The organism is Vibrio sp. 1731, from assembly GCF_033339955.1.
Lineage (GTDB): Bacteria > Pseudomonadota > Gammaproteobacteria > Enterobacterales > Vibrionaceae > Vibrio > Vibrio alginolyticus.
This window is the reverse complement of the sequence record NZ_JAWOVO010000003.1, coordinates 1-57671: the sequence shown is the minus strand read 5'-3', so window position 1 is coordinate 57671 and position 57671 is coordinate 1. Positions and strand designations below refer to the sequence as shown.

The following is a 57671-nucleotide window of genomic DNA, read 5'->3' as shown; positions in this document are numbered from 1 at the left end:
AGCCTAAGTGATTGCCAAATTCGACGTGCGTAGATGCCGAAGGCTGCTTGGTCAGATGTTCATTGAGTGCTTGTTTGACGAATAGCGGCCACCACGCATCGCCAGTACCCATTTTAATTTTTCCGACTTGGTACTGTTTCCGTTCATCAATGCTTTGCATCATTTGGTTGTATTCATGCTGCATCGCGTTGCTATGGCGATAGAGGATGCGTCCGTATTCGGTCAACACCATGCCATTAGGATGGCGTTCAAACAGCGTTACGCCGAGATTCTCTTCCAGCTTCTTTAAATTGCTTGTTACCGTTGGCTGGCTTAACCCTGCCATTCTTGCCGCAGCGCTGATGCTTTGGCAGCGTGCAACCAGTAAAAATTGCTGCAGAGATTTGTCCATTTTCTTTCCCCTCTAAGAACGAGGGGTATTTTGCACAATTTCATTTATAAATCACAAATCTGTAATCTCATTTGATTGAAATTATGCGCATTTCATAGATCTACATCACTGTTGGGGTCTGACGTATAGATGTTATCTATAGCTCGCTCCTGACTTCCTATTTTCCCCTCAAAAAGGTGTTCTTTAGACTGTCGCCAAAACAACAATCTAAGGGATGAACATGAAACCGAGTTTTATTGCGCTTGCTGTCGCGTCTTGTATTGGTCTTGCTGGATGTGGGTCAGATTCCTCTGATGCGCCTGTGCCGGTCGACAAACCAATTATTTCAGCCGACTTATATTTACGTGGTTTAAATGGGGATTGGGGCACGGCAGAGCATGCCAAGCTAAACTATTTGGGTAATAACGAGTACGAAACCGTACTGCGCGTCGCCCGAGGTAGCAATCAGTTCAAGATTGCTGATCCGGGTTGGCAGATCCAATACACCTATTTTGAGGAGCCCGCGGCGTTCGATAAAGCTCAAGAGTACCTGCCAAAACCAGACACGAATGAAGCGTGTATGAACGATGATTGCAACTCTGAGATCACGTTTGAAGACAAAGGGTATTACAAGTTTTCTGTGAGCTTTGCCGATGAAAGTCGCGCGACAATGACTGTGACGAAAGCAACGCAAGAAGAAGCGGAAAAATACTACTCTGATGCGATTCTCGACCCTGCAATGGTGCATGAAGGGCATCAGAGCAGAGAAGTGAAACTGTTCGCCAATTACGATGACTCGAGTGATACCGTGATTTTCTCGGTGAAAGATCCTAAAGCTGAACTGCGTGAATTTGGTATTTCAACGACGACAGAATTGCGTGATGCGCTCGACCAAGGCTTAGTGATTAATGAACAAACAGGGCCGCGAGTGGTGTCGGATGATGCCGCGTTTGATGCGTTGTTTGCGTTGACGATGAAAGAGCTAGACCAGCTTGCTGTTTCTGAAATCAAAGACGGCAATTACAACTACAACAACCCAATCAAAGCGGAAGTTTTTGAGACGGGCGCGAAGTGGCATTACGTGTGGACGCGTGATTTGGCGTACGCAGCAGACCTTTCGCTTGCATTGATGAATCCAACTCGCGTGCAGAATGGTTTGAATTTCAAATTGTCTGCTTTCCGCGACACGACCGATCAGCAATACGATGGCGAGCAGATTGTGCAAGATACGGGCACTGGCGGCAGCTGGCCAATTAGTACCGACCGCACGACTTGGGCGCTTGGTGCTGAACGCTTACTTTCGGCATTAGATGGGGAAGAGTACAACCAATTTGCTGAGCGCGCTTACAAAGCGATCAGTAATACACTTGAAGCCGATCGCCTGGCGGCTTTTGATGCGAAATCCGGTTTATACACTGGTGAGCAATCATTCCTCGATTGGCGTGAGCAAACGTATTCAACGTGGACGCCAAACGATGTCAATACGATTGGGAGCAGCAAAGCGTTATCGACAAACGTGGCTCACTACCGCGCGATTCAGCTCGCGGCTAAGTTGGCAGAGAAGTACGATTCAACCAACGCGGTCAAATACACCGATTGGGCTGCACAGCTAAAAACCGCTATCAACGAGCAGTTTTGGAATGCCGAACGCGGTATGTACGTAAGTTATTTGTTTGATAATGGCAAAGACATCGCGGTCGACAAATATGACATGTTGGGCGAAGCACTTGCGATCATCAGTGGTGTGGCAAGTGATGCGCAGGCGAAACAAATCATGGCCAATTACCCACACAGTGAGTTTGGCGTGCCGGTTTACTTCCCTCAGCAACCGGACGTGCCTGTGTACCATAACCGCGCAATTTGGCCATTTGTTACCGCGTACAGCTTGCGCGCCGCGCATCAAACACAAAACGTGGCAGCAGTGAACAATGCCATTCAATCGTTGGTTCGTGGTACGGCAACTAATTTATCCAACATGGAAAACTTAGAGTGGCTTTCTGGTAAGTCATTCATCATCCATAGTGATCATGGCGAAGATCCGAGCTTGGATGGCCCAGTGATTAACTCTCAGCGTCAGCTTTGGTCTGTGGGTGGCTACTTGAACATGGTGGTAGAGACCCTATTCGGCATCCATACCGAAACAGGTAAGTTGGAAGTGAAGCCATTTATCACAAGTTGGGTGCGCAATAATTTGTTGGCTCAGTCTGAACAAATCACGTTGGAAAACTTTGCCTTCAAAGGAAAGAACTACTCGGTAACGATTGACTTGCCTGAAGTAAGCAAAGATGAAACAGGTTACTACCCAGTTGAAAATGTCACGATGGACGATGAGGGGCATTTCCACGTGACATTGGGCGCGCTTGTGAATGTAGATAGCAGCATTACTTTAGTTTCTGGTGTGAAACCGTACGCAAGTGAAGATAGTCGCGTTTATTCTCCGCAAGAGCCAACATTGGTGGTAAAAAGCGTTGATAATTCGGTTTCGATTGACGTGACGAGTAAGTACAACGTGAACTTGTATCGCAATGGCGAGCTGATTCAAAAGAACGTGATTGCTCAATCTTATTCCGATACGCCAATAGGTTTTGCTTGTTATTTGGCTGAAAGCATTAACGATAAAGGCTTCCGTTCTAACCCAAGCCAACCTGTTTGTGTCGGTGAAGAGATCCGCATCAAACTCGATGGCGAATATCAGCCACTCAAAGACAATGTCTCAGTGGTTACGGTGAGTAAAGACAGTGGCATCGTAAAAGGTACAGAGTCGTTTACAGCGCCTGTAACGAGCACTTACCAGTTCGATGCTTGGTACAACAATAACCTAGGGCAACTTAATACTGGCATCACGAACACCGTGAAATTGTTAGAGGTATTGGATGATGCAGGTAAGGTGGTTGGCCAAGGTTACTTGCAGATGGGCCATATTGGTGAAAACCAAGGTATGCGTTACTCAACGCCAATTGAAGTAGCGTTGGAGCAGGGAAAAACCTATCAGATCGCGCTGAAGGACCACTTCAATATGAGTTACCTCAAATCGAATGAAACCTACATTTACGCTGGTGGTATTGAGGGTGAAAAGAACGAAGCGCAAATCGCAGATATTCGAATCACACCTTTAATGTAGACTGTTTTAACAAAGCTGTGTTTTAGAAAACTGTGTTCTAAGAAAGACAAAGCCGCTGAGATTATCAGCGGCTTTGTTGTATTTTCTATCGGGCTGTTTGCAGATTAGTTTGTGGCCTGTGGACGAGGCTTACGACGCTGACCTGATGGTTTGTTTCCTGCAGGTTTAGCATTGTTTGGCTTGCGGTTACCAGACGGTTTACCAGCGTTGCCACTCTTATTACCGTTTGGTTTATTTCCATTCGGTTTATTACCATTTGGCTTATTGCCGTTAGATTTACGGTCATCTGGTTTACTGTTTGCACGACTTTGGCCTTCACGGTTGCCTTTAGGCTTGCCTGCACCGCCTTGGTTGGTGCTGTTTTTGTTGCCGTTGCTACCACCGTTGAAGCGACGTTTGGGTTTGTTTGCACCATTGCCTGCTTTCTTTTCGGCTGCTGGGGCATTTTCACTTGCAGCATTTGGCGCTTTTGGTTTTTTCGGCTTCTTAGGTTTTTTCGGTTTGATTGGGCGCGTATCCAGTTTAGATTCTGGCACCACATTGGTTGGCGCAAAACCTTCCAACTTTTTACGTGGTAGTACTTCTTGAATCAAACGTTCAATCGCAAACAATTCAGATGCTTCTAGCGCACACACCAGTGAAATCGCTTTACCTACTTCGCCCGCGCGGCCAGTACGACCAATACGGTGAACGTAGTCTTCTGCCACTTTCGGTAGCTCAAAGTTCACCACTTGCGGTAATTGCGGAATATCGATACCGCGCGCAGCAATGTCCGTCGCGACCAACACACGAATTTCACCCGATTTAAAATCCGCCAGTGCTTTGGTACGCGCGCCTTGGCTCTTGTTGCCGTGGATGGCAGCAGCCGGTAGATTTTGTTCGATCAGGAACTTCGCCAGACGGTTTGCGCCGTGTTTCGTTTTCGTAAACACCAGCACTTGCTTCCAATCGCCGTCTTTGATCAATTTAACCAACATCGGTGCTTTCTTCTTCACGTCTGCTGGGTAGATGCTTTGCTCAACCGTTCTCGCCGTCGAGTTTGCCGGGTTAACGGAAATCTCAACCGGGTTGTTCACCAAGCCTTTCGCAAGGTCGCGGATTTCATCCGAGAAAGTTGCAGAGAAAAGTAGGTTCTGACGCTGTTTAGGTAGCAGAGCTAGGATCTTACGAATGTCACGGATAAAGCCCATATCTAGCATGCGGTCTGCTTCGTCCAGTACTAGCACTTCCAGTTGGTCGAACTTCACTGCATTTTGGTTGTACAAATCCATCAGGCGGCCTGGTGTCGCGACCAACACATCCGCACCTTTGCGAAGACGCTGCATTTGCGGGTTGATCTTCACACCACCAAAAACAACCGCACTGCTTAGTGGAAGATGACGGCCGTACATAAATACGTTTTCTTGCACCTGAGCTGCAAGCTCACGTGTTGGCGTCAGGATAAGTGCACGAACTTGGTTAGCACGAACGCGAGGGCCGTTCGATAAACGCTCAAGAATCGGTAGCGTAAAGCCTGCAGTTTTACCTGTACCAGTCTGCGCTGCTGCCATTACGTCTTTCCCTTCCAAAATAGCAGGAATTGCTTTTGCCTGAATTGGCGAAGGGGTGTCGTAGCCTTTCTCTTGAATAGCTTTAAGGATTGGAGCAGATAGACCTAACGAGGTAAAACCCATATGTATGATTCTCAATTGTAGAGTTAGATAACAACGCGCCGAAAACAAATCGGTGCGAAAAGTGCGACATTCTGAGGCTTTTACGCGCAGGCTTCAACTAATTCCGTCATGGATAAATATTTGAACTGGATCTCATTTCTTTTTGGCAGGCAAAACTGATAACTGGTTTGGTCGATCGATTGAATGGTTTTACGTTGGCGATGCCCATTCTTACATCGCTATCACGGTATGCAGTTTTAGTTTATCGAATGATGTTCGGAGTGTGGGGGAGGATTGCTCCTTTCATTACTCCGCTTTTGCATGCGTTAAAAACGCACTCGTCAATTGCTGAAAGAGCGAATCTACCGATGGGCGGTCGGATATATGATGGAAGAGCGGTGTGTGGACATCACCACGAATATCATCGCTGTGACCGCAGAGCTGATTACACATTCGTACTGGTTCGACAATCTTCTCGACGTCGGCATCAATCAGAATGCATGCTTGTGATAACACCACTTGCCCACCGCCTTTTTTCAGTAAAACGCGCTGCGCGGTTCCCACGACTTTTTGCCCGCCAATGTTGAGGTTGTACTCGCCATCGCAGTAGGAATAAGGCGTAGCATGAACATCCACTTTCACGCCGAGCTGTTTAAAGAAAACCGTTAATATCGCACATAAATCGAGATACGCTTTTTTGATGTTGTAAGGCTCGCCTTCTGGCCAGTGGTAAATGTGGGATAGATTGATAATACCTGGCACCTGAGGGACTGGGGCACCACCGGTTTTACGAGAAAAGAGCTTCCAGCCAGACGTATTTAACGCATGTTCTAACTCATTAGACACTGGCCATTTCTTACCCGCGGGAAGCACGAGCGTTGGACTTTTTACTTGCCAAAGCAATAGCACTTGCGAGAGTTGGTTGGACTGAACTTGTTTAATGAGCTCATCTTCTTTGTCAAATGCATCAGCGACTTCCGTAGCTGTGTAGCGAATTAGCTTATTTTTAGCAACCAAACTCTATCCCTCGCGGCTATTTAATCATTACTGTTGTATCTCAGATACAGCTTTATTGCTAGGTCTGTGATTATTAGGTTTTTGCTCGCTAGCTGCATGATCACCTTTTGGATCTTTTCCGTTGTCCATTAATTCTACTTGAACACGCGATAAAAAGTTTTTGCTAGTCATCACATCAGCCATTCATAAAATCTGCCATCTATGAAAAATTTTGGCGATAATAAGTATGAAAAAGCGAGTGATGACTCTCGCGTTAGCGGCATCATTAACGGGATGTGTGACGTTCCCAACTCAAGAATCTGAGCAAGTACAGGTGCTTTGGGACAATGTGAATGCGATTGAAAACTGTGAACTAATGGGTACCGTGATCGGCTCAGAAGGACACTTTTACGACTACTGGCTTCACGCCGATAAAGACATGGTTTGGGGGACGCTAAACCAAATGCGCATCAAGGCGGCGGATTTAGGCGCAGATACCTTGTACTTGTATCAACCGTTGAGCTTTTCTACGTCAGTGACGATGTTTGCAAATGCTTACAAGTGCAAACAGTAGCTATTGGCTTGATCATAATTGTAAGACAGGCGCTGCTCGCCTGTCTTTGATGCGTTCTACAAATACTGACTACTTTACGTTAATTAACGTTTGCTGTCGCCACCGCTGATGTATCAGAAAACGACAATGTAAAGTCTCGCTCGGTATTAAGCACTTTGGCTGGAAACTCTAAGCTCAACTGCGTATGTGGCGCGACTTCTGAAGCAATGCTAGTAACGAATTTTCGGGTTTCTCCAGGAGAGATCGATATGTCACTTCCACCTTGTGATGAGAGCTCAGCGATACCCATTGTTTCAAGTGTGTTACCTGCAGTATCCGCCAGGTGTAGTAAAGATTCTGACTTGTAGATTAATTCTCCACTTTCTGTGCGATATGCATTAAACGTGTTGAAATTTGGTTGTAATGATCCTTGTGAACCAATGTTAGTAACGGAAAATGTCACATTAGCGCCATCAAAGTTCTCGACTCTTACGAGTACGTTACCGTCTTGGTAACGAGCGGCTGCTGCCGCGGTTGCTTGTTGTTTCTGCCGCTGTTTCTCTTTTTCAATGTCGCTTAACTGTTTCTGCTCATTAGCGATTCGATTCTTTGCCATGGAGTACGACTGATCGACCATTGCTATTAAAGCGGGGATTGAATACAAAGTGAGGCCTTCCAAATGGTCAAAGTCGATTTTGGCATGTTGAGTACGTTTATGATTAGAAAATTGGCAGTAACCATCAATCAAACTGATGAAAGCCACTTCAAAAGTGCCCTGTAATCGGCTTACTTCCTGTGCTGCTTTCTCTAGATTTGAGCGGACTTTCCGAATCTCTTCCAAACTCTTTTGTGAAAGACGACCGTTTGGCGATACGTCGTTAGAAACCGAAACCAGTTCTTCGGTCACAAATGGATTGTTTTCGGCTGGAATCACCGTAGTTATACGGTTGGATTTGGTGATGTCTTCGCCCAATAAAACCATCATTTTTTGCGATGCGGCGGTTGTGTTGCCCGCTAATACGTCACTACAGTTTGGCGACGTATTGGCATACACGGCGAATGCGGTAAAAAGTGAAAGTGTAACGGACCAGCCGATGGTGACGAGTCCTGTCGTGGTTCGAGTATTCATCCTGATAACCCCTCTGTCATTTGGTGCGATTCACTGACGTAATTGCCAATCAAAAGATTGGCTCGCGACATTCAGAATGGTTCTGGTCAACCCTTCGTAGTGGGTATGCCCACAGATGCTTTTTTAGTCGTTTATCAACCGCTAAGCCACGATTGATAAAGTGTCTGAAATTGAGAGCATTAACGCTGCGAAGTTGATGTCTTTGACTGAAAGATAGACGTAACTTTTCCAACCATCAAATACGTGATTGAGTTCTCATTTTTATATGAGTGAGAGGTTCAAGAGAAAACAGGCACTTACTGTAGAGAGTTGATTTGAAGGAAAAATATAAATTTTTTTGGGGAACTTTTTTGATGCTGCCTTTGAGACTTTTTTGAATCTCAAAGGCAGGTTCTTACACTCGTGTTCAATTACAACGTGTTGAGGACATCCGCGAGTCGAGAGACAGCTGTCGTCAGTTCTTCTGGTGTAGCATTGGTAAAGTTAAGACGCAGAGCGGCTTTTACCTTTGAACCTTCTGGATAAAAGACCGGGCTCGGCACTACAGCAACCCAGTTTGCGAGAAGGTTTTTCGCCAGTTCGAAGGTGTCGCATTCTGGAATCTCGACCCAAACGAACATACCACCATCGACGGGTTTGAGTACGCAACTTTCTGGCAGCTGTTTTTGCAGTTCAGCAAACATGACATCGTAACGTGATTTGTAAAGCGCACAGATGGTTGAAATGTGCGTTTCGAAGTTGTCATGTTGCAGTAGACCATGCAGCAAAGCTTGCATAGGAATACTAGAGTGCAGATCGGCACCTTGTTTAATTTTGATGAGTGGCTCAAGGTAGCTGTTTTTGCCCGTAACTACACCAATACGCAAGCCTGGTGAAGCTATTTTGGAGAAAGAGCGCAATACGATGGAGTGCTGTGGGCAGAAGTCCGAAACTAGCGGCAGTGCTTCACCAGAAAAACGCAGCTCGCGGTATGGTGCGTCTTCAATGAATGCCACGTCGTATTGTATACAAAGCTCGGCAACTTTTTGGCGAGTCTCTAGCGCCCAGCACACGCCCGTTGGGTTGTGAAAATCGGGCACGGCATAGAACATTTTCGGTTGCTGTGTAGCAAAGCATTGTTCAAGTTCTTCAAGGTTTGGACCACACTCGGTTTGTGAAACAGTCACGATGTTGGCTTGCACTAGACCGAATACTTGCATAGCACCAAGGTAGCTCGGTGCTTCCATTACCACTTTATCGCCCGGATTCACGTACGCACGCGCAATCAAATCTAGCCCTTGCTGAGAGCCCGTTGTGATCATCGCCAAATGAGATTCTGGCAGCTGGTAATAATCGGTCAAAAAATTAAGTAGCGGTGCGTAGCCTGCTGTTGCGCCATATTGAAACACCTCTGGCATATTCGCGAGGTTTTCTAGCGTCGGTTTCATTAAGTCGATCGGGAAGGTTTTTTCGTCCGGTAAGCCACCTGCAAGAGAAATGACGTTCTTATCGCTTGCTGCTGCGAGGATCTCTCGGATGTAGGATGACTTAGTTTGTTGTAATGACTGTGCGATTTCCATGTGCTGTGCTTCTCGTAATTGTCTTTTTTTATGTCAGAAATAGTATAGGTAAATTGCCAAGCTTGGTGTGTCCATTTATGCTGTTAAATATGTCCATTTATGCTATTTAAGCGAAAGTTTACTCCGTGAGCCATCAACAAGTTTCCAGAATCAATGACGTGCTGTTTTACATTCACCAGGACATTAGCAGAGATTTATCGGCTAAAGAGCTAGCAGATGTAGCAGCCTATTCTGAACAGCACTTCCATCGTATTTTTAAAGATGTGGTAGGGGAGTCTGTCCATCAATATATCCGTCGCACAAGAATGGAATACGCCGCCAATCAACTGATGTTTGATACCAGCTCATCGGTGTTAGACATTGCTAACAAGTGCGGCTTTAGCTCGGTATCTTCTTTTAGCCGAGCGTTTAAAGCAACGTTCGCTATGTCTCCTGGTGCGTGGCGAAAGCATGATTTACAAGTCGCAGAAAAGCCGTATCTAAAAGATCCGGAAGTGGCTGCGGGTTATCATCGGGTTGCGAAACGCGAGTTGCCAGAACCTAAAATTATGGAGGTTCCACAACGCTTTGCGGCTTATGTGCGGCATGAGGGTTATAGCCGTTCCATTCGCAATGCGTGGCTGATTTTGAAGGCGTGGGCAAGCTCTGAGAATCGGGACTTTTCGGTTCAATACGGTTTGCATCACTCCAACCCCGCTTGGGTCGAGCTCGATAAGTGTCGCTATGTGGCTTGTATGGCGATTGATAAGCCGCTTAAAGTACGCGGTGTCGTGAATCAAATGACGATTCCGGGTGGTTTGCATGCTGTTTTTCGCTTAACAGGGGTATATGGAGAGCTTCTTCCTCAATTGAGTATGGTGTTAGAGAAGTGGTTGCCGAATTCAGGCTTTAAGCAGCGTTCTACTCCCGCTTATGTTCACTATCATAAAAACCATTTCCTCAGCCATGATGAGGCGTTTGAGCTGGACTTCTATCTGCCCATCAGCTTTTTCTAACTGGAGTATTTATTTACTATCCGTAAGGAAGAAAATGCTAAGCTCTATATGGTGATTTTTTACAAATAATTGAAAATTAAATGAACATCGATCATGTAAAGCTATTTGTCCGTTTGGCTTCGACACACAACATCAGCATGGCTGGTCAGGAGCTTGGACTTTCTCCTGCTGTCGCTAGCGCACACATCAATAAACTTGAGGACAGCTTAGGAGTTCGTTTAGTTCATCGCACCACACGCAAAGTTTCCTTAACTGAAGAGGGGCAGGCATTTTTACCTCACGCGGAGGAGGTCCTTGCAACAGTGGAGGCAGCAAGGGGAGCTGTTGGCTCAGGGCAGAGCGCGCCAACGGGAGTATTACGTATAACCGCCTCTGCAACTTTTGGTCGCTTGCATATTGTGCCCGCATTAAAAGGTTTTATGGCGCGTTACCCAGGGTTAACCGTGGACTGCCGATTTTCTGATTCCATTATTGATCTGGTTGAGGGAGGTTTCGATGTCGCCATTCGTGTCGCTGAGTTGAAAGATTCTTCATTGGTCGCAAGAAAGCTTGCGCCAGATCGTCGTATTATCGTTGCATCACCAGATTATATTGAACAATTTGGGAGACCTAACAAGCCCCAAGACTTGACGAATCATCAATGTATTAACTTAGTTGGAATGAATAATTGGTCATTCAATACAAAAGATGGAATGGTCAATGTAAGAACTTCTGGTCGTTTTAAAACTGATAATGGTGATGCGATGAGAGACGCGACGGTAAACGGGTTAGGTATTTCTATCAACTCGGTTTGGAGTGTTTATCAAGAATTACAAAGTGGTCAGCTAGTGGAAGTACTCGAAGATCACCCTTTAGCGATGGATGCTGGGATTTGGGCTGTGTACCCAAGCTCTCGTTTAATTGCGCCTAAGGTGCGTGCCTTTATTGATTACTTTGCTGAATACTATGGCACGCCACCTTATTGGGAGTTTGCGGAAAAGTGATAATAAGTTTCAATTATCGAATACATTGTTTTTAAGGTCCGAATAAAAACGAACCTCAAGATAATTCTTAATTGTTATTAATAGAGTTTGCTTAGGATTAATTCAATACTATCAATTATCTGCTGTGTTTTGCTTTGATCTAATGCATCAGGGTGTGGGGGCGCGAATGCTTCAATGTCATTATCGAAGTACATACCATGCGCTTGAGCAAACTCTTCTGATAGCGCAGCGCGAGTTAGAATATCTGCTCCTAAGCGGATATCACCACCAGCAACCCCATAAGCATCTTTAACCATCTTACTACCTAGGAATGATTTTGGGTTTACTGATACCAACATAGGGCCAGTGTTCTTAAGCTTTAGTCCGATTGCTCGTGACCACATCGTTAATGCCAATTTGCTTTGGGCATATGCTTCGCCATCTGACAATGGTTTATTACCGACTAAAGCGCTAGTGTTTACTGTTGTTTGTGCAGCTGAAGACAAATTAACCACACGACCCGTATCACCGAGCAACGGCAATAGCTCTCTAGTGAGTAAGTAGGGAGCAATGGTGTTGACTGCGAAGCGTACATCAAGACCCTCTTTAGTTCTTGGATTTGGTGTTGCGTACACACCAGCATTGTTAATGATGACGTCTAAACGATTGAACCGTTCTGTTATCTCCATCACTATCTGTTTTACCGCATTGGGAGAGGATAAATCAGCAACAAGGCTTTCAACTTTACCACTTTTCATCTCCCTCAAACTTTGCTCAACTTGTTGAATTTTCTCTATATTCCGGCCATGGATTATTACGTGTTGTTCACGGTTAATTAACATTTTCGCGGTTTCTAAACCAATACCGTCAGTAGATCCAGTAACTAGAATTGTCTTTCGCATGATCGCTCTCATTGTTGAGGGTTATTATAGAACGATCATAGTGGCATCTTTTGCATTCGACTATTGAGACTAAAAAGAAAACACTTTCTAGGAAAAATTGAAAATAACTTTGTTGTTCTTTTTGTGGACGGTGCGACGAATTAACGTCTCATTAGATGCTACGGTTATACATGTGGTGCTCAAAAATTAGGCACTGTTTTGTACTCAAATAATAGCCAAGAGGTCTCTATGTTAGGTGAAAATCACTCATTAACTCATGAATTCCCAGAACATTTGGATACCATTACTCAGCTTACCGAAAACGATGCATCATTTGCTGAAACCGTTAAAAACTACAATGCTTTAGATAAGGAAATCCGCGTACTAGAACTTCAAGGAAGCCCGATTGATGATCACGAAATGAACGTGTTAAAACATAACCGGGCTGAGCTCAAAGACTGGCTCCACTCGCGAATAATGGGTTCTTAGTGACGAAATGATCATCGGCTCGTAAATTGCGGGCCGATTTTAGTTCCAATGGACGATGCCAAGTGTGCAAACATTAGGAGTGCTGAGCAGGAGCTTGGAGCGGCAGGTGACCAGTTTTTACCCAAATGATCGTTTCTTGCTCTACAAAAGGAAAATGCTCGCTCATATGTGGGCTTCGAATCCAAGAGAGAGCGGGATAGGTACCTAGCTCGTCTCTAAACTCTCCTGACAATACGAAAATTTCTTCACCACCAAAGTGACGGTGTGGTTGAAACTTCTCACCTTTTGGCCATTTAACCAACTCGACATGTTCGTGCTCAAAATTATGCAGCGGCATGACTTGCAACCCACCGACACCACTCTGCCAGCTCGCTTGGTTTGTATTAATGCGAACTGTTTCAAGATCCTCAGATTCGAACTGATTTAGTTTAACTAAAATCACACAGCCTTCTTCGCTAAATGGTGCGTGTTGACTTCCTGGAGGGTTACGAAGGTAAGTGCCGGCAGGGTAGTCACCGTATTCGTCAGAGAATACCCCCTCGAGCACCAATATTTCTTCTCCTTGAGGGTGAGGATGAGTTGAAAACTGCGAATTTGGCTCGTACTTAACGACGCTGGTGGTATGCCCTGATTCTTCGGCTTCTCGTTCCAAAGGTTTGCGCCACACACCTTTGGAAGGGCTGGCGATCCATTCCTGTTGAGCAGTATCTATCACGATTCTTTTTGAAAAATCCATATTCAACATATTGAAATTCCGTTACTTATTTAATTACTAATTCTCATTAGTATACGTATAAAAAACATCAATTGATTCATTTGTTGATAGCCCAATTCATGGATTGAGTACGAACATGAAATCGGAGCCTAATTTAAATTTCCGCTTGTGTAATGAGAATTGTTATATTATAACATCGAAAAATTAAATGTTATAACATAACAAAAAGGAAAAAGTAGTGAATAAGAAATTGGTGTCTCTCGTGATCGGTAGCATTTTTGCATCCCCTGTTTTTGCCGACACACTATCGAACCCACAGATTGGTGTTGTTGTTGATGGCTACTACCAAGATGGCCAACGTCATAATTCTGAGCGCGAAGAAGGCTTTGGTCTAGGCCATACGGAATTAAACTTCTCATCAAATATCGACGACAAGTTTTACGGCGCATTGACCGCGGTTCTTGAAAGTCATGGTGATGATACAGAATTAGAGCTTGAAGAGGCATTCATCGAAACTTTGGCATTGCCATATGGTGTAAATGTGCGCGCTGGCCGATTCCTATCTGACTTTGGTTACCTGAATAACCAACACATGCACACCGATAGCTTTGTTGAGCGTCCAATTGCTTATCGTACTTTCCTTGGCTCGCACTACTACGATGATGGTGTACGTGCAAACATCGTGTTGCCAACCGACCTTTACGTAAAACTTGGTGTAGAAGCGCTCAGTGGTAGCAAAATGTCTTCTGTTGAAGATGGTTCTGAAGTTGGCGTGTACACCACGACGCTGAAGCTTGGTAGTGACTTCTCCGAATCTTCAAGTTGGCAGTTTGGTTTAAGTTACCTGCGTAACGAAAACGGCAAGGTTAAAGAATTCGAAGATCACGACCACGGTCATGAAGAAGAGCATGAGCACGATCACCATCATGGCGCAGCAGTGACAGGTGCGAACCTTTACGGTGCTGATTTTGTTTGGAAATGGGCACCAGACGGTAATTACAAATACAGCAACTTCACGCTATCGGCTGAATACATGCTGTTAGACGGTGTGGTAGACAGCAAATATAAAAACGATGCAGAGTCACCAGACAACTTAAGCGCTTACTATGTTTCGGGTGTTTATCGCTTCAACCCAAGCTGGTCAGCAGGTCTACGTTACGGCGAAGCAGAAAGCTACGATGGTCATGCACACGGCGACCACATGCATTTCACTGAGCTGAATGATAAAGAAATGGATGCGATGATCGCATGGGATTCTTCTCATTTCGGTACTATCCGTGCGCAATACACTCGCATTGATAACCAAGACAGCGAGACAGACAACGTGTTCACTCTGCAATACGTGATGACATTTGGAGCGCACGGTGCTCATGCGTTCTAAGCTGACATTGAATAAATGCAGTTTGGTGATGATGGCAGCAGGAGCTGCCATCATCTCTTCGCCTGCTTTGGCTCTAAACATTTTCGTTTGTGAGCCAGAATGGAAAGCCTTTCTTGAAAGCCACGCGCCAGATGCCAGTATTTATTCAGCGACAACGGCTAAGCAAGACCCACATTACGTACAAGCTCGTCCTTCTTTGATTGCGAAGATGCGCCAAGCGGACATGGCAATGTGCTCGGGTGCAGAACTAGAAGTGGGGTGGTTACCTATGCTGCAAGTTCGTAGCAGCAATGCGGCGGTGCAAAATGGTGCGCCGAGCATGATCTACGCGACGGACTTCGTGCGCATGTTAGATACTCATGCTCACGTTGACCGTAGCATGGGAGATATACACGCTCACGGTAACCCACATGTTCAATTTGCGGCAAATGACATGATTCCATTATCTCGTAAAGTCACGGATCGCCTAAAAGCGATTGATCCCGACAACGCACAAAGTTACCAAGTGAATGGTATGAAGTTTCGTGCTCATTGGCGTAAAAAGCTTAAAGAATGGAATGAGAAAGGGGCTGCTTTAAAGGGTAAGCAAGTTGTCGGTTATCACGCGACGTATCGTTATTTGTACGATTGGCTCGGAATGAAGCAGATTGCCGATCTCGAACCTAAACCGGGCATTTCACCGACCACATCTCACCTGCAATCACTTACCAAGTTAGATGCTGACAGTTTTGATGCGATTGTTTACTCCTCTCATCAGGATCAGCGTCCAGCGAACTGGTTGCAAGATCATACTGACAAACCTGTGATTCAACTGCCATTGACCGTTTCTGAGGGTGAAAACTTGGATGAGATGTACGATCAGGTCATTGATGATTTACTGGATGTGTTAGTGCCGCCCGTTCCTGTGAAGATCTGAGCCATGGCTGATTATGCATGGCTTTTACCTGCGGTTTTGTGTGGTTTAATTGCGTTAGTTGGCAACATCGTTCTGGGGCAACAAGTTCTTAATCGTCAGATCATCTTTATAGATTTGGCGGTGGCGCAAGTCGCGGCATTGGGGGCAGCACTTAGCCACTACTGGTTGAGCCAATACGCGCTGTTCTCAGGCTCATTCTTTGGCGAAATGATTGGCCCTTGGGTGATGTCTTTGATGCTTTGCGGTTTGATCGCCCTTATGGAGAAACGATACCAGCAGCATTTAGAGCCCATGATTGGCAGCTTGTTTGTCGTGTCTGCATCGCTGGCAATCCTGCTGGTGAGCAAAGACCCACACGGCGGAGACTTTATTCAAGGCATTCTTAATGGGCAACTGTTATGGGCGACTTGGGCAGACGTCTGGCCTTTGGCACTCATTACCGCTGCGATGTTGCTATTGGTTTGGTTAAAACCTGCGTTTATGCGCGGTAGTGGTTTTTATCTGATCTTTGCTATTCTGATGCCCATTACGGTCAAGTTAACCGGCATTTATTTAGAATTTGCTTTGTTGGTGATTCCAGCTTTATGTGCGGCAGCATTGAAGGGAACTCGATTCTTTGTCGCCAGTATCAGCATTGGTATTGTTGGGATCTTATCGGGTATTGCCGCATCGGCTCGCTATGACTTACCGAGTGGTGCGAGTATTGTGATCACCCTGTTTATTGCTGGCATGTTGTTTAATCTCTTGCTTCAGCCTTTTCTGGTGAAAATAACAAAACCAGCTTTTGTAAGAGATTAAGAGACAAGTAATATTGGTCTGATGAAGTAGTATTTGATTAATCAGACCAATACTTTTCTATCCAAGTCCTCCAATCGTGTAACTTTGCGCCTTTCAACACACTTTCTTACGTTGATCTTGCCATAGTCATCAAGTTGCCTTGATTAGTTCACATTCGACTCCCAGACTGTTTCTATAGTTTTTATAAGATATAAAAGACCCTGCGTATGAGAAGCGCAGCTGTAACGCGACTAGGCATAAAAACAAAAAACGCTAGGGATACAAGCGAATTTGTAATCTCAACATTTAAGGAAGACCAAGATGAAACCGGAAAAAGTAGCAGTAGTCACTGGTGCGGCTCGTGGTATTGGCCAAGCTATTTGTGAGCAATTACTGGAGGATGGATTCCACGTAATCGGGCTAGACATATCGCCCGTGGAATGGAGCCAGTCGGCGCAGCTAAGCAGTTATCAAGTCAACTTGTGTGATGCCGAAGCTGTCAGTGAAGTGGTAGAAAGTGTTGTAGAGCAGCACGGAAGAATCGATGCTCTGGTTAACAACGCGGGCATCACTCGAGATGCACTGTTGCCAGACATGTTAGAGCAAGACTGGGACAGCGTGATCGACGTGAACCTAAAAGCGGTGTTCTTACTCACCCAACGTGTTGCTCCTGTCATGCTAGAGCAGGGCACAGGCAGTATTGTTAGCATTTCTTCTATAGTGGGAACTGATGGTAATATCGGCCAGAGCAACTACGGCGCAAGTAAAGGCGGCGTCATCTCAATGAGCAAAGGCTGGGCGAAAGAACTTTCAAGAAAGGGTGCACAGATACGCGTCAACTGTGTCGCGCCAGGCTTTATCGCCACCGACATGACCAAGAACCTGCCAGAGAAAGTCATTCAAATGATGGAAGGCAAAACCCCATTAGGGCGCATGGGCTCAGTTCAAGATATTGCCAATGGCGTCTCTTTCCTAACCTCAGACAAGAGCGCCTACATCACAGGCCAAGTGCTCAAGATTGACGGTGGGTTGGTATTATAGCTCGTTAATCAAAACCCAAAATAAAAACGCCTTTTACTTATATGAAGGGCGTTTTTGTTTGAGGAACCCGACTTATGTGAGTACTACTAATAGAAAGCTTCGATTTCGCTTCGAGTTGAGTTTTTGAAGCAAAAGGCCAATACGTTTGAATAGCGTCGGGCGTCTCCTCTTAAACACTGCATTCCCTAAAGCACAGTATTCCCAAAAGAAAAGCCCACCGAAAAGCGGGCTTTGCTCTCTTTTAGTAACGAGAAGAATAACTAGTAGCTCGCTTGAATGCTGACACCGCTATAGTTTGAGTAACCTTGAATCATGACGTGATAACGTCCACTTTGTGTCGCACTGACCGTACATGTTTCATTGTTACCGTATTTGAAAGGTCGGCAGTCCCATGCATTCAGTGCTGGTTTTGCTCCAAAACGGAGATACAAATCCGCATCACCACTTCCACCATACATTTGTACGGTTAAACGCTGCCCAGCTTCTACATCAACATAGTAATACGCTACTTGACCAGTTGAACCACTTAAACCACTTACTGGCACGCCCGAGGTTAATTTGCCTTCTGGGTCCGGTGTTGGGTCTGGGCCACCGCAGTCTTGGCCACAATCTGCATCCGTTAAGCTATAAAGTAGCTTGTTCACGCTGCCTCTTGTGTCCGTCACTTTTCCGCTAGTTGCGCGGCTAACGATCAAGGCCTCTACTTGGCTTGGAGACAGTGAACTGTTTTCTTGAAGATACAATGCTGCTACACCCGCCACATGTGGCGTCGCCATCGAAGTGCCACTAATGGTTTTGTAGCCACCGTCATACCATGCAGATTTGATTTGTGAACCTGGCGCAAATACATCCACACAACTGCCCCAGTTTGAAAAACTCGAACGTACGTCCGTGTTGGTGGTCGAGCCGACAGTTACTCCGGAAGCAACGCGTGCTGGAGAATAGTTACATGCATCGGCGTTGGAGTTACCTGCTGCAAGCATAAAGCTGACACCTGACTGAACCGCACTTTGCACCGCACTATCCAGAGCGACGGATTGGCCGCCGCCTAAACTCATGTTGGCGACTGAAGGTCCGGAAGCGTTCGCAGCCACCCAGTCCACACCGGCAATAACACCAGAAGTAGAACCCGATCCAGTACAGCTCAATACTCTCACGCCGACAAGGTTGACGTTTTTCGCAACACCATACAAGCTGCCGCCAATGGTGCCAGCTACGTGTGTGCCGTGTCCATTACAGTCACTTGCATCTGCATCGTTATCGACAAAGTCATACCCTGAAACTGAGCGACCACCGAACTCAACATGCGCGTTATTCACACCAGTATCGATAACATAAGCCGTTACCCCAGTCCCATCAAAGTTGGCACTGTAGTTGTTATCGAGTGGCAAGTTTCGTTGGTCGATTCGGTCTAGTCCCCAAATGGCATTGGTTTGATTTGCGTCTGCCGAGACTATTGGGTCAAGCGATAGGATTCTGTCTTGCTCAATGTAGTCCACACGAGGATCAGAACGCAGATCTTTTAGTTGCTCAGGACTCAAGTTAGCGACAAATCCACTTATCGAGTGGTCAAAAACCGACTCCACTTGTATCGAATACAAACCAGACATGCGGTCTACGGATTGTTGCGTGAATTGCTCGAATTCCGTTGAATTGCTCACCATCATTTGCGGCTGTTGAAATACCACAATATAGCGATCTGCAATGGCGATGTCGTCCGGTGCAAGCATCAAAGTGGCAGGCAATGTGTCGGGAGCTTGTTGTAACTCTGTACTGTCCGCAATCTCATTGGGTTGCGAAAAAGCGAGAGAAGAATGAAAACAGAGCGCGGAGGTGATACAACAACTTAGTAGTTTCTTTAACATAAAATGTTCCTTGAAATCATAGTCTTGTTGATTTTTACCTAGTACCAAACTGTCAACACGAAAACACAGACAATCAGCGTAGTGCGTGCTGAAGTGACGTTACACAAGTCAAACTAGACAATGAGCAATCATATGCATAACTGGTAATAATTCGCATACTCAGAAACATGATCAATAACCAAGCTTTATTGAAATTGAAATGCAAAGATTCATTTATACTTAGAGCAAAATCCCTAAAATAGAATAATTCTACACACCTGACATATTGCCTGTTATATGACTTCATCTTACCGATAATTTACGCAATAAAAACCTAACTATCCTTTTATTGGTCATAACTCAAATCGGTTGATAGATGTTAATATAGCCACCTGATTTCTGATGTTTTTAACTCATGGTTACTATCCAAGTTCAATATCGTTTCTGTAATAAAACAGAGCCCGTTCGTGAACATGGAAAAGGGCATTCTGGCTCTCCTCGCTCCAGATGTATCGAGTGTCGAAAGAGCTTTAACTCGATTACGTTTACGAAGCCCGCAAGCCAGATGTAAAAGAAAAAACTGTTGATATGTCAATGAATAGCTCTGGCGTTAGGGAAACAGTACAAGTGTTGAATGTCGTATACAACACAGTATTGAGTACTTTAAAAAATCTCGCCAAGGTAAGTAACCTCAATGCCTTTCGATAAAGCAAATATAAGACTAATTTGTAAACTTGAAAGGCTAGCTGTATTGGTTGAGGTATATGAGGAAAACACTTCCCCATTTAAGAACTGAAACACACTTTTGCCCCTTTTCGTGTTAGCACGGAAACTGTCCTGCTACCAGACTTGTGTTTCAATTGTGCCTTGTAGTATCGAAAACACTTACCACAAACTCTAGAGATTTATGTACTATACCACCTACTGGAAGCTTGATGGGTGGTATTGACGTGAACTTATCTCAAATTGATCTGAATTTGCTCTTTGTTTTAAAGCACTTGCTCGAAGAGAAGCATGTATCTAACACCGCTATGGCTTTAAATATGAGCCAGTCTGCGGTAAGTCGAGCACTGCAAAAAATGAGAGTTTTCTTTAATGACGAATTACTGGTGCGCAAGAAATACGGCTATGAACTGACTCCAAAAGCAGAGTCAGTAAGGCAAGACATCAATAATGTGATTACCAGTTTAGAAAAACTTGCCCATAGAGACTCGTTTGATCCGAGCACTGTATCAAGCACCGTTAAGGTTTACGGCCTTCTTCCTCAGATTAATACCTTAATGCCTAAGGTTATCGCTAAGATTCGGCAAGAGGCTCCAAACCTTAAGGTCAGTTTGGACTCAGCACCAAAACGTCATTTTGATGCGTTGGTGGCTGGAGATGTTCATTTCGCACTTTCCTCTCATCAACCGCCAAGCTCTGAGCAAAATATCTATCGAATGGTTGTTGCTAAGCGTACTTTCCGTTTGCTTATGAGCCGCTATCATCCACTGGCCGATTTAGAGCTAACTCCAGAGCGTTTGGCCGAATTTGACTTTGGACAAGTCTCTTTGCAGGGTGAGAAGCGATTGTCGTTTGAGCATAAATACCAAGAGCTAGGGTTAGCGAACAAAAAAAAGCGTTTATCAGCGCCAGTGCAACTGAATAACTTTAGTTCTGCTCCAAGTATCGCTGCGGAGACTGAGATTATATTTCATCTACCGACACCTTTTGCAGAGGCAGCTTGTCAAGACCCTCGCTTGATCGTTCGAGAAGTACCTGCCGAGCTACAGTTGGACTTTCAAGAAGTCTTCCTATATTGGCACAAACGCTTTAACGATGATCCTATGTGTGAATGGGTACGAGAGATCTTTAAACAGCTCTATGTTGGAACCGATACTTTAGCTTAAATGCTTATATCGGGTAATTCGTGGTTAACTATTCGTATATTGGATAGTGATATTCTCTTTTCTCGATAGTGATTAACTTGTCAGTGATTATGATAATCAGGTTTAATTGATAATAATTATTAAATGCAATTACATTTTAAGCCTATTCAATATGAAGCCTCTTTTCACATACTTTCTATTTTCTACATCAGTTGTTTCTGCTTGTATTACTGTACCTATGGTCGTTGTTGCAAATGACCAGTTACCTGAGACTGGTATCAATACAACAGCAATGGAAACCGTAGTGGTTACAGCCTCTGGTTACGAACAGAATGTCACAGAAGCGCCAGCAACAATAAGTGTTCTCACCCGAGAGCAACTTGAAAATCGCTCATATAAAGATTTGACTGATGCTTTAAGTGATATACCTGGGGTAACCGTTACAGGAGGTGGTGATGGCCAAGATATCTCAATTCGAGGTATGCCTGCTCAATATACGGCCATTCTTGTTGATGGCAGGAAGCAGTCTGGTCGAGAAACTCAAACTAATGGTAGTACGTTTACTGAACAAGACTGGCTTCCCCCGTTGAGTGCAATTGAACGTATTGAAGTTGTACGTGGCCCTATGTCAACCCTTTATGGGTCTGATGCTTTGGGGGGTGTGATTAATATTATTACGCGTAAAAATTATCAAGAGTGGCACGGAAGCTTGCGTGCAGAAACGACGCTTCAAGAAAATTCAAAATCTGGAAATAGCTATCAAGGGCAGCTTTACCTTGCTGGCCCTGTCATTGATGGTCTGTTGAGTACTTCTTTGACTGGACTGTATCAGGAAAGAAAAGAAGATGAAATTGAAGGTGGTTATGCAGGTAAGACACTCGACAACTATCGAGCTTCTTTGTACCTCACACCTACCTCGGATGACACTTTTACTCTGGAGTTCACCAATCATAACCAAGAGCGAGAGACCACTCTAGGTAAATCAGTGGAGCGAGAGTCTCAAGTTGCAGTACGAGAATATGAACGCCAATCTATTGGTTTTAGCCACGACGGAAACTACTCTTGGGGTACAAGTTCTTCATTTATCAGTAATGAAACAGTAAAAAATATCGGTGCAGATAAAGAAGTCGAGAATAGTCAAATTAATACGCAATGGGGTCTGCCTCTTAATGCTCACTACTTAACACTGGGCGCATCTTTCGAGCAAAAGGATCTGACTGATAATAAACTGTCATTGACCTCTAAAAACAAGCAATGGGCAGTATTTGCTGAGGACGAGTGGTATCTCACGGATACATTCGCTCTCACCCTTGGTTTACGTTACGACGACAATGAGATCTTTGACGGGCAATTTAGCCCAAGAGCTTACGGGGTCTGGTCTATTGACCCTAGTTGGACGCTAAAAGGTGGTGTGTCTACGGGTTATCGAGCACCTAGTTTGACACAAATGGACGAAGAGTGGGTTCAAGAGAGCTGTAGAGGGCGTTGTTCTATTTACGGTAATCCAGACTTAACAGCAGAAACCTCCATCAATACAGAGATGGGACTGTATTACGTTAATGAGCGAGACCTTTCTGCAAACATTACTTTGTTTTACAGCGACTTCAAAGACAAGATCGAAAGTGAGTTTGTCGATCCGACGTGTACTGATAGCAGAAGTTGCGACCGCACTTACGTCAACATTGATGATGCGAACAGCTATGGTGCAGAAAGTTCCGTATCTAAGGGTATTACAGAGTCAATTACACTAAGTGCAACCTACTCGTATACTCGTAGTGAAAAGAACACTAATGACGATGATGATGGCTTGCCTCTTGTACAAGCACCTGAACATATCTTCTCACTTAATGGTGATTGGGCAGTGCGTGATGATGTTGCTTCATGGGCCCGCATGAACTATCAAGGCAAAGAGAAAAACAACATCACTAGTGATAGCACAAGAACGTTGGCACCTTCTATTACTTACGTGGATCTCGGTGTGAACTGGCGTGTAACTAAGAATGTGAAGTTAATGGCAGCGGTTTATAACTTGTTCGATGAGCAAATCACAGAGGAAGAGTTTGGCTACATTGAAGATGGCCGACGCTACTGGTTAGCTGCTGAAGCGACTTTCTAATCTACTTACTTTTTTAAGCGAATAACAAAACAATGAATACGAAAATTAAGTCTGCGATGACCTCTCTGCTACTTATGCCCTTTGTCTGTTTGGCTGGGGAGTTCAATGTAGAGAAGGATATCTTGTTCAAAACTGTAGGTGAAAGAGAGATTAAACTCGATCTTTATACTCCTTCGGTTGAATCAAATACTCAGTACCCGTTATTAGTCTGGGTACATGGTGGTGCATGGAAACGTGGGAGCAAAGACGCCATCCCAGAAAAGAACCCATTATTACTTCAGTCTGTGTTGAATGAAGGTTATGCGCTAGCTTCAGTTGATTATCGTTTAAGTGGAGAAGCGATCTTTCCTCAACCAGTACAAGACATTAATGATGCACTGAACTATTTGTACGACAATGCTGAAAAGCTCGGTATTAAAGCGGACAATGTTGTGATAATGGGACGCTCTGCTGGCGGGCACCTCGCTGGCTTTATTGGTGCGACTAACTCGGCATACAACCAAGTAGATTTCTATGAGCCACCAAAGTACAAGGTCTCAGCCGTAGTAAGCTTTTTTGGCCCTACCGATTTACTTGAGTTAAGTAATAAAGGTGGCAAGAAAACCAGCAAAAAATCGTCTGTATCTCGTTTCTTAGGAGATATTCCAAACAATATTCCAAAGCTTGCCAAGAAAGCATCAACGACGAGTTATGTGAATGAAAATACTCCACCATATATACAGTTACACGGCACCTTGGATAAGCGAGTGCCTCTATCTCAAAGTGAGATACTTAAGGCTAAGCTTGATGAGCATGGAGTTACCAACCAACTTTTCATTGAAGAAGGTGTAGGACACAGTGCACCTGTCTTTGATACCGAGAAGTACGTTACTCATGTTTTGGACTTCTTAAATAAACACTTTCCGAACTAACGCTCTAGTCAATATAAGGCTTAAAAGTTCAAGGGGAAATACTGAGCCAACTGTGATTACAGTTGGCTTTTTCATGTATCTCTATTGGGCATTTTATCATTCTGATTAATGGGAGCGGCTGGCCCATTTTCAGGCAGTGGTTGAATAAATCTATGACTACTTTAGGGTATGTATTCTAACGTACTTCTGTCCAAAAAAGTGTTTCGTTAGCTTGAATTAGAACAACAAAGCGCTCTTCACAGAAAATGAAGGTCGTTTATCTCGTCTTAACAGCCTTTCAAGTTGTTTGAAATGAGGTATCGAGATCCGCTTCGCTCTTAGTTACGTTCAACCTTAGCTGCTACTTTTCATCAACAAATAGAGATGAGTTACCATCAAGTAGCATAGGGAAGCGAGTGAGCACTATTCTCTCAAATGAACACTAAACCCCTTCTTTGTAGCCTGTCACCTTCAAACTACTTCCTCTAGCGCTAACAATTAATTCAAATGTGCGCTGGTTAATGATTTTTCTGTAAGTAACACAATTGAACGTGATAGAAGTAACAAAATGGCCTCTTAACGGTAACGTTCCCGAAAAGTTTATATATTATCGCCCTCATTGATACAAGTGGTAGATACGCTCTGAGTACGAGCGCTCTGAAATTCAGACTTTAGATGGGTATTTAAAGTCACCATAAGTTTGCAATTTTACTTGGGAACGTTTGCAAATAACCTAAGTATAAATTTACGTGAGACTATGGAAATGAAACTACACACTTTGACGATGGCAGTAGCGCTTGGGCTGGTTACAGCACCTGCATTCGCAACAACAGATGTTGACGCTCTTGAAAAGCGAATTAATGAATTAGAACAGAGGCTTGAACAGACAGAAAAAGTATCCACAGAAGCAAATGAGAAAGCCTCAAGCTTTGAGTTTCATGGCTACGCTCGTTCCGGGCTGCTCATTAATGACGATCTGAATGGTGCAGTGGGCACTGGTCCTTACATGACGGCAGCTGGTGCTATTGGCGCTCCAGTTGGGCGATTAGGGGTAGAGGATGATCATTATGTGGAAGCAAACCTTATTCACAAACGTTTTGCAGATGATGGTTCCAGCGCATTGTTCCGAATCATGTTGGCAGATAGTACGGAAACCAATAACGAATGGACGGCGAGCGAGAGTCAATTAAACGTTCGTCAGGTATATGCTGAGCTAAACAAGTTGAGCATGTTCTCTGAATCAAGTGCGTTTGCTGACGCGACGTTTTGGGCTGGTAAACGATTTGACCGTGATAACTTTGACATTCACTTCTTTGACTCGGATATTGTTTTCTTATCTGGCACTGGTGCTGGTGTGTATGACGTCCAAATGAGCGAATCATGGAAAGCAAACTTCTCGATCTATGGTCGTGATTTTGGTGAGATTGATAGCTCGTCAACGGATGTTGAAAACTATATCGCGACAATGAACAACCGTTTTGGTAATTGGCAATTGATGCTGAGCGGCATGACGTCTGCTGATAACAATGATCGCGTAGAAGGTGCAGCAGACAAAGGTTTACATGCGATGTTTGCCTACCATGGCGATAACTTCTTTGGCATGAGTGAAGGCTTCTCTAAAACTGGTATTTTGATGGGTGATGGACTGGGTGCAGAACTTAAAGGCATTGGTTCAAACGGTGATTTGCTAGAAGACGCAAAAGCCGTACGTTTGTTCAGTTATGGTGTAACACGCATCGGCGACAACTGGCGTGTAGCACCTGCGTTGCTAGCAGAACATAGCCAAGATCGCTTTGCTAAAAATGATGAATTTACTTGGGCATCGTTCAACATCCGCTTAGCGCAAGAGTTTACGCAGAACTTTGAGATGGTTTATGAAGGCTCATACCAATACATGGACCTAGACAATGCGATTGATAAAGCAAGTGGCAGTTTTTACAAAGCGACAATTGCACCAACGCTTAAGATGTCTACCGCTGCAGGTTTCTTTGACCGTCCGGAGCTACGTTTTGCAGTTAGCTACGTTGATTGGAGCGAAGACTTGAATGGCTACTCGATTAGCCAGGATGCGGGTGCTGCAACGATGGGTGATGGTGGTGAAGTTCTGTTTGCACTGCAAATGGAAACTTGGTTCTAAAGGGATCTAACCGACAAAGAGTAATAAGAAAAGCGCCAACTGATTTCAGTTGGCGCTTTTTCATTAACAGGACTGACGCTCAATTGTTTTGAAGGTTAGTACCATCTTACTCATTTCAAAACTTCTGTTGGCAATTCTATCTAGTAGCAGTTTCGCACCATTTTCACCCGCTTTATCAAATGCATAGTTAAATGTTGATAAGGTTGGGGTGCACACTGATGCGAGCTCATCATCACCAACTCCTAGCACTAAAACGTCTTTACCCGGTGTTAACCCGAGCTCTTGAATCGCTCTCATCGCACCGATAGCAATACGGTCTGTCGCACAGAACAAGCCATCTAGCTTAGGGTTCTTTGTTAAGTGTTGTTTTGCCAATGAATAGCCAGAATCGATGGTAAAGTCACCACGAGCATGGAAGGCGATCTCAAAACCATGATGCTGTAGCGCTTGAACAAATCCTTCAGAGCGTTGCTTATCTACCGCGATATCGTCACCTTGCACACCAATAAAACCCATGGTTTGGCAACCTTTTGCAACCAGTCTATTTCCCGCTTCAAACCCTACTCGTGCGTCATCATGAATGATGCTTGGAATATTAAACATGGACCCATCTTGACCGACGAGCACAACCGGGACGGCTGAGTTTTGAATTGCTCTTACCAGCTTGGAATCGAGGTGGGTGGCGTAAAGAATGATCCCTTCAACCCGTTTTTGGTTAAAGATCTGAATGTATTCCAGTTCTTTTTCGTGGGCTTGGTGAGTGCTAGCAAGTAAGACATGTTTCCCGGCTTTTTCAAGGACATCGGTTAATCCATCGACACCTTGGGATGTGGCATGAGAGGAAACCCGAGGAACAATGACACCAACCAGATTGGTCTTTTGAGATTTTAGATCTTTAGCGACTTGGTTCGGCACATAGCCACACTCCGCTACTGCTTGGCGGACTTTCAGTTTTGTCGCTTCTTTTACGCCATATTCATCGTTTATAACCCGTGACACTGTTGATTTTGATACGCCAGCCAGACGGGCGACATCATGTAGACTCGCCATTGTTCCTATCCATTCTGTTTTTCGTTTTTGGGATTGTTTGCAAAGAGAAGATGAAAAGCTCTTTGATAAGTAGCGATTCTAACCTCCTATACTGCTCTTAGGGAGAGAATTTGACGATCATTCTCACATTCTCTCTGCTTTATCTTTGATCATTTGGTTTTATTGAGCAAAAATCTATTTTGCAAACGTTCCCGAAAATTTCGCAAGCTCAGATAATAATCCAATGGGGTATGAAATGAATTATCCGGCAGTAGCAAAAGAGTTGTTAACTCTATTAGGTGGTAAAAGCAACATCACCGCACTTGCGCATTGTGCGACACGCTTACGCCTTGCCGTTGCAGATGAGCAAAAAATAGATGAACAAGCGATTGATAGCCTTGAAGGAGTAAAAGGGCAGTTCAAAGTTGCGGGTCAGTACCAAATCATTTTTGGATCTGGCATCGTAAACCAAGTTTATGCAGAAATGGCGAAGTTGACGGGGATGAATGAAATGTCCACCAACGACGTTGCGTCTGCTGGCGCAGAGAAACAAAACATTGTTCAGCGCGCGGTGAAAGGGCTGTCTGATATTTTCGTCCCAATCATTCCCGCAATCGTCGCTGGTGGTTTGTTGATGGGTATCTATAACTTATTGACTGCTCAAGGCTTGTTCATTGATGGCAAATCTTTGATTGATGCCAACCCAGGACTGACAGACTTGGCGAACATGATCAACACGTTTGCGAACGCGCCGTTTGTTTACCTGCCTATTCTGCTGGCATTTTCAGCCAGTAAGAAGTTTGGCGGTAACCCATATTTAGGGGCGGCGCTAGGTATGTTGATGGTTCACCCTGACTTGCTGAATGGTTGGGGATTCGGCGGCGCATCTGTGTCTGGCAACATTCCGGTTTGGAATATTCTTGGCTTTGAAATCCAAAAAGTGGGTTACCAAGGTTCGGTGTTACCGGTTTTGGTATCGGCATTCATTCTTGCGAAGGTTGAGCTAGGCTTACGTAAAGTCATACCTTCTGTTTTAGACAACCTTTTAACGCCATTACTGGCGATTTTCATAGCGGGTTTGCTGACGTTTACTGTCGTCGGTCCGTTCACGCGTGATATCGGTTTCCTATTGGGTGATGGTCTGAACTGGCTATACAACACTGCTGGCTTTGTTGGTGGTGCGGTATTTGGTCTTATTTATGCTCCGTTTGTTATTACTGGTATGCATCACAGCTTCATTGCGATTGAAACTCAACTTCTTGCGGATATTGCGACGACGGGCGGCACCTTTATCTTTCCTATTGCGGCGATGTCTAACGTTTCTCAAGGAGCGGCAGCGTTGGCGGTGGGCGTGATGAGCAAAGATAAGAAGATGAAAGGTATTGCGATTCCATCGGGTGTTACGGGTTTGCTGGGTATTACAGAGCCAGCCATGTTTGGTGTTAATCTAAAACTACGTTACCCATTTATTGCGGCAGTTTGCGCTGCGGCGTTATCGAGCGCGTTCATTACAATGTTTAATGTGAAAGCTCAGGCATTGGGTGCAGCAGGTCTTCCAGGCATCATTTCTATTACGCCAGAGAAGATTGGGTACTACATCGCGGGTATGGTGATCGCGTTCTTGACCGCATTTGTTCTCACCATTGTTCTTGGTATGCGTGACCGCGCTAAAGCCGGTAGAAAAGCAGCGGCTTAATCTGAACTCCTTAAGGGTGGAGTCCCCCAAAATCCACTTCTTTTCCTAAATGTTTGGGGTGCTAGCCAAGCACTAATGGCTTGGCTAGCCTTTTTCAATTTTTACTTGGTAGTGAAGGTGTTCAACACGTTGGACTATCAGGGCTTTAATTTCAAGGTAAGCAAGATGAATCAAGTGTGGGTAACTGGTGATGCTGTTGTCGATCTAATACCGGAATCTGAGACTTCTTTACTCAAATGTCCCGGTGGTGCACCAGCGAATGTCGCCGTAGCAATTGCTCGTCTATCTGGTAAGAGTGCGTTTTTTGGACGTGTAGGTGATGACCCATTTGGTCGCTTCATGCAATCAACGCTCGATCAAGAGGGCGTGAGCACGGAGTTTCTCGTTAAAGACCCAGAGCAAAGAACATCAACAGTGGTGGTGGATTTAGATGATCAAGGTGAACGCAGCTTTACGTTTATGGTAAAACCGAGCGCTGATCAGTTTATGTCTGTTGAAGACATCCCAAACTTTAAGCAAGGTGACTGGCTACACGTTTGCTCAATTTCACTGGCAAATGAGCCAAGTAGAAGCAGCACATTTGAGGCGATCAAAAGAGCAAAAGCCGCTGGTGGTTTCATTAGCTTTGACCCTAACTTGCGTGATGAAGTGTGGCAAGATCAATCAGAAATCCAAGCTGTCGTGATGAAGGCTGTAGCGATGGCCGATGTGGTTAAGTTCTCTGAAGAAGAGCTTTTGTTCTTAACTGACTCAACGTCGATGGCGCAAGGTTTACAACAAATAGCCTCTTTGAATATTGCTTTGGTCTTGGTGACACAAGGTGCGAAAGGTGTTTGGCGCGTCTTTGAAAGTCAGAGTGAACTGATCACAGGTCAAGTCGTTAGTCCGATTGACACCACAGGTGCGGGTGATGCTTTTGTCGGAGGGCTACTGGCATGCCTGTCTCGGCATGACGATTGGAAAAATCATCCTGTTGTTAGCTCTGCGATTCAATGGGCAAATGGCTGTGGTGCATTAGCGACGACGCAAAAAGGCGCAATGACCGCGCTTCCGACCCAGACAGAGTTGCTGCAATTTATTGGGCAATGATCTTCAGATCCAATTTCAGTTGAGAAAAATTATGAGCTTAAACAACCGTTGGACTGTAGAGCAAAGATATCGCCGACTTGAGCAAATCCCTCAGTGTGATATCGAAGAAATGACACTTTCACGTCAGCAAGATAAAGGCTTTCCTAGTTTTCATATCGCCCCTAGATTTGGGCTGTTAAATGACCCAAATGGGTTGTGCTATTTCAATGGTGAGCACCACATCTTTTACCAGTGGACGCCTGTGGGACCAGTCCATGGAATGAAGTATTGGTATCACCTTTCTACTAAAGACTTCATCCATTTTACTGATCATGGCGTGGGTCTTCATCCCGACCAAGACTACGATTCACATGGTGTCTATTCGGGCGGCGCTTTGGTGGAAAACAACAAGGCTTTGCTGTTTTTTACTGGCAACAAGCGTGACCAAAACTGGAATCGAATCCCAACACAGTGTTTTGCCACCATGGATTCAGACGGTAGCATTGAAAAGCACGGTGTAGTCATTGAGAACGAACATTACACGGAGCACTTTCGTGACCCAAAAGTTTGGAAGAAAGGCGACGACTATTTGATGGTGGTGGGTGCTCAAACCAAAACCGAGCATGGTTCTATGGCGCTCTATCAAAGCAAAGATTTGAAAACGTGGCAGCATAAAGGTCCTATCAAGACCAAGTTCTCTGACCTTGGGTACATGTGGGAGTGTCCTGATTTATTTGAGATTAATGGTCAATCGGTGATGCTGTTTTCTCCACAGGGCGTGAGCAGTAGTAATCCTTATGATTTCAAAAACATCTATTCTGTCGCGTATATCGTGGGTGATCAGTTGAACCTAGAGTCGATGACTTTAGAAAACCACCAAGATATTTTACAGCCAGATTATGGGTTTGATTTCTACGCCCCACAAACCTATTTAGATGAGAATGGGCGTCGCATTCTTATTGCATGGATAGGGTTGCCAGAAATCGACACACCATCGGTCACACACCAGTGGGCAGGAATGTTGTCTCTTCCTAGAGAACTAACGTTGAAAGATGGTTTTCTTGTTCAAACTCCACTCCCTGAATTGGAGAGTTTAAGAAAAGAAGAGGTGGTCTTTGCACAGTCCCATACACTGGAAAGCACAAGTTGTTTGATCCAATTAGACCTTGAGGGCGATGGCTTTGAACTTGAGCTGAGTAACCTCAAAGGTGACAACATCGTCTTTAGTGCGACAAAGCACGAGTTTATGCTGGACCGTCGTCACATGTCTCATTTGTACGCAGAAGAATTTGGTAGCATTCGAAAAGCACCAAGATTGGACGCTAAGCAGACGATTGATATATATATCGACAATTCTGTCATCGAGATTTTCATTAATGGTGGCAAACACACGATGACCAGTCGTTTCTTTATTGATGACCTTAGTAAAGTAACGTTGATAGGTTTGGAACAAGCAAGGCTTTTCCCTTTGAAAGGTATAACTGGTTTGTTTGAATCAGCTAAGTAACGGTTTCGAATACATTAAAACGCCCTTCATTGATTTAGTGAAGGACGTTTTTCTTTCTAACTATCTAACTTAACTGCCTATCACGTACGTAAGTGGTTTGAACTAGGGTATCCAAAACAACTTCATTCTTGGTAACTTTGAAGCTTAGCGGTTGTTCTAAATCCCCAAATAGAGGTGCGCCGCCGAGTGTAGCTTACTCATCGTTGGCATCTCGAACCTAGTTCACATTACCGTGACGTTTTTACTTATAGCGTGAAAGAAAATCCCATAACCAAAGGTTCTAACTAAAAGAGATTACAGGACTTTTATTTAGCGAATTCGACCTAATATCTTGAGTATGCCTAATCGCAGTTGGCGAAGAGGTGATGTTAATAATGCTTGCTGGCGCGTAAGACCCGTCAGTTTGAAGATGCATTCAAACACAATAAGGGAAAACAATGGCTAACGAATACATTCCACCAAAAGTTTGGACAAACGATAATGAAAACGGCGGTCAGTGGGCGAGCATCAACCGTCCGGATTCTGGCGCACGTCATGAGCAAGAGCTTCCAGTTGGTGAGCACCCATTCCAACTTTACTCAATGGGTACCCCAAATGGTCAGAAAGTGACGATCATGTTTGAAGAGCTTTTGGCGGCAGGCGTAACGGCAGCAGAATACGATGCATACCTGATTAAGATTGGCGATGGCGACCAGTTTGGCTCTGGCTTTGTGGCTGTTAACCCAAACTCTAAAATTCCGGCATTGGTTGACCGTTCGGGTTCTGAGCCAGTGAACGTGTTTGAATCTGGCAACATCTTGTTTTATCTAGCAGAGAAGTTTGATCATTTCTTACCAAAAGAAGGCGCTAAGCGTGCTGAGGTAATGAACTGGTTATTCTGGCTGCAAGGTTCTGCGCCATATCTAGGCGGTGGTTTTGGTCACTTCTACGCGTACGCACCAGAGAAGTTCGAGTACCCAATCAACCGCTTTACAATGGAAGCAAAACGTCAGTTAGATGTATTAGACAAGCGTCTTGCGAACAATGAATTCCTAGGTGGCGATGAGTACAGCATCGCTGATATCGCAACATGGCCATGGTACGGCAACCTTGTGTTGGGTCGTGCTTACGATGCGGCTGAATTCTTAGACGTAGAAAGCTACAAAAACGTTGTGCGTTGGGCAAAAGTAATTGATGAGCGTGAAGCGGTAAAACGTGGTCGAATTGTGAACCGTTCATGGGGTGAAGAATGGGAGCAGTTACCTGAGCGCCACAGCGCAGAAGATATTGATAAAGTATTGAAACTTAAACCATAAGCAATCTTGGCCTAGCTACGTCAAATGAGTTTAGTTTTATCTATGCTTATACAGTGACCTTAATCAAATCTATAGCGCACCATATACGGTGCGCTATTTTTATTCTCATTTAGTCTCGAAATGCTAATTTATATCACCTCTTGAAGAGCATTTAGTTCGTAGATGAATCTTTAATGTATTTATATATTATGATGCAAAACAAAGCTCATATTTCCATGTTAAATATGGACTGGTCATACTGCTTTCTAATAATTAAATTATTTAAAAATTATAAACTGATTTTATATCAATTATAAATAAAATTAATGATAATTAATATTTGACATAACCACTAAGTTTATGTGGAATATGTGGGTTGATTTGTTTTGAAGAAATAAAATCAATTTCTAGTACTTTTATTTAAGACAAGCTTAGCTTTTAGCGATGTTTAATTATTAATGCTTATATCATGAAAGAGGATATGTATGATGTCGTCGTTTGAGTCGTACTGGGTTGGGATACGTCAAAGAATAGCCGCACAAACCGAAGGTAACCGCAGTTTAAAGTCTCTAGTCATTAAAAAGCAGCGTGTGAACTTAAATAACAGTGGGTTATCCTTTCGCGCTAAGTCCGGATGCCTTATCCCTCACTGTTATACCAAGTTCTCTGATGAGATAAACCTAAAAACATCGAAAAAATCGTCTCTTAGTTTTAAAAAAGGAAAGTTGTATTTTTATCCAGTTTAATAATAAATGAAATTTACATAAATTATAATATTAGGTTTTTAAATTTATCGATAATTAATTACGATTTTATGATGCGTTTTCAATATGTTTTCTTGGTAAGTAATTAGCTGGGCTTATTGTTGATTGTTTTTGTTGTTTCCTATTTAGATATGGATAAAAGCTCAACTACTTTTCCTATACCAACTTACTCCCTGAATTGACTTGCGCGCTTTTTCTCCCCTCTCAAAAAACATAGCGTTACGGAATTATTTTCGCTCCTGTTTCATTCTTCAAGACGAAAGCTCTACCTACCTCTCATTATTTTCGACAAACATTGAGTAAAAGTAACCAATCGTAACAAGGTGGCTGTAACTGAGCGCCGTTTCAATATACTCGTTTTTTAACTAGGTAATCCCGCGCTTTGAATTCATTCGGGTACCGTTTGTAAGCCTTAAATGCTACTAAGATAAGATGTCATGATGAGAAAAAGTACTATATTACACACAGTGTTAATTACAGGGTTCGCTGCTGTATCCTCGTTGGCTTATGCTGCGCCTTCAGTTGTGCCAAATGCGCCGGAACTCAGTTCTCGTGGTTATGTTTTGATGGACTTCCATACGGGGAAAGTACTGGTTGAACGTGATGCCCACAAACGTTTAAACCCCGCGAGTTTAACGAAGTTGATGACTGCTTATGTAGCTGGTCAAGAAATTAATACAGGCAATATTACGTTGAATGATGAGGTTGTCATCAGCCGAAATGCTTGGGCAAAAAATTTCCCAGATTCTTCAAAAATGTTTATTGAAGTCAATACTTCCGTTTCTTTGTCTGACTTATACCGTGGTCTGATTGTTCAATCTGGTAACGATGCCAGTGTTGCTATTGCTGAGCATGTTGCGGGAAGTGAATCAGGGTTTGTGAGTTTGATGAATAGTTGGGCCGCCAAGCTTGAATTGTCTAACACGGCATTCACCAACCCTCACGGCCTAGACAGTGACGGTTTATATTCGACACCTTATGATATTGCCAAGTTGGGCCAAGCGATTATTCGTGACTTACCTGATATCTATCCGCTGTATAGCGAAACCTCGTTTACTTACAATGGCATCACTCAATACAACCGTAATGGCTTGCTTCGTGATCGTAGTATGAATGTCGATGGCATGAAAACTGGATATACAAGCGGTGCGGGTTATAGTCTAGCGACTTCTGCAACACAAGGTGATATGCGTCTGATTGCCGTAGTAATGGGAGCGAAGAGCGAGAATGTTCGTGAATCAGAAAGCAAGCAGCTGTTAAGTTATGGCTTCCGCTTTTACGATACGGTAATGCCGACTGAGGCGGGTGCGGAACTTGCGAAAGCTCGAGTTTGGATGGGCGAAAAAGACGAGCTTACTGTCGGCGTAGCTAACGATGTTTATCTCACTTTGCCAAAAGGAGATGTAAAAAATCTGCAAGCGGAAGTTGAATACAACGGTGATTTAGTTGCGCCAATTTCTGAGCAACAAGTGGTTGGTAAAGTGCTTTACAAAGTCGACGGTAAGGTCGTAAATGAAGCCGAGCTCGTTGCATTGGAGTCCGTGGAGGAAGGCAGTTTATTCAAGCGAATTTTAGACTGGTTTAAGCAATTGGTCGCTAGCTGGTTCTAAACAGTAGCGAACTTCTGTCTATATCACTCTATCTTGTTAATGTTCTATTAAATCAATTTACTAAGGCGACCAACGTGGTCGCCTTACGTTTTTGGAATACTCGTTGCGTTAAAACACAGGCCCTCTTGTAAGGGTGTGTTTTTACCTGACCAAGAGCGTTTTGTGTTTTTGGGTGCGAGAGAAAAGAAACTAGAACAAGAATGGAGTGACACGTGCACAAGATTTTATCTTTGACATTGATTTTATCGCTCATGGGCTGCGCTATGCCTTACCAGCAGGAGGTCGATAGCGGCCAATGTGTTGGAGTCATGACCTCTCAGGATGCATATGGTTATTTAAACCCAAACCATTACACGATGCAGGTACTCGCGCTAAAGCAAGAAAAAGATGTGAAAGATTATATTCGCTATATCGATCCTAAGCATCCGGTTTGGGTTAACTGGAAAAACAGCCGAGGCACGCGTTGGTATACGGTAACTGTTGGTGATTTTAAAACGAAGCAGGATGCCTACAATGCGCTTTCTTCATTACCAAGCCGTGTAAAGCAGTCATCCCCGTTTGTGCTGACTTTTGCGGAAATGCAGCGTAAGCAACAAACGAGTGTTGTGAGAATGCGTTAACCAACAAAAAACGGAAGCGATGGCTTCCGTTTTTGTATTTAGGAGTAAGCTTAAAGCGCCGCTAAAATCGTTTCTGCTTTGCTTGCTTCAAACTCTTTTGGCTCTTCAACGTTTAGCTTAGTCACTGTGCCGTTTTCAATGATCATTGCGTAACGTTGTGAGCGAATACCACCAAAGCCGCCTGTATCCATTTCAAGACCTAATGCTTTAGTAAAGCTAGCGTCGCCATCACCCAACATCAAAATCTCAGAAGCGTTTTGAGCTTCGCCCCACGCTTGCATCACAAATGCATCGTTTACAGAAACGCACGCAATTAAATCAACACCTTTTGCCTTTAGCTCATCAGCTAATACCACATAGCCTGGTAGATGGGCTTCTGAACAGGTAGGGGTGAATGCGCCAGGTACAGCAAAGAGTACGACTTTCTTGTTCGCAAACAGTTCTGTAACGTCGTGGTTCACCATACCATCGGCAGTCAACTCACTTAGAGTTGCAACTGGTAGAGCTTGGCCTTGTTGAATCATGATTCTATTCCTTTTTGTGTGCTAGTTTAGCTTTCTCAGTCTAGCGTTTATAAATGCGGTTAACCACAGAGTTTTTGTAGGGTTTTAATACCTACGCGTTTGACCTAAGGCGTGGCACTGATGCCTTTATTGCAAAGCTTCGTGCTGGTTTACGTATTGGCTAACAAGGTGACGATATTTCGCCTTTAACTCGTTATCGATAAAGCTGGCATCAATCGCGTTCATTGTAAATTGGGCAAGTTCACTCTTACTCATTGGATGTGCGTTGTTGACGGCCAGAAAGTTATCCGTCATGTAGCCACCAAAGTACACAGGATCGTCTGAGTTAATCGTTACGGCGACACCTTTTCGTAGCAAATCCACAATATTGTGATCTTTCATATCGTCGAATACACATAGCTTAAGATTCGATAACGGACACACTGTCAGTGGCATTTGGCTTTCGATTAAGGATTCAACTAATGCTTCATCATCAACACAGCGAACACCGTGATCCACGCGGCTCACGTAAAGCATTTCAATTGCATCGCTAATATTTTGTGCGGGGCCTTCTTCACCTGCGTGAGCAACGGTAAGTAAGCCTTCTTCTACTGCTTGTTTAAATACGCGCTTGAATTTAGCTGGCGGATGACCTTGTTCTGAAGAATCTAGCCCAACACCAATGATCTTATCACGGTGTTTCAGAATAGCCTGCAGGGTCTCTATGGCGCTCTCTTCTGAAAGGTGACGGAGAAAACACGCAATAATTTGCGAAGTAATGCCAAGTTTTTCGTGACCATCTTTTAGCGCACGAGCGATTCCATTGATAACAGTGTCAAAGTCTATGCCGCGTTCTGTGTGTGTTTGAGGGTCAAAAAAGATTTCGGTATGAATAACGTTGTCTTCTTTACAGTGCAGTAAGTATTCCCAAGTGAGATCGTAAAAATCTTGCTCCGTACGCAGAACTCCCGCTCCTTGGTAATAGAGGTCGAGAAATGATTGTAAGTCTGTGAACTGATATGCGCTGCGTAGTTCACTCGGAGAAGAGTAAGGGATCTCGATGCCGTTTCGTTTTGCTAATTTGAATAAGAGTTCCGGCTCAAGTGAACCTTCGATATGTAAGTGCAGCTCTACTTTTGGAAGACCTTGAATAAATGCGTTCATATTCCACCTTATGTGTATTGTGGATGCAGTTACTCTAAGAATAGGTATAGATAGAAATAAATCGAACGCTATCACAAAGAGTAAGACCCACGATGATCTCAACTCTTCGTAATCAGCACTTTGCGGGAACTGGTAGAGACCCCCAAACCATATCATTGGGGTTATACGAAGCAAACGAGAGGGATTATACGCAAAAATATCGCTTTGGCTATACGCAAATAACCTAGCTGTCATTAGTCACGGGGTTTCCTGTGAGCGAAACGACTATTTGCAAGTCACTTGAGTATAGAGGAGCCAGTTGTTTTTGCGTGTGTGAGAGGCACGTGTAATTAGAAGAGTAGTCTAAAAGAGTGGAGATTCGTTTGAGCACAGGTAGGTGGCGGTACCTTGCACAACGATAAAGGCAGAGAAAGCACTAGAGAGCATTTATAGATCGAATAACTTATCAAATTCTCTTTGTTCCATAATGTCTTCTATGCGGCGTCGAGTTTTCTGCTTTATCGCCGCCGCGTTTTGTTCAGACTCTTTTTTGTCTTTTTCTGACTGCTTCTTACTTTTTCTAGCCATTGGATACCTTCCAAATTAGTTGCATTATCCATTAATGCATGAAAACTGAATCAGTTAACAGTAAAACTTCCTAACTTTGAACCTGAATCACAGAGAATAGTTCCAGATTGCGTTTTCTCACAATATTCAAAATCGATCATAAAGCTATGAGAAAGAAGTTTCGGTAATACGTGTCTTCGTAAAATATCACCATTTAATTGATGTATTTTAGCGTTCCAAGAGGTTTGAGGTTGTTCTAAATTAAATTCAATTTCTAACATTTATTCTCCTGTTTTTTAGTGATTTTCTCTTTGTTAAGTAATTGATACCAATGCCTTTGACGGCCAGTTCTTTTTGAGGACATGATTTTTCCTATAAATAATAAATTAAGCAGTACTATTCAGTTTATTTTAGATAGCACAAAGCAATGCCTAAAATTAGGCTGAGTGATTGATGAAAGAATATTTTTGAAGGAGAGAGGTTTGGTGCAGCATGGGCATGCTACACCAAGAAAAGCAGTCTTATAGAGGAGTTACTTCAGTCGCTTGAGGACCTTTTTTACCTTGCTCTACATTGAAGCTTACTTTCTGACCTTCAGTCAGTGTTTTGAAACCGTCAGAAACGATAGCGTTAAAGTGTACGAATACATCTTGGCCGCCGTTGTCTTGAGATAGAAAACCGAAGCCTTTAGTTTCGTTAAACCATTTTACTGAACCAGTTACTTTAGACATAAAAATACCTTTGAATTAAACATTAAAATTATGATTTGTTTTGTGGATCTTTTCTAAGCTATTGAATGTTCAATCAAGAGGAAGTTGTACGCAGGTGTCTGAATTGGGGATTCAAGATTTTACTGAGAGGAAACTTAAACTAAATGTTGCATTAACAGCTCTCTTCTAAGAGCCAAGGCACACTATACACCTTGTTTAGAAAATAGCTACATTTATTTTAGATAAATTAAATGTGCTCATTATTAACTCGATAAATTGTATTGTTCGAAAAAGTTGAATAAGTAGAACGAATAGTATGGCTCATAATTTTAGCTCATCAACCTAAAATAGAACCTTATCGATAGCCATAGATTGAACATGCGACTTGCAAGCGGTCACAAAGATAAACTAGGAGAACTAGTATGAGTACATTCAGAGAAATTCGTCAGCTTATTCCTGCGCAACCTACTGCTGATGGTGATGGAGTGAAAATTCGCCGTGTAGCGGGTTTCAATCATGCTAGCTTTTCTCCATTTTTGATGATGGATGAACTCAAATCAGAAGACCGTGCTGACTATATCGGCGGTTTCCCTCCGCATCCGCACCGCGGTATCGAGACGCTTACTTATATGTTGAAAGGTCATTTCCAGCATCGTGATCATATGGATAATGTTGGCGAGCTTCGTTCCGGTGGTGCACAGTGGATGGCAGCAGGAAGAGGCGTCATCCATAGCGAAATGCCTATTATGAAGGAAGGCGAACTGCATGGTTTCCAAATTTGGATTAACCAGCCTGCGAAAAATAAGATGCAGCCAGCTCAATATCATGACTTTCAACCTGAAACGATCACTGAGTTTGATACTCCGAATACGGGGGTTGTACGTTTGATTGCGGGTCATATGACTATAAACAACGAACGAATTCAGGGGCCGCTAACAGAGACAGGTGTTGCTGCCACGGTAGCCGATTGGAGAGCGATGGGTGGTCAAGCTTTGAATTTGAACACGGATCAAGACAACAACATGATGCTCTATGTCTATAAAGGTCGTATTCAATTAAAAGGTCGTGAGATCAATCAAGGCGAAATGGCCATTTTATCGAAAGGTGAATGGGTTGAATTGCAGGCCGAAAAAGAGAGTGGTGCACTGATCTTTATAGGTGAGCCAATTAATGAACCCGTGGTGCATTATGGCCCTTTTGTCATGAATAGCATGGAAGAGATAGAACAAGCCATCCAAGACTACAACTCTGGGTTGTTTGAAACTTACTAGTTTTGACAGCCTACTCGCTTTCTCAGTTAGCGAGCAAATTAAAACAGTTTTGAGCCTGAATATTGGGCTCGACCAGAAGCAAATACGATAATCCACTGCCATCGAATTTGCGTTAGCCACGTTTAATCCACGTGGCTTTTTTCTACTTCTGACTCCAGTGTATGATGGCTTCCTTTCCTGCTTCAATTCCTAACTCATAAGCATGACGCAGTGGTGCTGGCGATCGACTCAGCCGTTTCAACTTGAATGTTTCAGGAGGACACACTTGAATGATTTCGATACCAGGTGGTGGGTTGTTGATCAGCGCTAAGGTCTGATTGTAGCGAACTTCACGTGTCAACATAGGTTCAATTAATCCGGGAGTTTCTTTCAACATCCTCCTAGTTAGGGCGCTGAATTTTCCTCTTGGCTTTTGATAGCTTGCGGGCTGACTGCGTAAAACCATAATCTTTTTGGCTCCTCGCTTTATTGCTTCTGCAACAGGAAGTGCGTCTGAGACGCCACCATCAACGTATTGAATTCCGTTCAGTGATACGCCATTTCGGTAAAGTACAGGCAGTGCGCTGCTGGCTTTCATTGTTTCTGCCAAGTCGTCGATATCAGGAAGGTGGTACTCCGCTTGCCCATTGTCTTGACGCGTCACGCCTAAAAAGAAAGGCCGTGAATCAGCTTTGAGCGCAGATTTATCGATGCCAAGTTCTTCGAGGGTGACATTCCACATCCAGTCTAAGTTCATCATATCACCACCACGTAGAAGTTGAGATGGAGAGATAAATTCTTTTCTTAAGCTGTAATCGAGGTAGATTTTTAAGTTACGTCCGGGCATTTTAGCTAAGTAGGCAGCCAAGTTGCTAGCACCCGCAGACACTCCCCAAAAGCTATCAAATGGAGAGAACTCGCTAGCAAGAAAATGATCGAGTATGCCGCATGAAAATACGCCTCGCATGGCTCCACCTTCGACAATCAATGCTCGAGAGCCTACTTTTTCCATCACTTCGCTCCACTCTTTATCAATCGGATAATAGCGTGCAGCTTAACGCATAATGGTTTTATACCCAAGTGGGTCAAAGGTCTAGGTTGCGTTCCTTTGAATAAAAAGGGCATCAACGGATGCCCTTGTCACTTTTAGCCTATGGAATTGCGGATAATTGAGTCGCTAATTTAGTGAAGGAGACCGAGCCAATTAGCCCCCTTACATAGAGCCATACCTGTAGTCCCATACTGATCGTTGTTGGAATAGTTTGATGATCACTTGTTAAATAGGCATACAAACACTATCCAGAGCGTTGTAAGCAAAAGTAATGGGGTGAATACTTTCTGGATAGAAGCGCCATCAGTTAAATTGTAAATTTTGATGGATTCATAATAGAACGCTCGTTTGAATTCTTTGAAGCTAATGTCGCTCTTCGCATGCGACTGTTCATAGTGCTGGTGCGCAGCGTCCGATAGCTGGTATTCCAAGTCTTGGAGCTCGTACTCCTTGTTAAAAAACGCATCCCAAGCCGAAAGGCGGGCTATCGTTTTAGGAGATGGATCCCCATTTAGTTTCTCTAGACGCTTAGCATAAGCTGCTTGATATTTATCCACGGTATATTCCTGTCTGAATAGACGTTGAGTTAGAACATATGTAAAAAGAAAAATAAGTAATAAAAGGTTTTTTACGTTCTATACCTGTGATAAATGCTAAAAAGTTCAATGCTCTAGCACTCCGATGTCGCAAATGATATTGATGGAATTGCTCTGCGACAAATAAAATAATTACTCTAGATAACAACGAATTTTTGTTGTTTTTAAAAAAACTGATCATGAGATTGAGTGGGGAGTTTTACCGAGAAGAATTTCGCTACTGTAACTGTCTATATTTACTCAAAAAGAGAAAATCTTAGAAGCTTTCTTTGATTGATGTGAGATATTTTAGGTCGAAAAGCATTAATTTTGGCTATGCTTATAGTTCGTCTTTTTTGTTGTTGAACTCTACTTCGAGGGGGAAAGAACCCATATTTCGAGCATAGGATAGCTCGCTTTTTCGTTACGTCGTTCTTGGAGTTTGAATCAGTGACGACGCTATGAGTCTAGCATCTTGAACTCACTTGGGTGTATTGATTAATTATAAAAGTAAAGCAGTGCTGAGCTAGGATAAACTTCAACGTAAAGGTGACGGTATGAATATACAATCAGCCATTATTGAATATGCGATAGCGATTATAGGCTTACTTTTGACGGGCGTTACCCTCTGAGCATGACTGCCCAGAGGATAGAAAGCGCATTAGCTTTTTGCTAACGATTGATGTTGTATCGAGCCATTGCAGCCTCTTCTGACGATACAACCGTTTTACCAATTGGTGCGAGTGAAATAACCGCTAGCTTGAGGTGTTGGAGCGCAAACGGAATGCCGATTATGGTGACAAAGCATGCTGCGGCAGAAAGTACGTGACCGATAGCTAACCAAAGGCCTGCAAATACAAACCAAAGGACGTTACCAATAACGCCGAGCGGACTCGTGCCAATGTCCATTTCATTGGTCAATTCATCGCGTGAGATGGCCTCTTTACCGAATGGGAAAAAGGAAAAATTACCCATAACGATACACGCACGCCCCCAAGGTATTCCGATGATGCTAATAAAGGCCAAAATACCAAAAAACCACCATAGCAACCCCATAAATACGCCACCAAATACAAACCAAATGATGTTACCAAGTGTTCTCATTCTATTTCCTTTATTCTTGAATGTGATGATTCAGATACCTGAGAGCACCGTAAAACAAATCTAAACCGTCTGTTTTGTCAATGTGTGCTTTTGTGCCCTCATTCACCTGATTGATAGAATAATCGCCGTAGTCTTAACAGAGAATGAATGCCTTCCTTAATGCAAGTCTTTTTAGTATAGAGCGTAATACTCAATCAAGCATATAGCCAAGAATCGCATTATCTAGAGACAACTTTCTCGAGATATTGACAAATTTGCTCTGCCAATCGATGGCTGGCAATGTTGCGTGTTACTACTTCATCAGCAATATTTCCAGACTCAACGACGCCAAACCAATCGAGCAACATCGAATGGAAACCTTTACTCGTCAGCATTGGCGTCCAGTCTTTCAAATTGATTTTTTGCTCTTGGTTAGCTTGCCATAGTTTGCCTTCAACGAAGGAGTCGAACTCAACTGCCTTGTTTGCATAACAAGCTTGAACGCGCTCTGTAGTGATACCGAAGTGGCGATTCATCGAGGCGTGGAGCAAAGTATTTCCATGTTGCCACTGAATATCTAAACGCGCCAACTGACCACCTTCAAGTTGATGAGTTACATAAGCATCTTTTAGATCGGCTTTGGCTGTGACGTTAACGCTGTCTAATGGGTGAATAAAATCATCAAATATAAAGGTACGAACATCCCCCGGTAGTTGGTGACGGTTCTTTTCCCAGCGTAGCGACTTTAAGTCAGATATGTTGCCTTGCTGCACTTGTGGCATATGTTGGTTGTAAAGTGGAATGTGACGACGGTTAAAGCCCACATAGAGTGGCTGTCTCTCTTTTTCGGCAATGTCGTACAGCTTTTCCACGTCATCAGCACTATTCGCTAATGGTTTGTCGACAAAGGTTGGAATTCCATGCTGCAGAAAAAATGCCGCTATTTGAGGGTGTACGCTTGTTGCCGCATGAATCATGACGGCATCGACGCCAAAGTGCAGAAGTTGCTGGTAGTCTTGGCAGATCTCTGAGATTCGATACTGCCTAGCTAGGCTCTCAAGTGTGTTTGGGTTGCGGGTACAAAATACAAGTTCGATATTTGGAAGCTGAGTGATAACAGGAAGGTATGCTTTCTGAGCGATATCCCCTAGACCAATAATACCAATTTTCATCCTAGTCCTTATCTCGATGTATGGATCGCGGACTGTCAGTATAACGCTTGGCGCGGCGATGAGTTTAAATACCTTGTTAGAAAAAGCCTGATTCACACTTTGAGCCAGGCTTTATTGAATGATTTAGGAAACGGCTCGGCAGGCTTTGAATATATCTAACTTGCTATCGTAGGCTTGAGTTTGTACATCCATAATGCCTAATAAAGAGTGGAACACGTTATCATGTGAGTATTGGCCTGCATTCTGTGCTTGTTTATACAAACAGTCAGTATTGATCTGCTTCGCTTGTTTAAAGCCCGAAGACAGCCACATAATCAAAGGAACGCGTTTTTGGAAATCTGGTGCAAGGCCATAAGGCATACCATGTAAGAACAATCCGTTTTCGCCTAGTGACTCACCGTGATCCGATATGTAAATTAGCGCAGTATTATACTCAGACTCTAACGCTTTAAGTTTTTTGATGGTTTCTGCCAATACAAGATCGGTGTAGCGTATTGTATTGTCATATGTGTTCACTATTTGTTCGATGCTACAGTTTTCGATATCTGCACGTGGACAGTCTGGTTTAAAGAAGGCGTTGTCTCTTGGGTAACGCTGAAAGTAGGTCGGACCGTGGCTTCCTATAAGGTGCATGGCGACCACTCGGTTACCGTGCATATCCGCGACTTCCTGATCAAAATGATCTAATAGCGCCATGTCGTAACAAGTTTGGCCATTACACATAGGGCTTACTTGCTTTCGATCAACTTCGATTTTCTTGATCTTGTGGGCTACTTCTTTATCCCCACCGTCATTTTCTTTCCAAATGAGGTCAACCCCGGCGCGCTGCATTATATCGAGAGCATTGTCCTGGTTATCCGCTTTGGCGCGTTCAAACTCGTTTCGCGTGAGCTGTGAAAACATACAAGGCACAGATACAGCAGTCGCGGTGCCACAAGACGCGACGTCTTGAAATGAGATAACATCCAGTTTACTAGTATAAGGGTTTGTCTCTCGTGTATAGCCATTGAGTTGGTAGTTCTGAGTTCGAGCGGTTTCTCCTACGACAAAAACCAGTAGTGTTGGTTTGCTCTGTGCTTGCTGTACGGCGCTATTTGACTGTTTTGCATCTGTGCCGATTTCTCGATATGGCTCTGGCGTGGTGAAATATTTCTCCTTCACATACCCGGTCGCGCTGTAAACGAACTGGGTGGGTATGATGATTTTTTTTAGGTGGCTATTGTTGCGCCCTACAGATGCGTAGTCTTGATAGTACACGCTGGCAATGACGGCGATGACAGCTAGCGACGACAGCATCGATACTAATTTGGTAACAGAGAAGTACAGTAATTGGTGACGTTGAGATTGCAGCTTGACCTTAAAGACAATCATCGCTGGGATAACTCCCATAATCAGCGTCCAAATTACAGAGTGAGCACTCAGGTAAGAACTCGCCTCGCTCGAATCGGTTTCAACAATATTGGCAATCATTCCAGAATCGAAAAGTGTGCCATAGTTATAGCTTGCGTAGCTCACCATACTTGAAACAATGATTAAAATTATAAAGAACGGCTTGCCGATCCAAGGCCAACTAAATAAATTAAAAAGGAAATTGAGCGCGGCAAGAAAGAAAATTGGTATTGTGATAATAAATCCAATCTTGACATTATCTAAGTGTGTAAAGATGCCGATCAGTTCTTTATAAATAGGGATATTTACGACGAGAGCGAAATACAGCGCCAACAGGAAAGTAAAGGTAACGTAAGAGATACCTCTCTGTTGTAAATCATGTGTCTTCATTATGAGTGTCTTGAATAAAAATTAGAGCAAGAACGAAGCCCAAATAAAAAGGGCAAGAGTTAACGCAACAAATACTGCTGCTGAGCCAATATCTTTGGCTCTACCACTGAGCTCGTGCCAGTCATCGCTAACACGGTCGACAACCGCTTCTACGGCGGAATTAATGAGTTCGACGATCAATACCAAGAACAGGCTACCGATCATCAGCACTCTTTCATATGTGGTGACAGGAAGGAAAAAAGCACAGACGGAAAGCACCAAGGCGAGAATCAATTCTTGTCTAAAAGCGGCTTCGTGTGTCCATGCGGCTTTCAATCCTTGAAATGAATAGCCGGTCGCATCCATGACACGGCGTATACCTGTTTTACCTGGCTTCAAAATATGACCTTACTATTTAAGCATTGGGATGGAACACATATCCCAGAGAGGTAACGAGATTAATCGTTACAGCGTGAAACATTTGTGAATAGAATCCATCGCGCGATAATTTAAGAAAAGTGCTTATTTAATCAAGATCGTAGACGGTATAGCCTTTGTTCTGGAGACATTTACGCAATACGAGAGATTGGGTTTTGGTTGAATCATTTGTTCCACTCAAAGCACCAGCTCCAGCTCCTACAGCTCCGCCGGCAGCAGCACCGACAGCCGCTCCACCTAATCCGTCTTCTAGCGCACCAGCAGCTGCGCCGATCAATGCGCCTGTAACTGCCCCATTAGTGGCTTCAGATTTCGCTGCCTCTGATTTGTCGACATTTTCTGCATAGCCTTGGCAGTAAAGAAAGTCTTGTTCATATGTACTAGGGTCAACATTGGTCATTTCGACGACAGGTTTTTGGTTGTAGGCGCAAGCTGTAAGTGCAGAAGTAAGCGCCATAATCAGGATAAAAGATTTATACATGAGTACTATCCATTTAGTGTGTGAATCTTATGGATTAAATGTACACTGTTTTATTGTTGGGCTCTGTCGCTTGAGTGTATTGAAGTGTCGTCTTCTGTAAACGGGGTAGGAAGGTTAAGTTAACTGTCTGATTTTTTGAGGCTAAGTGTGAAACAAGCTCCTCCAAGTGGGCTATGGCAAATCGAAACTTCTCCACGTTGAAGCTCCATTATCTGTCTGACAATCGCCAAACCGAGCCCAAACCCGCTCGTCTTTTTGTTGCGAGATTCATCCGCGCTGTAAAATGGTTCGAATAGATGAGGCCAATGCTTTTCTTCAATACCTATGCCATCATCATGAACATTGATGAAGCAGCGGTGCTGATCGTGTTTTATCTCCACTAAAATCTGCTTATCTGCGTACCGCATTGCATTGCGCAGCAAGTTATCTAAGGCTCGCTTTAACAATTTTGGGTCAGCAAAGGCGAGAACGTTTTCTGAGTTTACTTCTTGAAGCGAGATAGCGAGCGTAGTCTCTTTTTGCCATCTCTGTCGTAATTCTTTGACTAAGTTGAATAGGACGACTTCTTCTTGAGTTTGTAATGCTGTGTCAGGACGCTCCATCTTTGCGTAGTAAAGCAATTCTTCAACCATTTCTTCCATCTCGTCAATGTCTTCGACGATACTGTAAACATACTTTTTCTGTTGTTCAGTTAAGGTTGAATCCGATAACAAATCTGCTTGCCATTGTAAGCGGAAGATTGGGGTACGCAATTCATGTGCAACGGCGTTAGTTAGCATTTTATTGCTAGTGATCAAGCGAGATACTTTATCGGCCATCGTGTTAAAGCTTTTGTTTAACGTCCCAACAGACTTAGCGCTTGAGGTACTAGCTCGAGCCTTGAAGTTACCTGAGGCAAACTCAACGGTCACTCTCTCTAGCTCTCGAATCCGACGGCTTAAGAACCAGATCAACAATATGCAATACAGAGCAAATCCAGCTAAAAAGAACAACCAAACGATATTGTCATCAAAGTTGGCAGCTTTAACCACAGGGCTATTCGGATTATCGCTCATTTTAAAGATAGGCGTGCTCGCATCTAGGCGGAACCAGATATCCCTTTCTTCATCGTAAGCGACGTTAACGGAGGTATCACTTTCAAACGCCTTTTTGATGTCTGTTGGAAGCTCTTCAAGCGTATGAGGCACCAACAAACGATGGCTTGATGTGGCAAATTGTTCCAACTGTTGTTGAGTATATTCTAATCCGTGTTCTTTATAGATAGGGTAGATCAGATCGTGAAAAGCTTGACCCTCATGCTCTTGTAATAGGTAGTCATAATCTGTGTTGATCTCATAAACTAAGAACTCGTATCCCCACAAGCTAGCCATGAACAGAATGATAAGGCCAACAAAGCTTTCCAGATAAATCCGTCTCATTATTCATTCCATGCATCAGGCATAAATAGGTAGCCTTTGCCGCGAACGGTAATGATTTTTTGTGGTGAGCAAGAAGCATCGCCTAGCTTCTTTCTCAGTGTCACTATGCGATTATCAATGGTGCGGTCTGTTCCATCGTATTCAATACCACGCAGTGTTTTGGTCAGCCACTCGCGTGATAGTGTTTTTTCAGCATGCGTTGCAAGAACCCACAACAAATCGAACTCGCCGTCTGTCAGCGCAATTTCTTCTTGGTTCATTACGCACGATTTACGCAACCGGTTTAAACACAGAACACCAATTTGTAGGCCGTTTTCGGACTCGGTAGGCGCCGCCTCTTTTCTTCTTAATAGCATGCGAATACGAGCCAGCAATACGCGAGGTTTGATGGGTTTAGTAACAAAGTCATCTGCGCCTATTTCTAATGCGGCGACATGATCGAAGTCATCATCACTTGCTGTTAGCATCAACACTTTGCCTTTGTAGCATTCTCGGATTTGACGACATACACTCAGACCATCTTGCCCGGGTAGCATCAAATCTAACAGGACCACGTCTGGTTGTGTGTCAATAATCGCATTGGGTGCGTCCGTCCCATTGTCGATACATTTGACCTGAAAACCTTGTTCAACAAAATACTCTCCCAACATAGTTTGTAATTTGGGATCGTCTTCCACAATGATTAGAGATGGTTTGATTTGTTGTGCGTTCATTTAAGTGATGTATACAATATTTAATATCAATGGAACTTAAACAAATTTACGAATTATTTCAAATAAAGCTTTCTCAGAATAAGGTTATCGGATGAGTTAACTGGATAAAATTGCCAATTAATGATTTAAATCTAATCACCAATCACATTTCGAGAGATGTAAAAAGGCGCAACGTTTGCGCCTAGGTATGGAATCTTAAAGCGAAATTACCGCTTATTCGGTGGTACATACGACGCTGTTGTCGCTGCCAAATGCATTTGGAACGTAAGCATCAGCTTGTGGGTCATTTTCCCACTTCGCGTCATTGAGCAAGTAACGGAACTGAACATTCTGCGCTTTAGGTAAGCGGGTTTTAAATTTAAACTGACGACTTTTCTTCACTAATTTCATCGGTTCTGGTTGCCAGTTGTTGAAGTCTCCAGCAATTTGGACAGAGTCCCACTGATCTTTATCTAGCTCGAACGTGACTTCGACTTCATCTTTTGTCTTAAAGAATCTCTTTTTAAGCATTGATCTTTCCTTGTTCGTACAAAAACTGTTCTAACTATTACTCGTGTTTCATAATGATTTCAAGTTTTATCGAATTGTTGCTGGTATCTGATGAGGGGAGTATCCGAACGGTGAATAGTTCGTTGTGCTGGTTTCGTGTACTGAGGGATCGTTAGAGAGAAAATTCACTAGCCTAAAATGGTCAAAGAACAGAGTTTGTTAGCGAGCCGAGAGTCCGTATCTTGAAGTCAAACCGTTATCATGTATTATCTTAAATCACCATTTTCCTTGATGTAGCTATGTTGAAGTTTAACCGTACATTGTTGACTGCGATAGTTTGCTTAGTTGCTATGCTTTTGAGTAGTGTCGCTCCTGTGGCGCAGGCTTCCGCTCCGATGAAAACAATTGAAGTACGCGATCTTATTGTTCAACAGGCTGCTCTGCACAAACAACTTGGCGTCAATGACGACTGCGTAGAATCACATCACGATGAGTCAGCCATCAATAAGGCACAACAATCTCACACGAGTTGTAGCTCTTCCTGCATGGTCAAAATTCCCGCCAACTTATCTCAAAACGACTTACTGCTTCTTCCTTATAGCCTTGCTTTGATTGATAGGCCTCTAGTCGAAAAAGTAGTGACAGTGATCACCAAGCTTTATCGTCCTCCGATTGTTTAATTCCTCATCTCAAATTACTTGGGGTTTACCCCTTTTTACCAAATGAAATGATTTGGCATTTGAATGCCACAAGGAAATAAACAATGAAAAAACTACTTGCCTTATGTAGTGCACTTTTACTGACTTTTACCGCTCATGCAGCGCAATTTGAAGAAGGGAAGCACTACAAAGTTCTGGATGTTAAGAAAGCATCGAAACCTGTTGTGACGGAATTCTTTTCTTTTTATTGCCCACATTGCTACAAGTTTGAGTCGCTTATTGAGCGTTTAAAACCTGCTCTGCCAAAAGAGGCAAAGTTTGAAAAGGTGCATGTGGGGTTCATGGGCGGAGATATGGCGATTCCGATGGCCAAGTCCTACGCGACGATGGTGTCGCTCGGTGTTGAAGATACAATGATTCCTGCCATGTTTGCCCAAATTCATCAAAAGCGACAAGCGCCAAAAGACGAAGCTGAGCTGAAACAACTCTTCGTTGATAATGGCGTAGAAGGTAAGAAGTTTGATGCGGCGTACAACAGTTTCGCCGTAAACTCAATGCAGAAAGGTTTTGATAAGCAATTCTCTGCCAGCACCTTAAGAGGGGTTCCGGGTGTGGTTGTGAACAATAGATACATTGTTTTGGCCAACGAAATTCGCACTTACGACGAGTACAATCAATTAGTTAATTACTTATTGACGCTGTAACTATAAATAGTATTGATACTTAAAAATGGCGACGGTAGAGTCGCCATTTTTTATGCTTATCACTTTCGTATTATCTAAGAACGCTTGTACATGCTTGAGTCGGAACACTAGTCATAAATATGGCATGCGGATAAAACAAGCTAGCAGCAGTGATTGCAACATTACATGGCTGAGCAATCGTGGTTTTAATCACATTGGTAAGCACTGCGCCTGTATTATTTACTGTTTGAGCGGCGGCTTGTTGTGCCTGGTAAGACACGCAACCTGTCGTTGCATTGATCATCGCAGTGCTAAACAAAAGTTTGCGAAAAAACATATTCATATCCTTTGTGAATGCTTTGAATTACTTATATGTGGATTGATTCATAAATGAAACAAAACAGTGTTCAAAATATGTGTGCATTCACGAAATGAACATTGTTTTATAAAAAGACGTTTTTTTTGTGATCTTAGTACTGGACAGACCAGGTTATGAAGCTAAAGCCAATCCGTGCATTACGATTACGCCGAAGGTCAGTTTGCTCCTCATTCCTTGATATCCCTTGGGCTCGGCGTCTTGTTCGACTTTCCTCACGAGCTTTTCTGCATACCAAACAGCAAGATACCCAATTGCTAAGAGTAGGGTAGCGACCGCGTAATGTTTGTGGCCCTGCAGTAATGCGCCCCAAGCCAGTAAGACAAAAAGGTTGCTGAGAATTAATATATTTCGGCTAAGGCGATGGTAGTAATGCTCAATGCCATTACCCCAAAGGATGCCGGATAAAAAACTTAATATAACGGCGCTATATGCGATGAAAAATTGCTGACCACTTAAATTGAAGAGTGAGATGTCAGTGAAAATCAGCCCTAAACTAAACACAAATGGAACCAGGCCTAAGTAACCGAGTTGTAGCATGGTTGAGCGTGTTGTCATGGTCGTCACCTTATAATTGTTGCTCTATCATATTGGTAAGCGTAGTACTTGTCGGTGATGTGGAGCTTGGAAAAGTAGCAATAACTTTACCTTCAGAGCTAATTAGAAACTTGTAGAAGTTCCATTTTGGTTTTATGCCTGCTTGGTTAGTAATCTGGTTGAAGACTGGGTTCGCATCTACACCTAATACTGAAGAGCGAGCCATCATTGGAAAGGTGACCCCGTAATCGAGATAACAGACTTTCGCTGTGTTTGTTTCGCTTCCTCTATCTTGTCGAAAGTCATTGCTCGGGAAACCGATAACGGTGAAGTTTTGGTCTTTGTAAGTTTGATAGAGGGTTTCTAACTGTTCGAACTGAGGAGTGAAGCCGCACTGGCTTGCTGTATTGACGATTAGTAGTGTCTTTCCCTTAAAGCTTTCGCATAGATCGACTTCTTCCGTTGAGTTTAACAACCTTTGCTTACCTTGAAGAATATCAGGGCACTCAGATGCAAGAGCAAGCGAATTCATGGAGAGAAAGCTAACGAGAGCGGCGAAGTTCAGTAATCCTTTCATGGTGTTGTTCCCCTTGTTTTCAATAAGTATAACTACTTAAGTGCAAAGAGGATCGATCAAAAAAGCCGCACAAATGCGCGGCTTTTTCAAGAGCTGAGATCTGACTATGCCAGTTTCAACTCGAACTGGTTCAGGTACATTACCATATCTTCAATCGTCAGTACCGGCATGTTGTGCAGGCGACCGAATGCTACGATCTCCGGTGCCTTTGCCATCGTGCCATCTGGATTGGTCACTTCACACAGTACGCCAGCGGGTTGAAGCCCTGCCATTTGCATCAGATCAATCGTACCTTCTGTGTGACCACGGCGAGTCATTACACCACCTGGACGTGCGCGCAGAGGGAATACGTGACCCGGGCGAGCAAGATCTTCCGGTTTTGCGTGCGGGTTTGCCGCCGTTTTAATGGTCGTTACGCGGTCTGCTGCTGAAACACCCGTTGTTACACCAACTTTCGCTTCAATAGAAACCGTAAATGCGGTTTGGTTTGCGCTGTTGTTGTTTACCACCATTGGAGGCAGTTCCAGTTTGTCTGCTTGAGCATCTGTTAAGCACAAACAAACGATGCCGCTACATTCGCGGATCATCAATGCCATTTGCTCGTTAGTGAGGTGCTCGACTGAATAAATGATATCGCCTTCGTTTTCGCGATCTTCATCATCAAGAAGCAGTACGCCACGGCCTTCTTTTAAAGCGATAAGTGCGTTTTCAACGCGAGTAATTGGGTCGCCGAATTCGGCAAGTAGTGATGACTGATTCATGGTTAACTCCTAAATTTCACCAGAATCAGGGCGGTATGAGAGATCGCCGTAAAATACGATCAAAAAGAAGTGCACCAGCATTCTTAGCGATCTGACTCGCTATGCTGGTGTATTCTTATTCTCTTTCATCCGGACTATAACCGTCGGCTCTGGCATCTCACCAGATCTGCTGACCTCGACGAATCGAGCGCTCGCGGGCTCACTTGAAAAAGTATACCGCCGGTGGGGAATTTCGCCCCGCCCTGAGAACAATTAAAAATGTACCACTTCATCCAAGTTGTGAAGAAGTGGAGCTAGGATAGTACTGCGAACTGAATAGCTTGGAAAGTCGATTCCATCTGTATGATGGAAAAGTGTGCTATCGACGGAAATAATCTGTGCGAATAAAGTGATCAATCTGCTGCGGCACGAAGGTGTTGTAAATCAGGCTCGTATGCGTTTGCTTCACTTCGATATGATCTTGCATACCGTCCAGTCTTGTCTCTTCTACGGTAACGGTACCGTCCGACATGGTGTTGTCATTACGGATCAACAATGGGCGAGCGCCAATCGGCATCGTTCCTGCGATACTGCCGAGTTTTTGAGGGAAATCCCAGGCGTCATCATGTTTGTTTAATCCGTGGTGTGGCGAATTGCCTAAAATTGCACCCAATCCGAGATCTTGAATTCGACCTACAATGGACGCGCCTTTAAGAGGCGAACCGATAGCGACAACATGAGAGATTAAGTTAGTGCTCGGTTTTCTGTTGGCGAGATAGCGCTTAATCATCAAGCCCCCCAAGCTGTGTCCCACGAGCACGTTTGTGGTCAGTGGATTAAGCGAATGATCAATAGAATCAAACAGTGAAGACTCATCGATAGCAACAGTGTTATAGCTGAGTACTTGCGTTTCGTATCCGAGTTTTCTCAGCTTTTGGCTAAGAGGCTGCATGACCAGCCCATGCATATAAAGACCATGTAAGATGATGATTTTCATAATACCTCCTAGATTTATGACGTCGTAGATATCCTACTCTAATTGACAAGAAACTACTTGTGCTTTGTGGTGCCTATTTACGTTTTGCTGCAAAGTTTGACTGCTGTAGCAAGCGACTCAGCCCAGTAAATCCTGTACTTGTTGTTGCAATTGATGACGATTTAAAGACGCAGGACTTAACACTTCACCGATAACAACATCCACTTTTGACCAAAAACGAGTCGGTCGTTTTGTGAGAGCATGTCCGCCTTTATGGCTGAAAAAAGAACCCCAAAGCCCTTTTAACGCCATAGGGATGACAGGAACAGGGTTACGTTCAAGGATTTTCTCTACACCAGGGCGAAACTCACCCAATTGACCGTTAGACGTTAAACGACCCTCAGGGAAGATACAGACAACCTCACCGTCGTAAAGTGCTTGTTCAATCTCCTCAAATGCTCGTCGGTAAGTGTCGGCACACTTACGTGGAGAACAGATCGGGATAACACCGGCATGACGGAATACATATTTAAGAACAGGTAGCTCGCTGATGGACTTGTCCATCACAAAACGAACCGGGCGAGTAGAGGTTCCCATCAAAATCAATGCATCGACATAGCTAACATGGTTAGCCACGATTAACGCAGCACCTTGTTCAGGAATATGTTGGCGCCCCTTTACTGACACACGATACATACAATGGCTGAGTAAATAACTGATAAAGCGTTGTGTAAATTCCGGTACTTGGCGATAGACATAGATCGCCACGAAAAAGTTACTTATTGCCATCATGGTAAACAGTTCCACAATAGAAAGCTCTAGTACGCTCAGTACAACGATCGAAACCAAAGCAGACACCACCATAAACAACGCATTCATGATGTTGTTAGCAGCAATGGCACGTGCACACTCCCCTTTGTTTGAACGCGATTGGATGAACGCATAAAGAGGAACAATAAAGACACCGCCGCTTACACCAACAAGGAACAGGTCAATCATGACGCGCAGATGTTTGGATTCAGCAACGAAGCTTTGCACATCATAAAAGTGCACCGGAAGTGATGGATAACTTGGGACTGCCCATAGCAAGTCGACGCCAAACACTGTCAGTCCAAGGATACCGAATGGCAAAATACCAAGCTCAACGTGGTTGAAAGAAAGTTTTTCACACAACCAAGAGCCTGTCGCGATACCAATCGAAAACAATGCCAACAGTAAAGAAACGACAGTGCTATCTGCGAACAAATGTTCGCGTGCGAAGTTAGGGAATTGAGTTAGGTAAGTCGCACCCATGAACCAGAACCAACTGATGGCAAGAATAGACATCCAGATGCCTCTCTGTTTTTTTGCCACTTTTAACGTGTTCTTTAAACCAGAAATCGGTTCAAATTTCGCTTTGTCATTCGATTGGCTAGGCATCGTTGGAATATTCACGCTGCTCATGAACCCAAGCAAAGACAAGGCAATCACGGTACAAGAAGCAATCAAGGTACCATTAGGAATGGCTAGCAGCAGGCCTGCGCTAAGCGTACCTATAAGAATCGAAAGAAACGTGCCCATTTCAACCCAAGCATTTCCTTTAACAAGCTCATTTGGTTTGAGCGCTTGTGGTAACAAGGCGTATTTCACGGGACCAAAATAGGCCGATTGAGTGCCTGTCATAAACAGCAGAACCAGCATCAGCATGGCACTTTGGGTGGCAATAGCGGTTGCTGCGCAAGACATGATAGCTAGTTCGATGAGCTTTAGACGTCGGATTAATTTGGCTTTGTCCATGCTGTCAGCGACGGCACCAGCATGCGCTGAGAATAGAAAGAAAGGTAGGATGAATAAGCCTGCCGCCAAATTAACGAATAGATTGACGGATATTGGTAGGTTATCAATTTGGCTGTATGTCACCATCAATAACAGAACGTTTTTGTAGATGTTGTCATTGAGTGCGCCAAGGCATTGCGTCACAAAGTAAGGAAAAAAGCGTTTTGAGAAAAACATACGGGCCCCGATTAAACAAAGTCGAATGAGATGGGAGCACTTTATGCTCAATGAACGATTAAACCAGCTTTCTCTTTCAAGTGACGTTGTACGCCACCAAAAGTAACGAAATTCGTTACTTTTATTTCCATTTATTTATTGAGTTACTAATTGCGAGACTTGTTGGGGAGTTTTCTTTCCCATGGTTCAAACAGAGGGAACGTCCAACGACGCATCGCAATAATCAGAGAGGTGCCGTGTTTTTCGTCCATATCGAGAGAGCTATCATTTTGGCAAGCCTGATAAAACTCATCGATGACCTTTTGCAGTTTCTGTTGTAGCTTCTTGTTGGTTGGTACACTCATCAATCCTGTTGCCATGGAGAACTTTTCATCTTCACCAGAAAAGTAGCTTTGGAAAAAGGCGTCTTGAACTTGCTGTTGGAAGAACCGTTGAATAGGGCCGCCCATCTGCCACTTAAATGTCGGAGATATACGCAAACGAATTTTGTTATTTGGCTGCAAGTCGATGATGTTCAGCCGATCCAAATGAGCAAGCTTTTGCACCAGTTCCAACTCATTGAAGGTATATTGCTGAACGATTTGTTCAAACTGATAGCCATTTACAACACAGATCGCCACGAGCAGCAGGGCTTTATCGTCAACCAGCTGCTTTTCTTGCTCTAACGTTAGCGACTCTAGACCTTTATTGTGCGCAGCCGCGAGCTTAAATAGTTCCGCCATTTCTAAACCAATCAATTGGCAAATTCGTTCTAAGCGCTCAAGGCTAATGTGCTGACCTTCAGCGAGTAAACGTTTGACGCTTCCTTCACTTAAATTAAGGTGTTGTGCAACATCCGCATAATGCAGCCCAGCTAACTTTAGTTGGCGTTTAAGCTCTTTAATTAACGTATAGCTTTCTGACATTTACGCTGTTACCTCGTCGTGTAACTGCTCTAGGTACGTTTGCATAAAGGTTTTGCGTTTTTGCGCTTCGCGTCTCGCTGACTCCGTGTTCATGGTTTCAGCGATTTTGAATAACTTGGTTTGAAAGTGATCCAGAGTGAATTGTTTATCCTTAAGTTCACGTTCTTCGGCAAATATATCGCTGTCGTTGTAAAGTTGCGCGTTAAATTGAGTGCTGACTTGAATGCATCGCGTCACGCCAATTGCGCCTAAAGCGTCCAGACGGTCGGCATCTTGGACGATTTTGGCTTCCAACGTATTTGGCCTGATGTTTGCGCTAAAGCTGTGTGCCTCTATCGCATGAGCAATGGCATCATGATATTGCTGCGGATAATCGATACTCTCTAAAAATGCGACCGCTTTTTTGGCTGCGATGATTGAGCTCTCTTTGCGATTTGGGTGATCTTTCGGGTAAGTAAAGCAATCATGCAAATAGGCAGCCGGTAATACAATCGCGATGTCTGCATTTTCTTCTTTGCAGAGCTGTTTCGCTGTTTTGACCACGCGTTTTACGTGTTTAAGATCATGAGCTGCATCTACTTGCATCTCTTGCTGCATAAATTCCAAAAATTGCGGTTCTATCTGGCTTAATGACGCCATGGTTCATATCTACAACTAAAATGAAGTCAGAAGTATGCCCAACGCTTAGAATAATTTCCAAGTGCGATGGTGTAATTGAGATTCAGCCACCAGAACCTTGTGCAACGTTTGGTACTGAGCCGTTTTATATGGCCTTTCAATGTGTTCAGTGGTTTATGAGACAAGAATAGACAGAGCGAGCAGTGATGTTTACCATGACCCGTCCTGATATGGGTTGACACTTTTTAACTAAAACGCTCGATGTACTTCATCGGGCGTTTTGTATTTTAAAGCCGT

General features: G+C 43.7%; 55 protein-coding genes, 3 pseudogenes and 2 riboswitches (1 of these 60 running past the window's edge). Of the genes and pseudogenes, 24 read left to right on the top strand and 34 right to left on the bottom strand.

The features are described from left to right. Positions 1 to 391, bottom strand: partial view of a LysR family transcriptional regulator gene (locus R7035_RS04880; RefSeq protein ID WP_025506531.1) — the 5' end (the start) only. Its footprint begins 521 nt before the window's first position; the window shows 391 of its 912 coding nt (coding positions 1-391); it begins with the start codon at positions 389 to 391; its stop codon lies beyond the left edge, outside the window. A gap of 220 nt (positions 392 to 611) precedes the next feature. Here R7035_RS04880 and R7035_RS04875 point away from each other — a divergent pair, with 220 nt between their 5' ends. Then, positions 612 to 3491 (top strand): MGH1-like glycoside hydrolase domain-containing protein, encoded by a 2880-nt coding sequence (locus R7035_RS04875; RefSeq protein WP_318145986.1) that lies wholly within the window; start codon positions 612 to 614, stop codon positions 3489 to 3491. A gap of 104 nt (positions 3492 to 3595) precedes the next feature. On the opposite strand, the gene R7035_RS04870 is transcribed toward R7035_RS04875, so the two are convergent. Beyond that, complete coding sequence (locus tag R7035_RS04870; RefSeq protein ID WP_318116781.1) at positions 3596 to 5164, bottom strand: DEAD/DEAH box helicase; 1569 nt, start codon at positions 5162 to 5164, stop codon at positions 3596 to 3598. 148 nt (positions 5165 to 5312) lie between these two features. On the opposite strand from R7035_RS04870, the pseudogene R7035_RS04865 reads away from it, so the two are divergent. Continuing rightward, a pseudogene (locus R7035_RS04865) lies at positions 5313 to 5390 on the top strand (VOC family protein); the annotation flags it as partial. A gap of 59 nt (positions 5391 to 5449) precedes the next feature. Here R7035_RS04865 and R7035_RS04860 read toward each other — a convergent pair. Further along, complete coding sequence (locus R7035_RS04860; RefSeq protein WP_053349299.1) at positions 5450 to 6160, bottom strand: biotin/lipoate A/B protein ligase family protein; 711 nt, start codon at positions 6158 to 6160, stop codon at positions 5450 to 5452. 27 nt (positions 6161 to 6187) lie between these two features. Beyond that, positions 6188 to 6343 (bottom strand): hypothetical protein, encoded by a 156-nt coding sequence (locus R7035_RS04855; protein ID WP_196358484.1) that lies wholly within the window; start codon positions 6341 to 6343, stop codon positions 6188 to 6190. Between the two features lie 43 nt (positions 6344 to 6386). Between R7035_RS04855 and R7035_RS04850 the strand changes: the two genes are divergently transcribed. Further along, positions 6387 to 6713 carry a DUF4156 domain-containing protein gene (locus R7035_RS04850; RefSeq protein WP_025767966.1) on the top strand — a complete coding sequence of 109 codons (327 nt, stop codon included), beginning with the start codon at positions 6387 to 6389 and terminating at the stop codon, positions 6711 to 6713. Between the two features lie 79 nt (positions 6714 to 6792). On the opposite strand, the gene R7035_RS04845 is transcribed toward R7035_RS04850, so the two are convergent. Further along, entirely contained in the window at positions 6793 to 7821 is a 1029-nt protein-coding gene (locus tag R7035_RS04845; RefSeq protein ID WP_053304579.1) for a hypothetical protein, read from the bottom strand. Positions 7822 to 8231: 410 nt separating this feature from the next. Continuing rightward, positions 8232 to 9380: a PLP-dependent aminotransferase family protein gene (locus R7035_RS04840; protein ID WP_206949421.1), complete on the bottom strand. Its 1149-nt coding sequence runs from the start codon at positions 9378 to 9380 to the stop codon at positions 8232 to 8234. 125 nt (positions 9381 to 9505) lie between these two features. Here R7035_RS04840 and R7035_RS04835 point away from each other — a divergent pair, with 125 nt between their 5' ends. After that, positions 9506 to 10375 carry a GyrI-like domain-containing protein gene (locus R7035_RS04835; RefSeq protein ID WP_005387011.1) on the top strand — a complete coding sequence of 290 codons (870 nt, stop codon included), beginning with the start codon at positions 9506 to 9508 and terminating at the stop codon, positions 10373 to 10375. 80 nt (positions 10376 to 10455) lie between these two features. Continuing rightward, on the top strand, positions 10456 to 11358 hold the full coding sequence (locus tag R7035_RS04830) for a LysR family transcriptional regulator (protein ID WP_017633593.1): 903 nt from the start codon (positions 10456 to 10458) through the stop codon (positions 11356 to 11358). Between the two features lie 77 nt (positions 11359 to 11435). On the opposite strand, the gene R7035_RS04825 is transcribed toward R7035_RS04830, so the two are convergent. Next, positions 11436 to 12239: an SDR family NAD(P)-dependent oxidoreductase gene (locus R7035_RS04825; protein ID WP_170896902.1), complete on the bottom strand. Its 804-nt coding sequence runs from the start codon at positions 12237 to 12239 to the stop codon at positions 11436 to 11438. 228 nt (positions 12240 to 12467) lie between these two features. Here R7035_RS04825 and R7035_RS04820 point away from each other — a divergent pair, with 228 nt between their 5' ends. Further along, positions 12468 to 12707: a YdcH family protein gene (locus tag R7035_RS04820; RefSeq protein WP_005373737.1), complete on the top strand. Its 240-nt coding sequence runs from the start codon at positions 12468 to 12470 to the stop codon at positions 12705 to 12707. A 73-nt stretch (positions 12708 to 12780) separates the two neighbouring features. On the opposite strand, the gene R7035_RS04815 is transcribed toward R7035_RS04820, so the two are convergent. Then, entirely contained in the window at positions 12781 to 13452 is a 672-nt protein-coding gene (locus tag R7035_RS04815) for a cupin domain-containing protein (protein ID WP_262651514.1), read from the bottom strand. A gap of 208 nt (positions 13453 to 13660) precedes the next feature. On the opposite strand from R7035_RS04815, the gene R7035_RS04810 reads away from it, so the two are divergent. The 4 genes from R7035_RS04810 (at position 13661) to fabG (ending at position 17537) form a co-directional block, all read left to right on the top strand. Then, entirely contained in the window at positions 13661 to 14803 is a 1143-nt protein-coding gene (locus R7035_RS04810) for a hypothetical protein (RefSeq protein ID WP_171345897.1), read from the top strand. Next, positions 14793 to 15719 (top strand): metal ABC transporter solute-binding protein, Zn/Mn family, encoded by a 927-nt coding sequence (locus R7035_RS04805; protein ID WP_171342629.1) that lies wholly within the window; start codon positions 14793 to 14795, stop codon positions 15717 to 15719. Before R7035_RS04810 ends, R7035_RS04805 begins: the two co-directional genes overlap by 11 nt. A gap of 3 nt (positions 15720 to 15722) precedes the next feature. Further along, positions 15723 to 16517: a metal ABC transporter permease gene (locus R7035_RS04800; protein ID WP_005373725.1), complete on the top strand. Its 795-nt coding sequence runs from the start codon at positions 15723 to 15725 to the stop codon at positions 16515 to 16517. A gap of 300 nt (positions 16518 to 16817) precedes the next feature. After that, positions 16818 to 17537, top strand: a complete 720-nt coding sequence (gene fabG, locus R7035_RS04795) for a 3-oxoacyl-ACP reductase FabG (protein WP_017633598.1) — start codon at positions 16818 to 16820, stop codon at positions 17535 to 17537. A 260-nt stretch (positions 17538 to 17797) separates the two neighbouring features. Here the strand turns inward: fabG and R7035_RS04790 are convergent, their stop codons facing one another. After that, entirely contained in the window at positions 17798 to 19402 is a 1605-nt protein-coding gene (locus R7035_RS04790) for a S8 family peptidase (protein ID WP_262651516.1), read from the bottom strand. Positions 19403 to 19796: 394 nt separating this feature from the next. Here R7035_RS04790 and R7035_RS04785 point away from each other — a divergent pair. The 5 genes and pseudogenes from R7035_RS04785 to R7035_RS04765 form a co-directional block, all read left to right on the top strand. Next, positions 19797 to 20120 (top strand): annotated as a pseudogene (locus tag R7035_RS04785) (IS1-like element transposase); the annotation flags it as partial. 196 nt (positions 20121 to 20316) lie between these two features. Then, positions 20317 to 21270, top strand: coding sequence for a LysR family transcriptional regulator (locus R7035_RS04780; protein WP_017819843.1), 954 nt, complete (start codon positions 20317 to 20319; stop codon positions 21268 to 21270). Positions 21271 to 21421: 151 nt separating this feature from the next. After that, on the top strand, positions 21422 to 23365 hold the full coding sequence (locus tag R7035_RS04775) for a TonB-dependent receptor domain-containing protein (protein ID WP_054574569.1): 1944 nt from the start codon (positions 21422 to 21424) through the stop codon (positions 23363 to 23365). Positions 23366 to 23397: 32 nt separating this feature from the next. Further along, positions 23398 to 24276 carry an alpha/beta hydrolase gene (locus tag R7035_RS04770; protein ID WP_017819845.1) on the top strand — a complete coding sequence of 293 codons (879 nt, stop codon included), beginning with the start codon at positions 23398 to 23400 and terminating at the stop codon, positions 24274 to 24276. Positions 24277 to 25018: 742 nt separating this feature from the next. Next, positions 25019 to 26392: a carbohydrate porin gene (locus R7035_RS04765; protein WP_054574597.1), complete on the top strand. Its 1374-nt coding sequence runs from the start codon at positions 25019 to 25021 to the stop codon at positions 26390 to 26392. A gap of 63 nt (positions 26393 to 26455) precedes the next feature. Here R7035_RS04765 and R7035_RS04760 read toward each other — a convergent pair whose 3' ends face one another. After that, on the bottom strand, positions 26456 to 27442 hold the full coding sequence (locus tag R7035_RS04760; RefSeq protein WP_054574571.1) for a LacI family DNA-binding transcriptional regulator: 987 nt from the start codon (positions 27440 to 27442) through the stop codon (positions 26456 to 26458). Positions 27443 to 27677: 235 nt separating this feature from the next. Between R7035_RS04760 and R7035_RS04755 the strand changes: the two genes are divergently transcribed. The 3 genes from R7035_RS04755 to R7035_RS04745 all read left to right on the top strand — a co-directional run bounded on the left by R7035_RS04755 (position 27678) and on the right by R7035_RS04745 (position 31692). After that, entirely contained in the window at positions 27678 to 29117 is a 1440-nt protein-coding gene (locus tag R7035_RS04755; protein ID WP_054574572.1) for a sucrose-specific PTS transporter subunit IIBC, read from the top strand. Between the two features lie 165 nt (positions 29118 to 29282). Next, a complete protein-coding gene (locus R7035_RS04750; RefSeq protein WP_053349293.1) occupies positions 29283 to 30206 on the top strand; it encodes an aminoimidazole riboside kinase in 924 nt (307 codons plus the stop codon). Positions 30207 to 30237: 31 nt separating this feature from the next. After that, a complete protein-coding gene (locus tag R7035_RS04745; protein WP_186585467.1) occupies positions 30238 to 31692 on the top strand; it encodes a sucrose-6-phosphate hydrolase in 1455 nt (484 codons plus the stop codon). A 64-nt stretch (positions 31693 to 31756) separates the two neighbouring features. Here the strand turns inward: R7035_RS04745 and R7035_RS04740 are convergent. Continuing rightward, positions 31757 to 31876 (bottom strand): annotated as a pseudogene (locus R7035_RS04740) (dihydrofolate reductase); the annotation flags it as partial. A 253-nt stretch (positions 31877 to 32129) separates the two neighbouring features. Between R7035_RS04740 and yghU the strand changes: the two are divergent. The 3 genes from yghU to R7035_RS04725 all read left to right on the top strand — a co-directional run bounded on the left by yghU (position 32130) and on the right by R7035_RS04725 (position 35960). Next, on the top strand, positions 32130 to 32987 hold the full coding sequence (gene yghU, locus R7035_RS04735) for a glutathione-dependent disulfide-bond oxidoreductase (protein WP_005373705.1): 858 nt from the start codon (positions 32130 to 32132) through the stop codon (positions 32985 to 32987). 1183 nt (positions 32988 to 34170) lie between these two features. Continuing rightward, positions 34171 to 35340 (top strand): D-alanyl-D-alanine carboxypeptidase family protein, encoded by a 1170-nt coding sequence (locus R7035_RS04730; protein WP_017819852.1) that lies wholly within the window; start codon positions 34171 to 34173, stop codon positions 35338 to 35340. Between the two features lie 212 nt (positions 35341 to 35552). Beyond that, on the top strand, positions 35553 to 35960 hold the full coding sequence (locus R7035_RS04725; RefSeq protein ID WP_005373701.1) for an SPOR domain-containing protein: 408 nt from the start codon (positions 35553 to 35555) through the stop codon (positions 35958 to 35960). A 50-nt stretch (positions 35961 to 36010) separates the two neighbouring features. Here R7035_RS04725 and R7035_RS04720 read toward each other — a convergent pair whose 3' ends face one another. The 5 genes from R7035_RS04720 to R7035_RS04700 all read right to left on the bottom strand — a co-directional run bounded on the left by R7035_RS04720 (position 36011) and on the right by R7035_RS04700 (position 38904). Beyond that, a complete protein-coding gene (locus tag R7035_RS04720; RefSeq protein WP_005373699.1) occupies positions 36011 to 36484 on the bottom strand; it encodes a peroxiredoxin in 474 nt (157 codons plus the stop codon). Between the two features lie 126 nt (positions 36485 to 36610). After that, positions 36611 to 37627, bottom strand: a complete 1017-nt coding sequence (locus R7035_RS04715) for an adenosine deaminase (RefSeq protein WP_017819853.1) — start codon at positions 37625 to 37627, stop codon at positions 36611 to 36613. 89 nt (positions 37628 to 37716) lie between these two features. Then, positions 37717 to 37816: riboswitch (purine riboswitch) on the bottom strand. A gap of 237 nt (positions 37817 to 38053) precedes the next feature. Beyond that, on the bottom strand, positions 38054 to 38194 hold the full coding sequence (locus R7035_RS04710; protein WP_005373694.1) for a PA3496 family putative envelope integrity protein: 141 nt from the start codon (positions 38192 to 38194) through the stop codon (positions 38054 to 38056). Positions 38195 to 38244: 50 nt separating this feature from the next. Then, positions 38245 to 38454 (bottom strand): hypothetical protein, encoded by a 210-nt coding sequence (locus R7035_RS04705; RefSeq protein ID WP_005373692.1) that lies wholly within the window; start codon positions 38452 to 38454, stop codon positions 38245 to 38247. A 240-nt stretch (positions 38455 to 38694) separates the two neighbouring features. Continuing rightward, on the bottom strand, positions 38695 to 38904 hold the full coding sequence (locus R7035_RS04700; RefSeq protein ID WP_005373691.1) for a cold-shock protein: 210 nt from the start codon (positions 38902 to 38904) through the stop codon (positions 38695 to 38697). Positions 38905 to 39305: 401 nt separating this feature from the next. Here R7035_RS04700 and R7035_RS04695 point away from each other — a divergent pair, with 401 nt between their 5' ends. Continuing rightward, complete coding sequence (locus R7035_RS04695) at positions 39306 to 40154, top strand: pirin family protein (RefSeq protein ID WP_017635146.1); 849 nt, start codon at positions 39306 to 39308, stop codon at positions 40152 to 40154. Between the two features lie 142 nt (positions 40155 to 40296). Here the strand turns inward: R7035_RS04695 and R7035_RS04690 are convergent, their stop codons facing one another. The 10 genes from R7035_RS04690 to R7035_RS04645 all read right to left on the bottom strand — a co-directional run bounded on the left by R7035_RS04690 (position 40297) and on the right by R7035_RS04645 (position 49332). Next, entirely contained in the window at positions 40297 to 41145 is an 849-nt protein-coding gene (locus R7035_RS04690) for a patatin family protein (RefSeq protein WP_238762616.1), read from the bottom strand. Between the two features lie 257 nt (positions 41146 to 41402). Further along, a complete protein-coding gene (locus tag R7035_RS04685; RefSeq protein ID WP_053304554.1) occupies positions 41403 to 41741 on the bottom strand; it encodes a hypothetical protein in 339 nt (112 codons plus the stop codon). A gap of 690 nt (positions 41742 to 42431) precedes the next feature. Next, entirely contained in the window at positions 42432 to 42863 is a 432-nt protein-coding gene (locus R7035_RS04680; RefSeq protein WP_005373685.1) for a YccF domain-containing protein, read from the bottom strand. A 218-nt stretch (positions 42864 to 43081) separates the two neighbouring features. Continuing rightward, positions 43082 to 44014 (bottom strand): Gfo/Idh/MocA family protein, encoded by a 933-nt coding sequence (locus tag R7035_RS04675; protein WP_017819856.1) that lies wholly within the window; start codon positions 44012 to 44014, stop codon positions 43082 to 43084. Positions 44015 to 44137: 123 nt separating this feature from the next. Continuing rightward, positions 44138 to 45793, bottom strand: a complete 1656-nt coding sequence (locus tag R7035_RS04670) for a phosphoethanolamine transferase (protein ID WP_213905965.1) — start codon at positions 45791 to 45793, stop codon at positions 44138 to 44140. 21 nt (positions 45794 to 45814) lie between these two features. Further along, positions 45815 to 46171, bottom strand: a complete 357-nt coding sequence (locus R7035_RS04665; RefSeq protein WP_276577057.1) for a diacylglycerol kinase — start codon at positions 46169 to 46171, stop codon at positions 45815 to 45817. Positions 46172 to 46298: 127 nt separating this feature from the next. Then, positions 46299 to 46691, bottom strand: a complete 393-nt coding sequence (locus R7035_RS04660) for a glycine zipper family protein (protein ID WP_318145985.1) — start codon at positions 46689 to 46691, stop codon at positions 46299 to 46301. Between the two features lie 119 nt (positions 46692 to 46810). Next, positions 46811 to 48109 (bottom strand): ATP-binding protein, encoded by a 1299-nt coding sequence (locus R7035_RS04655; protein ID WP_005373675.1) that lies wholly within the window; start codon positions 48107 to 48109, stop codon positions 46811 to 46813. Further along, positions 48109 to 48822 (bottom strand): response regulator, encoded by a 714-nt coding sequence (locus R7035_RS04650; RefSeq protein WP_005373673.1) that lies wholly within the window; start codon positions 48820 to 48822, stop codon positions 48109 to 48111. The genes R7035_RS04655 and R7035_RS04650 overlap by 1 nt, the downstream gene beginning before the upstream one ends. Before the next feature lie 213 nt (positions 48823 to 49035). Continuing rightward, a complete protein-coding gene (locus R7035_RS04645; protein ID WP_213895783.1) occupies positions 49036 to 49332 on the bottom strand; it encodes an isoamylase early set domain-containing protein in 297 nt (98 codons plus the stop codon). 278 nt (positions 49333 to 49610) lie between these two features. Here R7035_RS04645 and R7035_RS04640 point away from each other — a divergent pair, with 278 nt between their 5' ends. Together R7035_RS04640 and R7035_RS04635 are read left to right on the top strand one after the other, a co-directional pair. Continuing rightward, positions 49611 to 49991 (top strand): hypothetical protein, encoded by a 381-nt coding sequence (locus R7035_RS04640; protein WP_005373669.1) that lies wholly within the window; start codon positions 49611 to 49613, stop codon positions 49989 to 49991. 83 nt (positions 49992 to 50074) lie between these two features. Then, positions 50075 to 50674 carry a thiol:disulfide interchange protein DsbA/DsbL gene (locus tag R7035_RS04635; protein WP_149192131.1) on the top strand — a complete coding sequence of 200 codons (600 nt, stop codon included), beginning with the start codon at positions 50075 to 50077 and terminating at the stop codon, positions 50672 to 50674. A 70-nt stretch (positions 50675 to 50744) separates the two neighbouring features. Here R7035_RS04635 and R7035_RS04630 read toward each other — a convergent pair whose 3' ends face one another. From R7035_RS04630 to R7035_RS04595, 8 genes are all read right to left on the bottom strand, one after another. Continuing rightward, complete coding sequence (locus R7035_RS04630) at positions 50745 to 50990, bottom strand: hypothetical protein (RefSeq protein WP_005373664.1); 246 nt, start codon at positions 50988 to 50990, stop codon at positions 50745 to 50747. Between the two features lie 153 nt (positions 50991 to 51143). Continuing rightward, complete coding sequence (locus R7035_RS04625; protein WP_213895782.1) at positions 51144 to 51587, bottom strand: DUF3429 domain-containing protein; 444 nt, start codon at positions 51585 to 51587, stop codon at positions 51144 to 51146. A gap of 10 nt (positions 51588 to 51597) precedes the next feature. Next, positions 51598 to 52143 carry a glutathione peroxidase gene (locus tag R7035_RS04620; protein WP_005373657.1) on the bottom strand — a complete coding sequence of 182 codons (546 nt, stop codon included), beginning with the start codon at positions 52141 to 52143 and terminating at the stop codon, positions 51598 to 51600. A 104-nt stretch (positions 52144 to 52247) separates the two neighbouring features. Then, positions 52248 to 52904: a 3,4-dihydroxy-2-butanone-4-phosphate synthase gene (gene ribB, locus R7035_RS04615; protein WP_005373655.1), complete on the bottom strand. Its 657-nt coding sequence runs from the start codon at positions 52902 to 52904 to the stop codon at positions 52248 to 52250. Positions 52905 to 53017: 113 nt separating this feature from the next. After that, positions 53018 to 53158: riboswitch (FMN riboswitch) on the bottom strand. Between the two features lie 104 nt (positions 53159 to 53262). Next, entirely contained in the window at positions 53263 to 53880 is a 618-nt protein-coding gene (locus tag R7035_RS04610) for a hypothetical protein (RefSeq protein ID WP_005373653.1), read from the bottom strand. 117 nt (positions 53881 to 53997) lie between these two features. Continuing rightward, a complete protein-coding gene (locus R7035_RS04605; protein ID WP_170893120.1) occupies positions 53998 to 55851 on the bottom strand; it encodes an MFS transporter in 1854 nt (617 codons plus the stop codon). Between the two features lie 146 nt (positions 55852 to 55997). Next, the gene (locus tag R7035_RS04600) at positions 55998 to 56756 is read right to left on the bottom strand and encodes a helix-turn-helix domain-containing protein (protein ID WP_285399842.1); all 759 of its coding nucleotides are present in this window, start codon (positions 56754 to 56756) and stop codon (positions 55998 to 56000) included. Continuing rightward, positions 56757 to 57395 (bottom strand): HD domain-containing protein, encoded by a 639-nt coding sequence (locus R7035_RS04595; RefSeq protein ID WP_318145984.1) that lies wholly within the window; start codon positions 57393 to 57395, stop codon positions 56757 to 56759. It abuts the gene before it with no gap. Positions 57396 to 57671 lie beyond the last annotated feature (276 nt).

Coding starts and splice junctions, on each gene's coding strand:
- R7035_RS04750 (WP_053349293.1), top strand. CDS start 29,283: ATGAATCAAGTGTGGGTAACTGGTGATGCTGTTGTCGATCTAATACCG.
- R7035_RS04690 (WP_238762616.1), bottom strand. CDS start 41,145: ATGGAAAAAGTAGGCTCTCGAGCATTGATTGTCGAAGGTGGAGCCATG.
- R7035_RS04660 (WP_318145985.1), bottom strand. CDS start 46,691: ATGTATAAATCTTTTATCCTGATTATGGCGCTTACTTCTGCACTTACA.
- R7035_RS04675 (WP_017819856.1), bottom strand. CDS start 44,014: ATGAAAATTGGTATTATTGGTCTAGGGGATATCGCTCAGAAAGCATAC.
- R7035_RS04770 (WP_017819845.1), top strand. CDS start 23,398: ATGAATACGAAAATTAAGTCTGCGATGACCTCTCTGCTACTTATGCCC.
- R7035_RS04815 (WP_262651514.1), bottom strand. CDS start 13,452: ATGTTGAATATGGATTTTTCAAAAAGAATCGTGATAGATACTGCTCAA.
- R7035_RS04805 (WP_171342629.1), top strand. CDS start 14,793: ATGCGTTCTAAGCTGACATTGAATAAATGCAGTTTGGTGATGATGGCA.
- R7035_RS04825 (WP_170896902.1), bottom strand. CDS start 12,239: ATGCGAAAGACAATTCTAGTTACTGGATCTACTGACGGTATTGGTTTA.
- R7035_RS04695 (WP_017635146.1), top strand. CDS start 39,306: ATGAGTACATTCAGAGAAATTCGTCAGCTTATTCCTGCGCAACCTACT.
- R7035_RS04830 (WP_017633593.1), top strand. CDS start 10,456: ATGAACATCGATCATGTAAAGCTATTTGTCCGTTTGGCTTCGACACAC.
- R7035_RS04680 (WP_005373685.1), bottom strand. CDS start 42,863: ATGAGAACACTTGGTAACATCATTTGGTTTGTATTTGGTGGCGTATTT.
- R7035_RS04840 (WP_206949421.1), bottom strand. CDS start 9,380: ATGGAAATCGCACAGTCATTACAACAAACTAAGTCATCCTACATCCGA.
- R7035_RS04800 (WP_005373725.1), top strand. CDS start 15,723: ATGGCTGATTATGCATGGCTTTTACCTGCGGTTTTGTGTGGTTTAATT.
- R7035_RS04715 (WP_017819853.1), bottom strand. CDS start 37,627: ATGAACGCATTTATTCAAGGTCTTCCAAAAGTAGAGCTGCACTTACAT.
- R7035_RS04765 (WP_054574597.1), top strand. CDS start 25,019: ATGAAACTACACACTTTGACGATGGCAGTAGCGCTTGGGCTGGTTACA.
- R7035_RS04755 (WP_054574572.1), top strand. CDS start 27,678: ATGAATTATCCGGCAGTAGCAAAAGAGTTGTTAACTCTATTAGGTGGT.
- R7035_RS04645 (WP_213895783.1), bottom strand. CDS start 49,332: ATGCTTAAAAAGAGATTCTTTAAGACAAAAGATGAAGTCGAAGTCACG.
- R7035_RS04775 (WP_054574569.1), top strand. CDS start 21,422: ATGAAGCCTCTTTTCACATACTTTCTATTTTCTACATCAGTTGTTTCT.
- R7035_RS04730 (WP_017819852.1), top strand. CDS start 34,171: ATGAGAAAAAGTACTATATTACACACAGTGTTAATTACAGGGTTCGCT.
- R7035_RS04710 (WP_005373694.1), bottom strand. CDS start 38,194: ATGGCTAGAAAAAGTAAGAAGCAGTCAGAAAAAGACAAAAAAGAGTCT.
- R7035_RS04625 (WP_213895782.1), bottom strand. CDS start 51,587: ATGACAACACGCTCAACCATGCTACAACTCGGTTACTTAGGCCTGGTT.
- R7035_RS04620 (WP_005373657.1), bottom strand. CDS start 52,143: ATGAAAGGATTACTGAACTTCGCCGCTCTCGTTAGCTTTCTCTCCATG.
- R7035_RS04720 (WP_005373699.1), bottom strand. CDS start 36,484: ATGATTCAACAAGGCCAAGCTCTACCAGTTGCAACTCTAAGTGAGTTG.
- R7035_RS04855 (WP_196358484.1), bottom strand. CDS start 6,343: ATGGCTGATGTGATGACTAGCAAAAACTTTTTATCGCGTGTTCAAGTA.
- R7035_RS04790 (WP_262651516.1), bottom strand. CDS start 19,402: ATGTTAAAGAAACTACTAAGTTGTTGTATCACCTCCGCGCTCTGTTTT.
- R7035_RS04875 (WP_318145986.1), top strand. CDS start 612: ATGAAACCGAGTTTTATTGCGCTTGCTGTCGCGTCTTGTATTGGTCTT.
- R7035_RS04650 (WP_005373673.1), bottom strand. CDS start 48,822: ATGAACGCACAACAAATCAAACCATCTCTAATCATTGTGGAAGACGAT.
- R7035_RS04700 (WP_005373691.1), bottom strand. CDS start 38,904: ATGTCTAAAGTAACTGGTTCAGTAAAATGGTTTAACGAAACTAAAGGC.
- R7035_RS04600 (WP_285399842.1), bottom strand. CDS start 56,756: ATGTCAGAAAGCTATACGTTAATTAAAGAGCTTAAACGCCAACTAAAG.
- R7035_RS04595 (WP_318145984.1), bottom strand. CDS start 57,395: ATGGCGTCATTAAGCCAGATAGAACCGCAATTTTTGGAATTTATGCAG.
- R7035_RS04760 (WP_054574571.1), bottom strand. CDS start 27,442: ATGGCGAGTCTACATGATGTCGCCCGTCTGGCTGGCGTATCAAAATCA.
- R7035_RS04870 (WP_318116781.1), bottom strand. CDS start 5,164: ATGGGTTTTACCTCGTTAGGTCTATCTGCTCCAATCCTTAAAGCTATT.
- R7035_RS04630 (WP_005373664.1), bottom strand. CDS start 50,990: ATGTTTTTTCGCAAACTTTTGTTTAGCACTGCGATGATCAATGCAACG.
- ribB (WP_005373655.1), bottom strand. CDS start 52,904: ATGAATCAGTCATCACTACTTGCCGAATTCGGCGACCCAATTACTCGC.
- R7035_RS04605 (WP_170893120.1), bottom strand. CDS start 55,851: ATGTTTTTCTCAAAACGCTTTTTTCCTTACTTTGTGACGCAATGCCTT.
- R7035_RS04640 (WP_005373669.1), top strand. CDS start 49,611: ATGTTGAAGTTTAACCGTACATTGTTGACTGCGATAGTTTGCTTAGTT.
- fabG (WP_017633598.1), top strand. CDS start 16,818: ATGAAACCGGAAAAAGTAGCAGTAGTCACTGGTGCGGCTCGTGGTATT.
- R7035_RS04670 (WP_213905965.1), bottom strand. CDS start 45,793: ATGAAGACACATGATTTACAACAGAGAGGTATCTCTTACGTTACCTTT.
- R7035_RS04850 (WP_025767966.1), top strand. CDS start 6,387: ATGAAAAAGCGAGTGATGACTCTCGCGTTAGCGGCATCATTAACGGGA.
- R7035_RS04820 (WP_005373737.1), top strand. CDS start 12,468: ATGTTAGGTGAAAATCACTCATTAACTCATGAATTCCCAGAACATTTG.
- R7035_RS04705 (WP_005373692.1), bottom strand. CDS start 38,454: ATGTTAGAAATTGAATTTAATTTAGAACAACCTCAAACCTCTTGGAAC.
- yghU (WP_005373705.1), top strand. CDS start 32,130: ATGGCTAACGAATACATTCCACCAAAAGTTTGGACAAACGATAATGAA.
- R7035_RS04655 (WP_005373675.1), bottom strand. CDS start 48,109: ATGAGACGGATTTATCTGGAAAGCTTTGTTGGCCTTATCATTCTGTTC.
- R7035_RS04845 (WP_053304579.1), bottom strand. CDS start 7,821: ATGAATACTCGAACCACGACAGGACTCGTCACCATCGGCTGGTCCGTT.
- R7035_RS04610 (WP_005373653.1), bottom strand. CDS start 53,880: ATGAAAATCATCATCTTACATGGTCTTTATATGCATGGGCTGGTCATG.
- R7035_RS04635 (WP_149192131.1), top strand. CDS start 50,075: ATGAAAAAACTACTTGCCTTATGTAGTGCACTTTTACTGACTTTTACC.
- R7035_RS04745 (WP_186585467.1), top strand. CDS start 30,238: ATGAGCTTAAACAACCGTTGGACTGTAGAGCAAAGATATCGCCGACTT.
- R7035_RS04780 (WP_017819843.1), top strand. CDS start 20,317: ATGGGTGGTATTGACGTGAACTTATCTCAAATTGATCTGAATTTGCTC.